This is a genomic window from Candidatus Accumulibacter phosphatis (assembly GCF_012939955.1).
In the GTDB taxonomy this organism is placed as follows: Bacteria; Pseudomonadota; Gammaproteobacteria; order Burkholderiales; family Rhodocyclaceae; genus Accumulibacter; species Accumulibacter delftensis.
In genome coordinates this window covers 1-57,142 of sequence record NZ_SPMY01000008.1, presented here as the reverse complement: position 1 = coordinate 57,142, position 57,142 = coordinate 1, and the positions used below count along the sequence as shown (strand labels likewise).

The following is a 57,142-nucleotide window of genomic DNA, read 5'->3' as shown; positions in this document are numbered from 1 at the left end:
CGTCCAATTCTTTACCTCCACAAGAAACAGAAACTGTAAGCCGTTGTTTTTTTTACGCTGACGGCACCGGAGCTCGAGGCCCTCGATCAACGCCGCTCGGTCCACACCAAGATCCACTTTCTGCTGCATCTAGGCTACTTCCGTGCTCGCCAGCACTCCTTCCGCTTCGAACTGCCGGCTGTGCGCGACGACGTCGACTATCTGCGCCGGCGCTACTTCGACAACAAGGCGGTCGCCGACCTCACGGTCTCGGACCATGCCCGCAAGCGCCACGTCGAGGCGCATGCTGCACATCGCCAGTCGGCCGGTCTATATCCTGCACGAGTTGGTGGATCTGCTGTGCAGGGAACGGATCGTCCTGCCCGGAGACACCATCCTTCAGAACATGGTACACAGAGCACTGGCCTTCGAGCGCAAGCGACTGGCCGGGGCACTCGAAGGATCAATGGCCACCGAGCTGGCTCGAGCTTACTTGCTTACCGTCACCTTGGCGACCATGCCGGCTTCCATATGACCTGGAATGAGGCAAGCGAAATCGACGCTGCCGGGTCGGTCAAATTTCCAGATCAGGCCGCCGCGCTGACCCGGCTTGAGGGTGATCATGTTGGGCTCTTCGTGTTCCATGCTGGGAAACTTGCGCATCATTTCAGCGTGCTCCTTGAGCTCGGCCATTGATCCGATGACCATTTCATGCGGCACCTTGCCGCGGTTCTTGAGGAAGAAGCGGACGGTCTCGCCGGCCTTGACCGTGACGTGATCCGGAACGAAGCGCATCGAGTCGTCCATGTTCACGTCGATGGTACGCGTAACGTCAGCCGCTTTCCCGGGGACGCCGACCGTGCTCGCGTGCTGGTCACCATGCATCGCATGGCCGCCCTGGTGGTCGCCAGCGGCCATCGCCGCGGCGGATGCAAGGCTCAGGAAAAGGAGGATGCTTGGTTTCTTCATGGTCATTGATCTCTCTGGTCGTTGTCTTCAATTGCGGTAAGTGGGCAAATCAATCGCGGGCTCCTGCGTCCTTGTCAAAACCAGAAGCGCAGGCCGGCAACCCACAGGGTATCGCTGGTTCGTGTGCCCTCGTCCTTGGCCAGGTCAGCGGTTCGGCCGTATTTGCCGGCCCATTCGACGCCGACGTAGGGTGCAAACTGGCGGGAAATCTCATAACGCAGGCGTAGGCCGGCAACGGCGTCGGAGACACCACTGCCGATGCCACGGGCGACATCATCCTTGCCGTAAGCATTGATCTCAATGCGCGGCTGCAGGACCAGGCGCTGCGTGAGCAACAGCTCGTACTCGGCGCTCAGGCGCAGTGCCGTACGTCCTTCATTGCCCACGTAGGCAGTCGCGTCAAGCTCGAACCAGTAGGGGGCGAGCCCTTGTACGCCGAAGGCGGCCCAGGTCCGATTGGGTCCTTCTCCCGAATCGAAGCGCACACCGAGCTGTGTGTCCCAGTAGCTGGCGATGGCGTGCCCCCATAGGACTTCGGTACGGGCGTCTTCGAGCTTGCTGTTGGCGTATTCACCCTCCGCCTTGACCACCAGACGATTGTAGTTGCGGCCGAACCAGGCCTGTGCGTCGTAGGAGGTGCCATTACCGTCGTTGCCATACACACGCTCCAGGCGATCGAAGAGCACGGCACCGAAACTATGCTCGTCCGCCAGGCGCAAGCGCTCCGGCCCGGGGAGTGCATATTTCCCCGTGTCGAGCGTATAGCCGTCCGAGTACGCGTTTGGGTCGCGGGTGTCGGCGGGCGCGCTGCCACCCTGCATCTTCATGTCGCCATGGTCCATACCTACCATGTCGCCGGCAGCGGCGGCTGGAGGAGTCTTCGTCATGCCGCCGTCGGCATCTGGCATGGCGCCAGTTTTCATCGCTTCGTGGTTCATTCCATCCATCGGCATCGCTGGCGTCGCAGCGGGACGGGTGCCACCCTGCATTTTCATGTCGCCGTGGTCCATGCCCGCCATGCCTGACATATCATCGGCAGCAGCGGCGCCCGGCATCGCCTTCTTCATGCCATCCCCGGCATCGGGCTTTGCACCAGTTGCCATGTGCTCGTGCGTCATTCCGGACATTGGCATCGCTGGTGCAGCGACGGGCGCCGGTGACGGCGCGCCATGATGTCCCGCGTGTTCGTCCGCCGCCTGCGCTGATTGCGCCCACGCGGTAGTGGCGCCCGACAAGGCGATGCCCAGAGCCAGCGCGCTGAATTTCCGCATCGTGTTCTCCCTTTTGATTGAAGCGCTCATGTCACCACCACCTCGCGGAACATGCCCGCGTCCATGTGGAACAGGAGGTGGCAGTGCCAAGCCCAGCGACCGAGCGCGTCGGCCGTGACCAGGAAACTCAAGCGCTGTGCAGGCTGTACCGGAATCGTGTGCCGGCGCGCCTGGAATTGGCCGTCTGGTGATTCGAGTTCGCTCCACATGCCGTGCAAGTGCATCGGGTGGGTCATCATCGTGTCGTTGTGCAGGATGACCCGCAGGCGTTCGCCGTAGTTGAAATGCACCGGGGTGGATTGGCCAAACTCGAGGCCGTCGACCGACCAGGCGTAACGCTCCATGTTGCCGGTCAGGTGGAGCTCGATCTCGCGCTCGGCCCCGCGTGGGTCCATCGGCCCGCCGATGGTCGACAGGTCGGCGAGCGTGAGTACCTTGCGGCCGTTGTTGCGCAGGCCGACGCCGGGGTCGTCGAGATTGGTTCGCGGCATGTCCACCCGCATGTCGGTGCTCGGGCCGTATTCAGTACGAGCATGGCGCACGATCTGGCTGGCAGTCGCCAGCCCGCCCATCGGCATGCCGTGCTTACTGTGATCCATGGCCATCGCGCCGTGGTTCATTCCGGCCATCTTCCCGTGATCCATGCCTGCCATGCCTGCCATTGCCCCATGGTCCATGCCGGCCATGCTGCCACTGGCCATTCCGCCGCCCATCGCACCCATCATGTCGGACATCGACAACTGCTCCACGGCATCCAGCTCGGGCACCGCCGGACTCAGTCCGTCACGCACGGCCAGCGTCCCGCGCGCATAGCCGCTGCGATCCATCGACTGGGCGAAGATGGTGTAGGCCTCGTCCTTCGGCTCGACGATCACATCGTAGGTTTCGCCTGGGCCGAAGCGAAATTCGTCGACGCTCACCGGCTCAATATCCACGCCATCCGCCTGCACCACGGTCATCTTGAGGCCGGGGATACGCACATCGTAGAAGCTGTTGCCGGCGCCGTTGACGAAGCGCAAGCGCAGGCGCTCGCCGGGGCGGAACAGGCCGGTCCAGTTACCGGCCGGCGTCGTTCCGTTCATCAGATAGGTGAGCGTTGCCGCCGACAAATCGGCCAGGTCGGTCGGGCTCATGCGCATTTCGTTCCACATCTGGCGCTTGCTGATTGCCGCTTGCAGGCCCTCGCGCGAGGCGTCACGGAAAAACTGGACCGCAGTCGGTTGGTGGTAGTTGTAGTAATCGCTCTGGGTCTTGAGCTTGGCGAACACCTGCATCGGATCCTGATCGGTCCAGTCGGACAACTGCACCACAAAGTCGCGGTCGGCGCGGATCGTTTCCCCGTCACGCGGCTCGATGATGATCGTGCCGTACATGCCGGTAATTTCCTGCATGCCGGAGTGCGAGTGGTACCAGTAGGTGCCGCTCTGCTCGATACGGAAGCGATAGGTGAAGGTTTCGCCCGGCGCGATGCCGGCAAAACTGATCCCGGGAACGCCGTCCATCTGGTAGGGCAGGATGATGCCATGCCAATGGATCGAGGTCGCTACCGGCAGCCGGTTGGTGACCCGGATGGTGACTGCATCACCTTCGCGCAAACGCAAGGTGGGCGCGGGGATCGAACCGTTGATGGTCGTCGCCATGCGCGGCGTGCCGGTGAAGTTCACCGCAGTCTCGGCGATTACAAGATCGATACTTTCTCCCGACAGCACCGGCGCTGCAGTTGCCGAGCCCTGGCCGACAGCCGCCAGAGCGGTGCCAACGAAGGACGGCAGGCTCGCCAGGACACCACCGGCCACAAGCCCCTGAACGAATCGCCGCCGCGGCGGGTGTGGAACGGCGAGCGAGAACGGTAAACGATTCCTCATTTTGCAATGGTCTCCAAGCAGAAATGGCGTAGCTGTCCACGGTGGCGAAGCAGCGCGGTCGTGACGATAAGCGCACCACTACGAGACCACGAAACCAGCGGTTTTAAAGCCCGGTCAGTCGGCGCTGCCGGCGTCGCTTTGAAGCCGACAATTGTGATTGCGTGTCTGATTGCCTGTACTTGTCGATTGATGAGGCCCTGGAGCGAGTGGTCAACACATCCGGCTTGGCCTGCAACGACGGCGGATGGCCTTATTGAATGCCTGCCTTGCGCTGCTCGAGCCGCACATAGGCGGTGATCTGTGCGACGTCGTCCGGGGTCAGGCCGGGAACCGGCGCCATGTCGCCGAACTTCCAGTGGTGCGCACGCGAGCCGCTTTTTACCGCCAGCTGGAATGCGGCGTCACCGTGATGCGAGGGTTCGTAAATTTTGCTTAGCATCGGTGGCCCCTTGTCGCTGCCTTGCAGACTGGCGCCGTGGCAGGACGCGCAGCTTTTCTCGAAGAGGGCCTTGCCTGCTGCCGGGTTGGGCATCAGCCCGGGGCTCGGTTGTGGCACCTGGATGCTTTGCGCCGCGACGGGCAGGCTGATTGCCGCCGCTACGATGAACAGCGCGAGCAGGCAAAGCTGTAGGTGGCTGTGGCGATGGTTTGCGGAAATCGCGCTCGCTCGACTGAAGGTCTTGCTCACTTATGCTTTTCCTTGATGGTCGTGGTGGCTGCCAGCCCCCGGTGGTGGTGCCGAGCAGCAGGAGTGTGGTGTCGACCTGGCATGCGCTTCTGCGTTGGCTTTCCGCCATTCACGAAAGCTGTCCAGGAGTCGTTTCAGCCAGGGCATCATGTGACTTCCTTGGATCTATTTCGCTTGACTGCCGTGCATGCCGGGCATCATCGGCATCCCTTTCTGCCCCGGCATACCCATGTTGCCCTGGCCGCCGCCCATCGGACAGCCTGCGCCGAAGTCTTTCATCATCGCTTGCATGTCGTCCATTTGTGCCGCCATCATCGGCATGCGTGCTGCGCCTTCCGTCTGTTGCATGGCTTGCATACGCGCCTGCATGGCCTGCATCCTGGTCTGCATCTGGTCGTGCATCGAGTCTGCCGGCGTTGCTTTTTCGGCAGCCAGCAAGGCAAGCGGTGCGCTCAGCGCAGCGGACAAGGCGATCATCAGAATCTTGCGGGGCAGAGTTTTCATGGCCATTCCTCGGTTTGGTTAGCGGTTCGTCGTTGGCAATGCATTACGTTTACGAGTATCGATGATCAATACCGACGGCAAGCTGTCACGGGAATGACATTTCTGTCATCTGCGTTCTTACTTGTTACTTGGGGTCGCCTCAGAGTCTGTGAAAATATTCCCCGCTCTCCACCGCCAAGCCACGCACCTGGGCTATAATGACGAAGTCATTTACACTCCAGGTGACGACCATGCCCGTGACGCAAGCCCTGTTCCCCGACGATGCTATGCCCCCGTTGGACGTGAATGCGCCAGAAGCTGAGAAGGCAGCGCTACCGAAGGCGTTGGCGCGAGTCTTGATGCCGAACCGCACGCAGCTTGAATGGCGTGCCAGCGATCTGGAGTCACTGCTGCCGCCTGGACATCGAGCACGGTTGGTATGGGGTTACGTCGAGCGACAAGATCTGGAAGGACTGTACGCCGGGATCAAAGTGACTGAGGGTGGCGTGGGACGGGCGGCGATTGCTCCTGAAATTCTGTATGCCCTCTGGCTTTACGCGACGCTGGAAGGTGTGGGCTGTGGGCGGGCCGTGGCCCGTCTGACCGAGTCCCATGATGCCTACCGGTGGATTTGTGGTGGCGTGCAAGTCAATTACCACACCTTGTGCGATTTTCGCAGCCGCCAGGGCGAGGCGCTCGACGATCTGCTGACCGACAACGTCGCCAGCCTGATGGCGGCGGGAGCGGTCAAACTCAAAGGGTGTGCGCAAGACGGCATGCGGGTACGCGCCAGTGCCGGTGCGGCGTCCTTCCGGCGGGAAGAGACGCTTAAAGCTTGTCGCGAAGAGGCGCGGCAACAGGTGGCCAAGCTCAAGGCCCAGTTGGATGACGACCCCGTGGGCGAAAGCGCACGCACCCAAGCGGCGCAGCAGCGTGCGGTGGCCGAACGGGAGGCGCGCATTGAAGCCGCCCTGGACCGGTTGCCCGAACTGGCGGCGATCAAGAAGGGTCAGGGCAAGGAGCCGGATAAGGCCCGGAGTTCGACGACCGATGCCGACGCGACGATCATGAAGATGGGCGATGGGGGGATTTCGGCCGGCCTACAACTTTCAGTACGCCGCCGACACCGAAAGTCAGGTGATCATCGGCGTTGAGGTCGTTACCGCCGGCACCGACCAAGGTCAGATGGTACCGATGGTCGAACAAGTCAGCGAACGCTGTGGCCAGGTCCCGGAGAACTGGCTGGTTGATGGGGGCTATCCGGGCCATGGACAGGTCGACGCAGTCGCGGACAACACGACCGTTTATGCCCCGGTGCCCAAGGCCAGGAACTCGGAAGTCGACATCCACCAACCGAAACCCAAAGACAGCCCGGCGGTCGCCCAATGGCGTCAGCGGATGGGCAGTGATGAAGCCAAGATCATTTACAAGCGTCGCGCATCGACGGCCGAATGCGTGAATGCCCTGGCACGCAACCGGGGTCTGAATCGACTACGGGTTCGCGGGCTGAAGAAAGTAAAGGCGGTCGCCCTACTCTTCGCCTTGGCACATAACCTGATGCGTACTGTCACGCTCGCACCCCACTTGGTTGGGATCGGGACAGGAACGTCCGTTGTTCCACAAATCGCCGGGTAACCGGGGAAAACAGGCAAAAAAAGGATAGATCAAGGGCCAACGGCAATCATTATCATGAATTAGGCATATTCTGGCCCGTGCTGGCGTTACCAGGGGAGCTTCGCCTCTACTGGCGCGAAGGCAATAAATTCACAACCTCTCAGGTGGTCATCGCTGCCAGCGATGCCGAGCCGGCATGCCAGGGTGCGTTGCAGGTCAGTCGCGTTCTGCGCGAAGCAGGCTGGGCGGAAGATGCGGTGCGTATCGTTCGCCACACGCCCGACCACGACCTCGGGCGCATCAGCAGCTACGCTCGCGAACTGGCGGCGTCGCTGGGCCGCGAATTCCCTGCTTGGCCGATCGACCTCAATGCCAGTGGCGGGACGAAGGTGATGTCCTTCGGCTTTCTCGGGGCCTTTGCCGGCCTGGGCGATGCCTGGTACTGCGATACTCACCACGATCTGCTCGAGCCTCTGGGTGGCGGCGAGCCGCTGTCCTTGCCGCCGGACATGCTGCGCCTGAGCGACCTCTTGCAGATGCAGGGTTACCGCGTCGTCGCCGATCCCACCTGGGGCGCCGATTTCGCCCTCGCCGCCGCCGCGCGTGCTTTTCTGACCGAGCATCTGGCGTGTTCCGCTGCGCAGCTCGGCGGCTTCTTCGGTTACGTCAACCGGTTGACCCGCGAAGTTCTGCCAAAGACGCGTCCGGATGGCATGGTCATCCGTCCGTTTCAGAGCGAAATCGTCGCCGAACGGCCGCTCTTCGCCAATCACCACCAGCTTGCCTGGGCCTTCGAACAGGCTGGTATCTGGCACTGGGACGGCGACTGTCACTTCGCTTTCGGCAGCGAGACCTTGACCCGCTACGCTGGTGGCGGCTGGCTTGAGGAATGGGTCTGGCTGACGCTCGCTGGCTTGCAGGCCGATGGCTTGATACCCGACGGCCACTGGGGCACCAATGTGCGCATCGACGCCGAGGGCGCACCGGAAGGCACCGGCAACGAACTCGACGCCGCGCTGGTGTGGCGCAACCAGCTCCTGGTACTCGAATGCAAGACCGGCGTGCAGATCACTACCGAGGGCGGTAGTCAGGCCATCCTCAACCGTCTCGACAGCCTGCGTCGGCATGTCGGCGGGGCGATGGGCGAAACCTGGCTGCTCACCGCCAGGCGACTGCATCCCGGCACCGGTTCGGCGGCGCGCGAACGCGCCCGCGCCTACCGTATCCGCCTCATCGAACCCGAGCAACTGGCGGACCTGCGTAGCGATATCGAGCACTGGATGCATCTCGACGAGGCTTCCCCTGCGCGGTCGTGACGCCCGTTGGCGCTCTCTTGTCTAGCGGGCGGCGCCACCCGTGCCTAGCGGCGAGGTGGGGCAGCTGCTGGCGCCGCGCTGGCTTTTCGCAGGCGCTGGGCGCTGTGCTAGAATCCTGCCCTCGCGGATCCGGCTGCTCGGGCCGCGCGATCCCTTCCGCGGCTGTTGCTGCCGCTGGTCGCAGATCCCGCTTTTCCATTTTTGTGCTGGGGTTGCCTTATGCCGGTTGTTACACTGCCTGACGGTTCGCAAAGAGAGTTCGCACAGCCGCTGACGGTTGCCGAAGTCGCGCAGAGTATCGGCGCCGGTCTGGCACGCGCCGCGCTTGCCGGCAAGGTCGACGGGCGTCTGGTTGACACCTCGTTCCTGATTGTCGGCGACGTGCAGCTGGGCATCATCACCGAGAAGGATCCCGAGGGCCTGGAGGTGATTCGCCACTCGGCCGCACATCTGATGGCCTACGCGGTCAAGGAGCTTTTTCCGGAGGCGCAGGTGACCATCGGGCCGGTCATCGAAAACGGTTTCTACTACGACTTTGCCTACCAGCGCCCGTTTACCAACGACGATCTGGCGGCCATCGAAAAGCGCATGGGCGAGCTCGCCAAGCGCGATATCCCGGTCGAGCGGGAGGTCTGGGAGCGCGCAGCGGCGGTGGCTTTCTTCCAGTCCATCGGCGAGCGCTACAAGGCCGAGCTGATCGAGGCCATCCCCGAGGGGCAGGAGGTATCGCTCTATCGCGAAGGCGATTTCGTCGACCTCTGTCGCGGGCCGCACGTGCCGTCCACCGGCAAGCTGAAAGTGTTCAAGCTGATGAAGCTGGCGGGTGCCTACTGGCGCGGTGATCATCGCAACGAACAGCTGCAGCGCATCTACGGTACGGCGTGGGCCAGGAAAGAGGACCAGGAAGCGTATCTGCATATGCTCGAAGAGGCCGAGAAGCGCGACCACCGCAAGCTCGGTCGGCAACTTGACCTGTTTCACCTCCAGGAAGAGTCACCAGGAATGGTTTTCTGGCATCCCAAGGGCTGGACGATCTGGCAGGAAGTTGAGCAGTACATGCGTCGTTTGCTCGGCCGGCACGGCTATTGCGAAGTGAAGACGCCGATGATCATGGATCGCTCCTTATGGGAGCGCTCGGGGCATTGGGACAACTACGCCGAGCACATGTTCACCACCGCTTCCGAAAATCGCGATTACGCGGTCAAGCCGATGAATTGCCCCGGGCATATCCAGATCTTCAATCAGGGCTTGCGCAGCTACCGGGACCTGCCTTTGCGTCTGGCCGAGTTCGGTTCCTGTCACCGCAACGAGCCCTCAGGGGCTTTGCACGGCATCATGCGCGTACGCGCTTTCGTGCAGGATGACGCGCACATTTTTTGTACGGAAGCGCAGGTGCTGCCCGAGACGGAAGCCTTCATCGACCTTTTGGAGAAGGTCTATGCCGATTTCGGGTTCACCGACATCATCGTCAAGCTATCGACGCGTCCAGAAAAGCGTATTGGTTCCGACGCCCAGTGGGACCGCGCCGAGGCCGCCCTTGGCGAAGGGCTGAAGGCCAAGGGTCGGAGCTTCGAGGTGCAGCCGGGCGAGGGCGCTTTCTATGGCCCGAAGATCGAGTTCTCGCTGAAGGATTGCCTTGGTCGTGTCTGGCAGTGCGGCACCCTGCAGCTCGATTTTGCCTTGCCCGAGCGCCTCAATGCGCATTATGTCGGCGAGGACAACGATCGGCATGTCCCGGTGATGCTGCATCGGGCAATCCTCGGTTCGCTGGAACGTTTCATCGGCATTCTCATCGAGAATTATGCTGGTGCAATGCCATTGTGGCTGTCGCCGACGCAGGCGGTGGTGCTCAATATTTCGGAGAAGCAGGGCGCGTACGCTGAACAGGTGGCGGCGACGCTGCGCAATGCCGGCCTGCGCGTCGAGGCGGATTTGCGCAACGAAAAAAATTACCTATAAAAATACGAGAACATAGCTTGAACAAGCTGCCCTACCAGATCGTCGTTGGCGACAAGGAAATGGCAGCGAACCTGGTGGCCGTGCGCACACGCGGAGGTCGGGATCTCGGACAAATGTCGATCGAGGCTCTGACTGGGCAACTTCTGGATGAAGTGGCCGCGCGAAGTGGTACGGCTTAACTTCTGTAGACACAAGGAGCGGAACCATCGCACTGCAAAAGGCGCAACGTATTAACCAAGAGATCAATGCATTAGAAATCCGGCTCATCGGCGAGGATGGCGAGGCATTGGGGGTCATGAGTTCCAGGGAGGCACTGTCGCTGGCTGAGGAAGCGGGGCTCGATCTGGTCGAGATCGCTCCGATGGCGCGACCGCCGGTTTGCCGGATTGTCGATTTTGGCAAGTTCAAGTACCAGGAGCAGAAGCGCCAGCACGAGCAGCGACAGAAACAGAAGCAGGTGCAGGTCAAAGAGGTCAAGTTTCGCCCCGGTACCGACGAGAACGACTACCAGATCAAGCTGCGTAACATGACGCGCTTCCTGGACGAAGAAGACAAGGTCAAGGTCACTTTGCGCTTCCGCGGTCGAGAAATGGCGCATCAGGATATCGGCATGCGCCAGATCGAGCGTATCAGAGGTGATTTGCAGGAAATGGCGGTGGTCGAGCAGATGCCGAAGATGGAAGGGCGGCAGATGGTCATGGTGCTGACGCCGAGCAAGAAGAAATCGTCGTAGAGGTAGATGTAGAAGCAGGTCCTGATACAAATCCTGGTAGCAAAAACAAGTGCGGTCGGGTCGAAAGTGCTCCCGTCGGGAGACACCTGGCAGCATGTTTATAAACGGAGCATGAAATGCCCAAAATGAAGACCAAGAGTGGAGCAAAAAAAACGCTTCACGGTCAGCGCCAGCGGCCGCATCAAGCGCGCGCAGGCGTTCAAGCGTCACATTCTGACCAAGAAAGACACCAAGACCAAGCGCCAGTTGCGCGGGACGACCGAAGTTCATGCAGCTGACAAGGCCATGGTTCGTTCCATGATGCCTTACGCTTGAGGAGATAAGAGATGCCCCGAGTCAAACGCGGTGTAACCGCGCACGCCCGCCACAAGAAAATCCTCGCCCTGGCCAAGGGTTATCGCGGTCGCCGCAAGAACGTCTATCGTGTCGCCAAACAGGCGGTGATGAAGGCCGGTCAGTATGCCTATCGTGACCGTCGCCAGCGCAAGCGTCAGTTTCGCAGCCTCTGGATTGCCCGTATCAACGCCGCGGCCAGAGAACTGGGCATGAAGTACAGTACCTTCATGAATGGCCTCAAAAAGGCGCAGATTGAAGTGGATCGCAAGGTGCTCGCCGATCTGGCTGTTTTCGACAAGCCGGCTTTTGCCGCTCTGGCCGTGCAGGCCAAGGCCCAGCTCGACGCCTGAGCTCGACCCGTGTCAAGAAAGGAGGCGCTAGCCTCCTTTTTTTTCGGTGAACCATGCATAACTTCGATCAAATAGTCCAAGCCGCGTCGGCCGCCTTTGCGGCGACCGACGACTCCGACGCCCTGGAGCAAGTCAAAGCCACCTATCTTGGCAAGAGCGGCGAGATTACCGCCTTGCTGAAAGGCTTGGGCAAGCTTCCCGCCGACGAGCGCAAGAGCGTCGGTGCGAGCATCAATCTTGCCAAGGACGCCGTCGAAGCAGCGCTCAACGGGCGCCGCGAAGCGCTGCGCCAGATGGCGCTGGCCGCGCGCCTGGCTGAAGAGGCGCTGGACGTGACCCTGCCGGGTCGAGGACAGTCGCGCGGTGGCCTGCATCCGGTCACGCGGACGCTGGAGCGCATCGAGTCGCTGTTCGCCTCGATCGGTTTCGAGGTTGCCGATGGGCCGGAAATCGAGGCCGACTTTCAGAACTTCACGGCGCTCAATACGCCGGCAGATCACCCCGCCCGTTCGATGCACGATACTTTTTATTTGCAGGACGAGTCCGGGGGCGTTGCCGAGAACGTCTTGTTGCGCACCCATACCAGCCCGATTCAGGTGCGCTACATGCAGGCCCATGTCGCCCGCTTTGCCGGCGCAGAAACGATGCCGGAAATCCGCGTGATCGCGCCAGGGCGTGTCTATCGCGTCGATTCCGATGCCACGCATTCGCCGATGTTCCATCAGGTCGAAGGGCTGTGGGTCGGCGAGCGGGTCAGCTTTGCCGACTTGAAGGGTATTATCGGTGACTTCCTGCGCCGCTTTTTCGAGAGCGACGACCTGCAGGTGCGCTTCCGCCCGTCATTCTTTCCCTTCACCGAGCCGTCGGCAGAAATCGACATGGCCTTCATGAGCGGTCCGCTGAAAGGCCGCTGGCTGGAGATTGCCGGTTGCGGCATGGTCCATCCGAACGTCTTGCGCCACGTCGGCATCGACCCCGAGAAGTACATCGGCTTTGCCTTTGGCATGGGACCGGACCGGCTGACGATGCTGCGTTACGGTGTCAATGACCTGCGCCTGTTCTACGACGGCGATCTGCGCTTTCTGCGCCAGTTCGTCTGACCGTGGCCTGTGATCCTGCCGCCGACCATGCCTTCTCCTGAGTTCTCGCGTTCATGAAATTTTCAGAATCCTGGCTTCGTAGTTTCGTCGACCCGGTTTGTTCGGGTAGCGAATTTTCGCATCTGTTGACCATGGCTGGTCTCGAAGTGGAGGAGGAGGAAGCGGTCGCTCCGGCCTTCGACAAGGTGCTCGTCGCGCAGGTGCTCGCAGTCGAAAAGCATCCTGATGCCGATCGCCTCAATGTCTGCCGTGTCGATATCGGTTCGGGCGAAACGCTGCAGATCGTTTGCGGGGCGCCGAACGCGGCTGCCGGGATCAAGGTGCCGTGCGCGCTTCCCGGTGCCGAACTGCCGGGCGGCTTCACGATCAAGGTCGCCAGGGTGCGTGGCGTGGCCTCGGCAGGCATGCTCTGCTCGGCCAAGGAACTCGGCATCGCCGAAGACGCCGCCGGCTTGCTCTTGCTGAGCAGCGATGCGCCGGTGGGCGAGGATATTCGTCACCATCTCGATCTCGATGACCGCTTGTTGACCCTCAAGCTGACGCCGAATAGGGCCGACTGCCTGTCGCTGGAAGGTGTCGCCCGCGAGGTCGCCGCACTGACCGGAACGCTGGCGCGATTTACGCCGGTCGATGCTGTCGAGGTGTCCATCGCCACTGCACGGGCCATTGTTCTCGATGCCCCGGAAGCTTGCCCACGCTACTGCGGGCGGGTGATCACCGGCGTCGACGCTGCGGCGCCGACCCCGACCTGGATGAGTCGCCGCCTCGAGCGCAGCGGTATTCGGCCGATTTCCGCCGTGGTCGATATCACCAACTACGTGATGCTCGAACTCGGCCAGCCACTGCACGCTTTTGACAACAGCCGCCTGCACGGCGCCATTCACGCGCGCATGGCGCTTGCGGGCGAAAAGATCACCCTGCTCAACGAGCAGACCCTGGAGCTGCAGGACGATGTGCTGCTGATCGCCGATGAGCAGCGGCCGCTGGCGATGGGCGGCGTGATGGGTGGCGAGGAAAGCGGCATCAGCCTGGCCACCAGCGAGTTATTCCTCGAGTCGGCTTTCTTTGCGCCGACGGCGATCGCCGGTCGCGCGCGTCGTTACAGCTTTGTTTCCGACGCCTCACATCGTTTCGAGCGCGGCGTCGATTTCGGCGGCACGCGGCGCGCGCTCGAACGCGCGACGCGTCTGGTCCTCGATATTTGCGGTGGTCAGGCCGGGCCGGTGAGTGAAGCGTTGGCGACCCTGCCCGAGCGCCACGAGGTTCGCCTGCGCCCGGCGCGCGTCGCCAAGGTGCTTGGCGTAGCACTCGACGGCGAACAAATCAGCGCCCTTTTTTTCGCGTCTCGCGCTGCCATTTCGCAGGCAAGCCGACGACTTCATCGTCACCCCGCCGAGCTACCGCTTCGACATCGAGATCGAGGAAGACCTGATCGAAGAGCTGGCGCGCCTGCACGGCTATGAGAACATCCCGGCGACATCGCCGACGGGCTTGCTGGCGATGTTGCCACAGACCGAGCAGGCACGACCCCTGGCGCGTGTGCGCCAGATCGTTGCCGATTGTGGCTATCAGGAGGTGGTCAACTTCGCTTTCGTCGAAGAGGCATGGGAGCGTGATTTTGCCGACAACAGCAAACTGATTCGCCTGGCCAACCCGATTGCCAGTCAGCTGAGCGTCATGCGCTCGACCTTGATCGGCGGTCTCGTCGCCAACGTTGCCAGCAACCTCAAGCGGCGACAGGCGCGGGCTCGTTTTTTCGAGACCGGGCGATGTTTTTTCCGCGACGCCCAGGGCGAACCGGTGGCCGGCTTTCGACAGCCGTGGAAACTCACGGCACTGGCTTACGGCAGTGCTTTTCCCGAGCAGTGGGGCTGTGCCGCACGCAAGGTCGATTTCTTCGACATCAAGGGCGATCTTGAGCGCTTGCTCGCACCGCGCATTGCCCACTTCGAGGCGGCGCAGCATCCGGCCCTGCATCCCGGGCGCAGTGCACGCGTCGTCGTCGATGGCCAGGCCATTGGCTTCGTCGGCGAGTTGCATCCGCAGTGGCAGCAGAAATACGAACTGCCGTTGGCGCCGGTCGTTTTCGAAGTCGATCTGGATGCTATAGTCATGGCCAGCCTGCCGCAATACACGGAGGTCTCGCGGCAACCACCGGTCATACGTGATATGGCTATCGTGGTCGATCAGAAACTGGATTTGCAGCCCTTGATCGACGGCATGATCGCCAGTCGTTCGGAAATTGTTCGTGAAATCAATCTGTTCGACGTCTATGTCGGGCCTGGGGTCGAGGCTGGCAAGAAAAGCCTTGCCTTCCGAATAATGATGCAAGATACTCGAAAAACATTACAGGAAGTCGAAGTCGAGGCCGCCATGCAGCATCTGGTGGGCTATCTGCAAACGACATTCGCGGCGCAGCTTCGGGTCTGAGAAAGGGAGGGTATGACGCTTACCAAAGCAGAGCTGGCCGAATTTCTGTTCGAGAAGGTCGGCCTGAACAAGCGCGAGGCCAAGGACATGGTGGAGGCTTTTTTTCGAAGAGATCCGCAATGCGCTGGAACGGGGGGGATGGCGTGAAGCTCTCCGGATTCGGCAATTTCCAATTGCGCGACAAACCGCAGCGGCCAGGCCGCAACCCAAAAACTGGCGAAGAAATCCCGATCACTGCGCGACGCGTGGTCACTTTTCATGCCAGCCAGAAACTGAAGGCCGAGGTGGAGCACGCTTATGATGGAAGCCAATCCTAGAGACATCGGCAATGAGCCGTTGCCGGCCATACCGGCCAAGCGTTACTTCACGATCGGCGAGGTGAGCGAGCTGTGTGGCGTCAAACCGCACGTGTTGCGCTATTGGGAGCAGGAGTTTTCGCAACTCAAGCCGGTCAAGCGCCGCGGCAACCGCCGCTACTATCAACACCACGAAGTGCTCTTGGTGCGCCGTATCCGGGAGCTTCTCTACAGTCAGGGTTTCACGATCAGCGGTGCTCGCAATCGGCTCGAAGATGACGAGCCGCAGGCCGCCAGCAGCGATTCGGTGATGAGCAACGAGGTGCTGCGTGCCGAGTTGCTGAGCATTGCAGAAATGCTGCGCCTTGAAGGGCACTGACGACGATTTCGGTTATAATTCGCAGCTTGTCGGGGCGTGGCGCAGCCTGGTAGCGCACTTGCATGGGGTGCAAGGGGTCCCGAGTTCGAATCCCGGCGCCCCGACCAAAAGAATCAAGAAGTTAGAGAAAAGCAAGAAACCGGCCTCGCGCCGGTTTTTTGCGTGCGCCGAGGAGCGTTCAGGTGCTCGCGCTCTTCGCGGCTTCCGGCGCTGCACCGCTTCGCTCGTCCCCTTGCCGGTGTCGCACCTTCTGCGCGCGCTTGGCGCGAGCGACCGCGTTATGGTTGTCGGCCGCATTCAATCGACCATCTTCGCCTGTTTCACCGGCACCCAGACCCTGAACCGCGTGCCTTCGCCCGGTAGCGAGTCAAGCTCGATGCGACCGTGATGCTTCTGGACAATATTGTAGGAAACCGACATTCCGAGCCCCGTTCCCTTGCCCACCGGCTTGGTCGTGAAGAAGGGTTCGAAAAGCCGCTTTTTCGTTTCCGCGCTCATCCCGAGACCGTTGTCCTGAACCTCCACCCACACCCACTCGTCCTGATGACCGGTCGCTAGCGTGATTGTGCCCATGCCCTTGCTTTCGTCCAGTGCCTGCACGGCATTGACGATGAGGTTCAAGAAAACCTGATTGAGCTGTGCAGCGAGGCACTCGACGGCCGGCAAGACGCCGTAGTTCTTGGCGACGGTGGCCTTGTACTTGACTTCGTTCCACACCACGTTGAGTGTCGAGTCCAGGCCGGCATTGAGGTCGGCATACTGCCAGTCGGATTTATTGACGTGCGAGAAATCTTTCAGATCTTCGACGATCTTCTTGATGCGCAGCAGTCCATCCTCGCTTTCCTTGATCAAATCGGGCAGATCCTCCTGCAGGAAATCAATATCCATGGTTTGCGTCAGGGCGCTGATTTTCTCGCGCAACTCGACATCGCCGATCTGTGTCGCGGCGCCCTGATAGGTCATGATCAGCTGCAGCATTTGTTGGCAGTATTTCTTGAGCGTCTGCAGATTTGAATTGACAAAGCCTACCGGGTTATTGATTTCATGTGCGATGCCGGCGGCAAGCTGGCCGATCGAGGCCATCTTCTCTGCTTGCAGGAGCTGGTTCTGCGCCGCTTCCAGCTTTACGATCAATTGCGCCTGGGCGTCCTTCTCCTGGTGCAGGGCGCCGATCGCGTCGTGCAGCTTGTGCTGAGCGATCGCCGTGTCGGTGTAGTCGAAGACCGTGCCGCAAACCAGCGCTACCTCGCCGCCAGCAAAGCGTATCGGCAGGAAAGTGACATTCTGGCGCATCTCGGCAAGGCCGCCGGTGATTGGCCGACTGTTTGCGAAGCGGAACAGATACGGCCGCAGGTTCCACAAGGTGAACGCGTTGTTGCCAAGGATAAAGACACTTTCCAGCTTCTTTTCTAGCCACGCTCGGGGCAGTTCCGGAAACATGGCGAACAGGTTCTGACCCAGCATGGCAGCGCTCGACTTGCCGCTATGGATGGCCATGAAGGTGTTCCAGAGCACGACCGTGGCACTGCGATCGACGGCGAAAATACCCACGTCGATGCGCTCGACCAGCGATTCGAGCAGCGCACGGGTCTCGCCAACCTGAGCGGCCGCTGTCACTCAGAGCTCCTCGATGAAGCGGTCAAGCGCCCGGCGCAGGGCGGCGACTGCGTCGTCCGGCATGAGCATCACCAGATGACTGCAGAAGGTCCGCTGCTCGATCCCGAAGCGCACCTCGACCAGGACTGCGCTGCGCGCGCTGATTTCATCCACCTGCAGGAGCTTGCCGGTGGCCACCTGGTCAGCGAGCAGGGAGGGCGCCGAAAAGCCGATCGCGGTGCGTAGTAGCTGCGCTATGCCGCCGAGGCAGGCGCCGACGAGAACGTTGCTGATGTCGAGCAGCAGCTCGAGGCTGGCCGGGCCGTCCAGGGCGTCATCGTAGCAAAGCAGCTCAGCCAGGTCGCCTGCCGAATGCCCGGAAAAAATGACGATCGCCTCGCCACGGAGTTCGCCAAGGAAGGCCTGGCGGACGGCCGAAGCGACGTCGCCGCCGACGAGCGCGGCCAATGCGGCGGGTATCCCGGCCGCCTCCACGGCGCTGATCCGTGGTACCGACAGCTCGACAAACTCGCCCAGGACCTTGGCAATCGAGGCGCCGGCCTGACCCATGCCGATATTCGCCACTTCCTGCAAAGCCTCGCGCTGCTCTTCGCTGATGCATTCTATGGTCATACCAGGAGCCCATATTCCTTGAGCACCGCCCTGACGCGCTCGGTATCAACCGGCTTTTTGATGAAGGCGATGGCGCCCATCGCGCGGACGCGCGCCTGCGCCGCCTCCTGGATGTCCGCCGAAACGACGATGACCAGACAGTTCAGGTCTTCGCTGCGCAGCGTTGCGAGGACCTGATAGCCGTCCATCTCCGGCATGGTCAGATCCAGGAACATCACATCGACCCCTCCCTGCCGGTAATGCGCCAAGGCGTCGCTGCCATTCGATACCTGCGTGACGGTGATGTCCCAATCGGGCGGCAAGGCTCGAATCAGCATTTTGCGCGCCATCGCCGAATCATCGACGACCAGAACCGAAACCGGCATTTTCGCTCCTCAACTTATTGGGCTGCTTCGTTCTTCGGCTGTTTTATGGGTACCCAGACCCTGATCCGTGTGCCTTGCCCGGGGGGCGAGTCCTTTGCTCATGCTGCGCCTGCTGTCCTTTCCGCGGATCGTGGCACGCAACAAGGACCGGTGCGGCAGCGACGACCGTTCGTCGGAAAATGCAGCGTTGCGCGCGGACGCCGCTCGCTGGTCGGTGGCGAATGATCATACGCGGCTTTGACCGACCCTGCGCGCCGCTTCGACGGCCAAAAGCGCCTGTTTACGGTCGCCGCCCCAGCGATAATTGCCGACATCACCATTCTCGCGAATGACGCGATGGCAGGGAATGAGAACCGCGATACGGTTGCGGGCCAGCGCCGAAGCGACCGCGCGTTGGGCGCGAGGATGCTCGATGCGCGCGGCCAGTTCTCCGTACGAGACCACCTCGCCCGGGGCAATGTCGATCAGCGCTTGCCAGACCTTGAGCTGAAAATTCGTACCACGGAGGAGAAGGTGCAGCGGTCGTTCGTCGCCGACCAGCGAGAAAACGCGTCCGATGCTGCTTGCCAGCGCTGCATCGTCGCGGAGCAGTCGCGCGTGCTGCCAATCGGCCTGCAGTTGCCGTATGGCGCCCGCATCGCCATCGCCATCGCCATCGGCGTCGTCGGTGCTGTCATTGGCGTTCACGAACTGCAGATGGCAAAGGCCACGCGCGGTGCTGCCGGCAATGACCCGCCCGAAAGGCGTCGGCGCGAAGCCATAGGTGATCTGTAGCCCCTCGCCGAGGGAGCGCACTTCGCCTGGTGTTGCTGCGTCGCAGGCGACCATCAAGTCGTGCAGACGGCCGGGTCCGGAGAGTCCTGCCGCGTGCGCTGCGGCGAGCACGTCGTACTTGCCACGGAGCAGCGATCGGGCGTGTTCGGTGGTCAGGTATTGCAGAAAGCGCTTCGGCGAAATGCCGACCCAGACGCTGAACAGGCGCTGCAAATGGAAATGGCTCATGCCGACGTGTGCGGCGATCTCCTGCAGGCTGGGCTGGCAGGGGCGGCGCTGTTTGACGAAGCGAATTGCCCGGGCGACCGTTTCATAGGCGCGGCAGCGGGCGGCGAGCTCGTTCATGCCGTTTGCCCGCAGCGCCCGAGCAGGCCGGCGGTCAGTGCGATGCCGGTCAGGATCAGTGCGCCGCCGAGCAGGGTGTGCCAGCCGACAGCTTCGTCGAGGAATAGGGCCCCCCAGAGAACGCCGAAGACCGGGATCAGAAAAGTCACCGAAAGTGCGCGCGTCGGGCCGACATCGTCGATCAGGCGAAAATAGAGCAGATAGGCGGCGCCGGTGCAGACGATCGCCAGCAGCGAGACGGCTGTCCAGTCGCCGACATCGGGCGTCTGCCGCACAGGGGCCAGAAGGAACAGCGGCAGCAACACCAGGGTAGCCATCCACATGCTGCCGTGCGCATTGCCGAAGGGCGTCGCCAGGCCGGGTCGGGCCTTGGTGTAGAGGCTCGCCAGGCTATACGAGAGCGGCGCGAGCAGCCCGGCGGCGACCGCCGGCCACTCAGCGCTGCCGGCCAGCGCGAGGTTCTGGCCAACGAGCACGCTGACCCCAGCCAGGCCGCAGCCGAGGCCGAGGGCGACGCTGCCGGTCAGCGGTACGCCCAGCCAGAGCGCGCCGATCGCTGCTCCGAAGAGCGGCGAAGTGGCGTTTAGAATCGCCAGCAGCGAGGCCGGCAGCGATTGCGCGGCGTAGGCAAAGAGGAGGAAGGGGAGCGCCGAGTTGAGGACGCCAATGCTCAGAAAGTGCTTCCACAGGCGGCCCATTCCCAGCGACTGTTTCAGGACGCGGGCGACCAGTCCGAGGAATACGGCGGCGATGCCGACGCGAAACATGATCAGCGCCACCGGACCGAAGGCCGGGACGCTGACGCGCATGAACAGAAACGAAGCGCCCCAGATCGCAGCGAGCAAGAACAGTCGGGTGATACTGGCAGCATTCATGCAGGGCTTTCGTAAGGAGGGGGTGGGCTTCGATTGTCGTCTCGGCAGCGGCCCCTGGCCACCCGATTCTTGCGCATCGTGACGGCTGCGCTTGGCCGTGGCTGGCTACCTCCCGCCCTTGCTGCCTCCCTTGTCCCAGCCATAGCGAACGCTTCGCTGCCAGCGAGTGTCTGCCTGGCGCAGGGGATTCCTGGGTGGCGGGGAGGGCTGCCGCGCGGCTGCTTTCGCGCTGGGCGTCGGCAGTGGTTTGGCGGAACGGGCAGGCTTGTCGGTCATCGGGCTGGCTGCGGAGCGGCGGCTGAACGCTATGGTAGACTTTGCGCCTATTCTAACGCTCAAGAGAAAACCATGTCCGGCAACACCATTGGCACGCTGTTCACAGTGACTTCGTTTGGCGAGTCACACGGTCCGGCGATCGGCTGCGTGGTCGATGGCTGTCCGCCCGGGCTGGCCATTGCGGAAGCCGACATTCAGTGCCAACTCGACCGCCGTCGGCCGGGGACCTCCCGGCATGTGACGCAGCGCCGCGAGCCCGATCAGGTCGAGATTCTTTCGGGAGTCTTCGCGGGCCGCACGACGGGAACGCCGATCGGCCTGTTGATCCGCAATCAGGATCAGCGCAGCAAGGACTACGGCAATATTGCCGAGACCTTCCGGCCGGGACATGCGGACTACGTCTACACGCAGAAGTACGGTTTTCGCGATCATCGCGGCGGCGGTCGCTCGTCGGCGCGCGAAACGGCGGTGCGTGTCGCCGCCGGGGCAATCGCCCGCAAGTGGTTGGCCGAGCGTTACGGGGTCACGATCAGCGCCTGGATGAGCCAGCTTGGGCCCATCGAAATCCCCTTTCTCGACGCCGCGGCAATTGCCGGCAATCCCTTCTTCGCGCCGAATGCGGCGATTGTTCCGGAACTGGAGGATTACATGGATGGATTGCGCAAGGCGGGCGATTCGGTGGGCGCGAAGATCACCGTCGTCGCCAGCGCCGTGCCGCCCGGTTGGGGCGAACCGGTCTACGACCGCCTCGACGCCGAGATTGCCTACGCGATGATGAGCATCAATGCCGTCAAAGGGGTCGAGATCGGCGCCGGTTTTGCCAGCGTTGCCCAGCGCGGCAGCGAGCATGGCGACGAAATGACGCCGCAGGGTTTCCTCAGCAATCATGCCGGCGGAGTGCTCGGCGGCATCTCTACAGGTCAGGACCTGGTCGTCAGTGTGGCGATCAAACCGACCTCGAGCATTCGTTTGCCGCGCCGTTCCGTAGACTCTGCCGGCAACGCGGCCATGGTCGAAACGCATGGCCGGCACGATCCCTGCGTTGGTATCCGCGCAGCACCAATTGTCGAGGCGATGCTGGCGCTGGTCTTGATCGATCATGCCTTGCGTCATCGCGCCCAGTGTGCTGACGTGCGCTGCGCCACCCCGCGTATTCCCGGCACTGCAATCGATGCCGGGGCGAAGTGACGGCAGCCTGTGGCTCTGGTTATAATCACATGGTCTGGTCGCGCATCGGGCCGGCCGGGATAAGCGAGAGGCTAGGATCATGCAAATTGAGCACCACGACCTGCACCACGAGTTCCCCGAGTACCTGGATTCGATTCACGCCCTGAAAGCTTCGAGCGCGCCGTTTGGCGAGATGTATGACGAATACCATCAACTGACGCGCGAGGTCGAGCGTCTCGAGGAAGAAGACCTGCCGGTCGGCGATTTCATCATCGAAACGATGAAGAAGCAGCGCGTACTGCTCAAGGATCAGATGTACCGGATGTTGGTCGCATTCAAGAACAGCGATTGAGCGGCTGAGCAACCAAGCAATGGAGCCTGCGAGCCGCTAGCCGCCGGTTGCTGCGGCAGCATCCGGTAGAATTGCCGGATGCATGCTCTGCCCTACTGGCGTCTTTCCGGCTACTACTTCTTTTATTTCGCCTTCATCGGCGCGTTCTCACCGTATTTCGGGCTCTATCTTAAGTCGCTGTCGTTTTCGGCCTGGGACATCGGGCTGCTGATGTCCCAGATGCAGTTGATGCGCCTGTTCGCTCCCTATCTGTGGGGTGCGCTGGCCGACCGCCTCGGGCAGCGGGTGGCCATCGTCCGCCTCGCCGGCGTCCTTAGCCTGATCGGTTTTTCGCTCTTCTTTGCCGTGCGCAGCTTCGAGGCAATGCTGCTGGCGATGGCTTTGCTGGCCTTTTTCTGGAGCGCCGCGTTGCCGCTGGTCGAGACGCTGACCTTCGATCATCTGCGCGAGCAGCCGGCACGTTACAGTCGCATTCGGCTGTGGGGTTCGGTCGGTTTCATCGTCGCGGTGATGGGCACCGGAGCGCTACTCGACCGGCTGCCGCTGTCCGCGTTGCTGTGGGTAATCGCGGCAACACTGGCCGGAATTCTGATTTATGCACTGGCGGTTCCCGAGGCGCCGGCGCACGCGGCCAGCGATGTGCAGCTGCCGGTGGGTGAAATCCTTCGCCAGCGGCGCGTCAGGGCGCTTTTTGCCGCCTGCGTCGCGATGTCGGCGGCGCACGGCGCACTTTACGTGTTCTACTCGATTCACCTCGCCGAGCATCACTACAGCAAGTTCCTGGTCGGTTGCCTGTGGTCGCTCGGCGTTCTTGCCGAGATCGTGGTCTTTTTCTTCATGGTCGGCTTGCTGCGTCGCTTTGGCTTACGGACCATTTTGCTGCTCAGCTTTGCGGCCGCCATCGTACGCTTCCTGATGATTGGCTGGGCTGTCGACAGCGTGGCGCTGATCGTCATCGCGCAGTTGCTGCATGGCTTCACTTTCGGCGCCTACCATGCGGCGGCGATTGCCGCTGTCAATCGCTGGTTTCCGGGTCGCTCTCAGGCGCGTGGCCAGGCCTTGTATTCGAGCCTGTCGTTTGGCGCTGGAGGCTTGCTTGGCACTCTGCTCAGCGGTTGGGGCTGGGACGTTTGGGGGGCGGCTTCCACTTTCACCATGAGCGCGGCATTTGCGCTGCTCGGTCTGATCTTCGTCGCCGTCGGAGTCAAGAGAAACGATCTCGACGATCCTGGCGGCGGCCAAGCGGCGTCATTTGCCGCGTTGGCACAAACTTCTGGAGGTAAATGATGAGTATCCGTTCTGGCTGTCGTTACTGGCTTCTCGTGCTCGCAGTGTTCGTCGTCGCCGCTTGCGCAACGACCCGCACGACCAGCGCTGGCCGGGTTGGCGTCGATCGTGAGCAGGTGATGCTGGTTTCGTCGGACGAAGTCGATCGCTCCGCCGCCAAGGCTTACCAGGAGGCGATGCAGGCGGCGCAGAGCAAGAAGCTGCTCAATAGCGATGCGCAGCAGAGCGAGCGGGTGCGGGCGATCGCCAAGCGCTTGATCCCGGTGACCGCGGTTTTTCGCGCCGATGCGCCGGGCTGGCAATGGGAAGTCAATGTCGTCAGCTCCAAAGAACTCAACGCCTGGTGCATGCCGGGCGGCAAGATTGCGGTGTACACCGGCTTGATCGAGCAGTTGCAGCTTGGCGACGACGAACTGGCCGCGGTGATGGGGCATGAGATTGCGCACGCGCTGCGTGAGCATGGGCGTGAGAAAGCTGGCCAGTCGGCCGGCCTGGATGTCGCGGCAGCACTTGGCGGGGCCTTGATCGGTGCCTACTTCGGCGTCGATGCCGGCCTTGGCAAAAGCGTCATCGGCGGTGTCGGCGATCTGGCTTTCATGCGCCCCAACTCGCGCGCATTTGAGCAGGAAGCTGACCGCATCGGCGTCGAGCTCGCGGCGCGCGCCGCTTACGATCCGAGTGCAGCGATCTCGCTGTGGGAGAAAATGGGGCGCGTCTCGGAAGGGCAGCCACCACAGTGGCTGTCGACCCACCCCTCGCACGACACACGCATCGCCGATTTGCGTGTTTATGTGCAGCGCGTGCAACCGTTGTACCTGGCGGCGCGCAAGTCGCGCTGAGCGTAGCGAGCAGCGGCGTTAGCCTAGCACTTGCCGGGCGTGCAAGCCAGCACTGACAGCGACCCGCGCGGTGTGACATAATTCTGCCCTCCATGGACCCACCGAGGCCGAACTTCGTCGGATCGTCGACCTATGCCGCAGACCTTGTACGAAAAACTTTGGCAGGACCACGTCGTCAACCAGCAGACGGACGGAACGGCGCTGATCTATATCGACCGCCACCTGGTGCACGAGGTGACCAGTCCGCAGGCCTTCGAGGGCCTCAAGCTGGCCGGCCGCAAGCCGTGGCGCGTATCTTCGATTGTCGCTACGGCGGACCATAATACGCCCACCGAGCATTGGGATCGCGGCATCGAGGATCCCGTCGCACGCCTGCAGGTCGAGACCCTGGATGCCAATATCCGCGAAGTCGGGGCTCTGGCTTTCTTCCCGTTCAAGGATCCGCGGCAGGGGATCGTGCACGTGGTCGGTCCAGAAAGCGGCGCGACCCTGCCCGGCATGACCGTCGTCTGCGGTGATTCGCATACCAGTACGCACGGCGCTTTCGCGTGCATGGCGCACGGCATCGGTACTTCCGAGGTCGAGCACGTCCTGGCGACGCAGTGCCTGCTGCAGAAGAAGTCAAAAACCCTGCTGCTGCGTGTCGACGGGGTTCTCGGCAAGGGCGTCACGGCCAAGGATGTCGCGCTGGCGATCATTGCCCGTATCGGTACCGCTGGCGGGACCGGCTATGCTCTCGAGTTTGCCGGCAGCGCAATTCGCGGCCTGTCGATGGAAGGGCGGATGACGCTTTGCAATATGGCCATCGAAGCCGGTGCGCGGCTGGGCATGGTGGCCGTCGACGAGGTGACCATCGACTATCTGCGCGGTCGCCCCTTTGCTCCAAAAGCGGAGTTGTGGGAGCGTGCTGTCACCCACTGGCGATCGCTGCGCAGCGACGACGGCGCCGAGTTCGACAGCGTGATCGAGTTCTCTGCCGAGGACATCCAGCCACAGGTGAGCTGGGGCACGTCGCCCGAGATGGTGGTGGCGATCGATGGCAGCGTGCCCGATCCGGCGCAGGAGCCCGATCCCGTCAAGCGCGAAGGGATGCAGCGTGCGCTGGTATACATGGGGCTGGCCGCGAATGTGCCGATCCGGGAGATCCCGCTGGACAAGATCTTCATTGGCTCGTGTACCAATTCACGGATCGAGGATTTGCGTGCCGCTGCGGGCGTTGTCCGCGGCAAGAAAGTGGCCGGCAACATCCGTCTGGCGCTGGTCGTCCCCGGTTCGGGGCTGGTCAAGCGGCAGGCCGAGGAAGAAGGGCTCGACGAGATTTTCCGCGCCGCCGGCTTCGAGTGGCGTGAGCCCGGTTGCTCGATGTGCCTGGCGATGAACGCCGATCGCCTCGAGCCCGGCGAACGCTGTGCGTCGACCTCGAATCGTAACTTCGAGGGGCGCCAGGGGGCCGGTGGTCGTACGCATCTGGTCAGCCCGGAGATGGCCGCGGCGGCGGCGATTGCCGGGCATTTCTGTGATGTACGTGAGTGGCTCTGACGGTCATGACAGGTGGAGACACCCCAAATCATGAAAGTCATGACCGTTTCCCTCTTCCCCTGCCCCTTCTCCCGCAAGGAGAAGGGAGTTTCGTGAGTCGCATACGCGACTTTCACATTAACGGAAAGGAGAAAGCATGAAACGCTTGATGCTGCTACTGGGGGCACTGGTCGCGACTGTTTTTCTGACCGCCTGCAACACCATGCAGGGCGTTGGCAAGGATATCTCCAAGGGTGGGCAGGCGATTGAAAAGGCCGCCAAATAGGGCCGCCATACAAGGAAGAGCATGGACAAGTTCGTTCGTCTTGAAGGCCTGGTCGCGCCGCTTGACCGGGCCAACGTCGATACCGACGCAATCATTCCCAAGCAGTTCCTGAAGTCGATCAAGCGTTCGGGCTTCGGTCCGAACCTGTTCGACGAATGGCGCTACCTGGACGTTGGTGAGCCTGGCAGGGACAACTCGCAGCGTCCGCTGAAGCCCGATTTCGTTCTCAATCAGCCGCGCTACCAGGGTGCACGGATACTGCTGACGCGCAAGAACTTCGGTTGTGGAAGTTCGCGCGAGCACGCGCCATGGGCGCTGCTCGACTTCGGCTTCCGGGCGCTGATTGCGGAGAGTTTTGCCGATATTTTTTACAATAACTGCTTCAAGAACGGCATTCTGCCGATCGTCTTGCCGGCGGCCGAGGTCGACGCCCTGTTTGCGCTCGTCGAGTCGACGCCCGGCTGCCGGCTGCTGATCGATCTCGAGCAACAGCAGGTGCTCTGCCCGGACGGCCGCACTTTCTCGTTTGCCGTCGATGGCTTCCGCAAGGAGTGCCTGCTCAACGGCTGGGACGACATCGGCTTGACCTTGCGGCACGCCGAGCTGATCCGGGCCTTTGAAGAGCGGCGCCGAATCGAGCAGCCCTGGCTGTTCGCCTAAGGAAATGAACATGAAGATTTGTATTCTCCCCGGCGACGGGATTGGCCCGGAAATCATGGCCGAAGCGGTGCGCGTCCTGCAGGCCCTCGAACTCGATTGCGAGATGGAAGAAGCGCTGCTCGGTGGTGGCGCGGTCGATGCCACCGGTGATCCCTATCCGGAAGCCACGCAGCGCCTGGCGCAGGCCGCCGACGCGGTGCTGCTCGGTGCCGTCGGTGGCCCGCAATGGGACACTCTGCCGCGTGCGCAGCGTCCGGAACGCGGTCTGCTGGCCATCCGCAAGCAGCTTGGCCTGTTCGCCAACCTGCGCCCGGCGATCCTCTATCCGGAACTGGCCAATGCCTCGACGCTGAAGAACGAAGTCGTCGCCGGCCTCGACATCCTGATCGTCCGCGAGTTGACCGGCGACATCTATTTCGGGCAGCCGCGCGGCATCGAAATGCGCGACGTCGATGGTCGTCAGGAGCGTTTCGGTTTCAACACCATGCACTACAGCGAGAGCGAGATTCGCCGCATTCTGAGGGTGGCTTTCGCGGCGGCGCGCAAGCGCAGCGGCCGACTGTGCTCGGTGGACAAGATGAATGTCCTGGAAACGACGCAGCTATGGCGCGATGTGGCCATCGAGACGGCGGCCGACTATCCCGATGTCGAGCTCAGTCACATGCTGGTGGACAATGCGGCGATGCAGCTGGTACGCAATCCGAAACAGTTCGACGTCATCGTTACCGGCAACATGTTCGGCGACATTCTTTCCGACGAGGCGGCGATGCTCACCGGCTCCATCGGCATGCTGCCTTCGGCGTCTCTGGACGCCAATGACAAGGGGCTGTATGAGCCCTGTCACGGATCGGCGCCTGACATCGCCGGCAAAGGCGTGGCCAATCCGCTGGCCACGATCCTCTCGGCGGCAATGATGTTGCGCTACACTTTTACGCGCCATGACGCCGCCCAGCGCATCGAGAACGCGGTCAAGAAAGTACTTGCCCAAGGCTACAGGACGGCTGACATTCATGAGCCGGGAATGCGGCAGGTCGGTACCCGGGCAATGGGCGATGCGGTCCTGGCCGCGCTGCAGGTCGGGTGAGGGAAGTGATGGCGTGGAAATTTTCTTAGAGGTAGGCAAATGAACAAGGTAGGTTTGGTAGGTTGGCGCGGCATGGTCGGCTCGGTGCTGATGCAACGAATGCTGGAAGAAGGCGATTTCGAACACATCGAGCCGCTCTATTTCTCGACCTCTGCGGTGGGTGGCAAGGCGCCGCTGCTGGCGGGCAAGGACGCGGGCAGCCTGCAGGACGCGATGTCGATCGAAGCCCTCAAGCAGATGGACATTGTCATCACCTGTCAGGGCGGCGATTACACCAGGGAAGTCTTTCCCCGGCTGCGCGCGGCGGGCTGGAACGGTCACTGGATCGACGCCGCGTCGACCCTGCGTATGCAGGATGATGCGGTGATCATCCTCGATCCGGTGAATCGCGAGGTCATCGATGGCGCTTTGGCCAAGGGCGGCAGGAACTGGATCGGCGGCAACTGCACCGTCTCGCTGATGCTGATGGGCCTTGGCGGACTGTTCCGGCATGATCTCGTCGAGTGGGTCAGCGCGATGACTTACCAGGCGGCATCGGGTGCCGGCGCGCAGAATATGCGCGAGCTCCTGTTGCAGATGGGTGCCCTGTACGATGCGGTGAAGGGCGAGTTGGCTGATCCGGCGTCGGCGATTCTCGACATTGACCGCAAGGTGGCTGAAACGATGCGCTCGCCGGACTTTCCGACCCGCAACTTCCGTAATACGGCGCTCGCCGGCAGCGTCATCCCGTGGATCGATGCGGCGGTCGAAGGCGGGCAGTCGAAGGAAGAGTGGAAAGGTGGCGCCGAGGCCAACAAGATCCTTGGCCGCCCGCCGTTCCGTTCGCCAGGCAGTATTCCGGTCGACGGGCTCTGCGTACGTGTCGGCGCAATGCGTTGCCATGCGCAGGCCCTGACCATCAAGCTCAAGCGCGATGTGCCGCTCGACGAGGTCAATGCGATCATTGCGCAGGCGAATCCGTGGGTGCAGGTCGTTCCGAACGAACGCGAAATCAGCGAGTGCAAGCTGACTCCGGCGGCGGTTACCGGCAGCTTGACGGTCCCGGTCGGTCGCTTGCACAAGCTGGCAATGGGGGCGGACTACCTTGGCGCTTTTACGGTCGGCGACCAACTGCTCTGGGGGGCAGCCGAGCCACTTCGGCGCATGCTTCGCATTCTGCTTGACAACTGATTGAAGCGGCACGGAAAAACCGGCTCCCGAAAACCGGTTTTCGCCTTTCGCAGGGCCTCGATTCAGAAGCAAGTTTAGCTTGCATGGCTAACTCCATGATGTTATTTTAATAATCCCGATTTCGACGCTCAGGTGGCGCCGTGGCCAGAAAAATAAGTCAAACAGCAAGGAATCTCAGATTGCGGACATCGGTATGGGCGGTCGCGTCATCGCTGGCGCTGGCCACTCTCCCATTGGCCAGCGAAGCCGCCGGCCTGGGCCAGATGACCGTCTTTTCAGCGCTCGGTCAGCCTTTACGCGCCGAGGTGGAAATCTTTGCGACGCCCGACGAACTTGCGGAAATGCAGGCCAAGCTCGCGGCTCCGGATGAGTTCAAGCGGGCCGGCGTCGACTACTCGTCGACCCTGCTCGGCATCAGTTTTGCGATCACCAAAAACCCCCGCGGCCGCTCGGTCATCAAGCTGCGCTCCGCTCGCCCGATCAACGACCCCTTCGTCGACTTGCTCCTGGAACTCAACTGGGCCACGGGGCGCTTGGTTCGCGACTACACGTTTCTGCTCGATCCTCCCGAGTTTGCCGCCAAAGGAAAGGCCTCTGCAGTCCCCGCCCTGGTTTCCAGGCCGCTGGCGCCAGAGAGATCGACAAGCGAAGCACGTTTGCCCGAGGGCAGAGTGGCGCGACCGGTGTCGCCACCGCCCGTGCTGCAGGCCCAGCCCCTGGCACCGCCTGCGCAAGGGCCAAGCGGCGGCGGCACGCATCGCGTCGAACGCGGTGAAACGCTGAGCAAAATTGCCCGTGAAACCCGTCCTGAGGGAGTGTCACTCGATCAGATGCTGGTCGGTCTGTTCCGTGCCAACGAGGATGCCTTCGATCGCGGCAACATGAATCGCCTGCGGGCCGGCAAGATTCTCTCGATACCAGAGAAGAGCACTCTAGAATCGATCCCGCAGGGAGAAGCCAAGCGCTTGGTGATTGCACAGTCGTCGGACTGGAGTTCCTATCGCCGTAAACTTGCCTCGGCGGCAGCCGTTGCTCCCGCCGCTGAAGAAGAGGCACGGCAGCAAGCGTCCGGTAAGATCACGACCAAAGTCGACGACACTGCGGCGCCACCTGCTGAGCCCATGGATCAGCTGAAAGTCTCGAAGAGCGAACTCGCTGGCGGCAAGCCGGCGACGACCGCCAAGCGCAGCGACGAGGATCTGATCGCCAAGGAACAGGCGCTCAAGGAAGCCAACGAGCGTTTGGCAGCTCTTGAGCGGAACGTGGCCGAGTTGCAGCGGCTGGTCGAGTTGAAAAACCAGAGCCTGGCTGAGCTGGAGAAGCAGTCAGCTGGCCAGTCCGCGCTGGCAGCACCAGTTGCCGCCGCAGTTCCTGCTGCTGCCCCTGCGGTGGCGATGGAAAAGCCCGCAGAGCCACCCGCTCCGCCTGCCGTGAGCCGGCCGAGCGAAGTGCCCGCGCCGGCCGAGCAGAAGGCCGAAGAAGCTCGAGCTGAGAGCAAAGCGGCAGCGCCCAGCCCGGTCGAGCCGCCAAAACAGACAAGCGCGCCGAAAGCCAAGATTGTCTTGCCGCCGCCCGAAGAGCCAAGCTTCGTCGAAGGCTTGCTGACCAGTACGCCAGTCATGGCAGGCGGTGGTGGCATCCTCGCGCTGCTCGCCGCTTACTGGCTTGCCAGACGTCGCCGCCAGAGCGCGGCTGAGAGACCTCTCGATTCACAGACCAGCACGCTTGGAGCGAAGGGCGACAGCCTGATCGCCAACTCGGTATTCCGCAGTACCGGCGGGCAGAGTGTGGATACCTCGCACTCCATGGCGCAGACTGATTTCAGCCAGGTGGGTCCCGGCAGTATCGACACTGACGAAGTTGATCCGGTTGCCGAGGCTGATGTCTATATGGCGTATGGACGCGACGCGCAGGCCGAAGAGATTCTCCTGGAGGCTCGTCAGAAGGATCCAGGGCGGCTTACGATTCACCTGAAACTGCTCGAGATTTACTTTGGCCGCAGGGATGTCAAGCCGTTCGACGCCCTGGCGACGGAGCTGTTCAACGCTACCGGCGGCATCGGCAGCGAGTGGGGGAAAGCGGCCGAGATGGGCCTCCAGCTCGATTCTAGAAACGCCTTGTTTGGTTCGGCTGCGCAGGCGGAGCCCGCGCTGGCGACAATCGACTCCCGGCCGGCGGACGACGATGGCCTTGATCCCGGCGACAAAACTATCGCCATAGAGCGGCCCCTTGAAGAAGCTATGGCCTTCGAGTCGCCGTACGAAAAGACGATGGTCGTCGGGCGCGATGCGCCTGCTGCACACGCTGCAGCGTTCCCCTCGGACGATACGCTTGTCAAGCCGGCCGAGCCCAAGCCGGAGCCGTTGCTGGCGCAATCGCCAAAAGCAGCCGCAGTTGACGTCGAGGCGACGGCAGCAAGCTTGACAGCGATGGCCGATCTGGCGGACCTCGATTTTGATCTTGGCAAAGGCGACGGGAAGCCACAGACGCCAGCACTTGCCGACGACGATTTTCTCGAGACGACGCTCTCCTTCCCGAACCCAGCAGCAGGGGATGCGCTTGATTTTGACCTGGCCACCTCCTTGCCGAAAGCGCCGAGCTTGCCGGATGCCGAGTTTGACGACGCCGAACCTGATGCTCCGCCAACGCCGGTGGATGAAGTTGGCATGCCCGAGGAGACCATGCTGGTCGGAACCGGTTTTCGGGAGACGTCTTCGCAGCCCAGCGGGGGCTTCGACTTCGAGTTCGATCTGGGTCCCGAGGAGGCGGTCGACCAGCGCGCCGAGAGAAAAGAGTTGCCGCTGGATGAGCGTGAGGAGTTGCTCGATATCGGGACAGCGGGTGCCGACTCGCTGGAGTTCGATGTCATGCTGACCGAGTCGACCGTCCTTGGCGAGGGGATGCAACATCCCTCGTTCGACATGGCGTCAATCAGCCTGGACCTGGATTTGGACGACAATGACGGGAATGGTCGCGCTGGCGCGGCCGCGGCCGAAGCCGGTGATCTGCCAGATTCGACCGACACCGCGGACTCGCTTTTCGAAGCCGACCAGGAGGACACCCTGGTCAACCCGGATTTCTCGACGACGCGGGCCGATAGCACGCTCGATTCCGCCTTTGCCTCGGACATGGACCTGAGCAGCGAAGTCGAAATCAGCTCCAGTGAAGAGGTGGCCACCAAAATCGACCTCGCCAAGGCGTATCAGGAAATGGGCGATCTCGAAGGCGCGCGTGAACTCCTGCAGGAAGTCATCAAGGATGGCGACGCTGCGCAGCGCGAAGCGGCGCTGGCAATCCTCGGCGAGCTGCGCGAGTAAATATCGACCGCTCAAGCGTCTGACCATGCCGGCCGCGGCAACGCCATGACTTGCACGGTCAAGGGCGTTTCGACAGCTCATTACCGTCGCCGACGCGACTTTCACATTAACGGTCATGACAGTCGAGATACCCCGGATGATGAAAGTCATGACCGTCCCCCTCTCACTTGCAGTGCGCATTCCGGCTTGCACGCCGGAATCGTTCGACGGGCTGGGAGCATGCGCCCAGAATTCCCCGTCTCACCCCCCGGCCCTTCTCCCGCGAGGGGAGAAGGGAGTTTCGTGAGTCGCATGCGCGACTTTCACATTAAGTGGGGGGCTGCTGTGCATCCAACCACCCGCCTTGTCGTCTGGCTGCTGCTGCTGCCGGCGAGCCAGTGCCTGCGTGGCGAACAACTGCTCGTGGCATTTCTCGTCCTGCCGTTTTTTGGCCTGGCCGCACTGCGACGGGCGGCGCGCCTCGCCTGGCGGACGCGCTGGCTTTTCCTGTCGCTATTCGTCATTGTGGCTTGGGGAGAGGCTGGCGAACCTGCGTGGGCCGGCGCTTCCGCTCCTGCTGGCGAGGGTTTGCTTGCCGCTTGCACGCAAAGCGGGCGTTTGCTGCTGGCCTTGTGGGCGGTGGCGATCCTTCTCGAATGGATGCCTGTGCCTGAACTGCTGCTGGCCACCCATCGCTTGCTGCAGCCGCTGCGACACTGCGGCATCGATCCCGACCGCGGCGTCGTGCGACTACTGCTGGTCATGCGCCACATCGAGACCTTGCCACGTCCGCGCGACTGGCGGATTCTCCTCCAGGCGCCGGCGAATGACGGCGATGAAGTGCTTGAACTTGCCGAGCGGCGTTTTTCGTGGTTCGACCCCTTGCTCATGCTGCTCGTTGCTGGCCTGGTCGCTGCCTTTTGTTTGCGGCAGGTGTAGGGCGTGCGCATCGCCTTGGCCGTCGAGTACGATGGCAGCGGTTTTCGCGGCTGGCAGAAACAGCCCGCTGGCGGCACCGTTCAGGATGCCTTGCAGGAAGCCTTGCAGCAATTTGCCGGGATGGCCGTGCGGGTGATCTGCGCCGGGCGTACCGATGCCGGCGTGCATGCGCTGGGGCAGGTGGTGCACTTCGATACCCCGCTCGATCGGCCGATGCATTCCTGGGTGCGCGGGATCAACACCTTTCTGCCGTCGGCGGTCGCCGTGCGCTGGGCGCAGCCGGTGGTCAACGATTTCCATGCGCGGGCTTCGGCTTATGCCCGGCACTATCGCTATCTGCTGCTCAACCGGGCGCATCGCACGGGGCTCTGGCCAGGCCGGGTGGGCTGGTATCACTATCCGCTCGAGCTGAAGGCGATGCAGGCGGGCGCCCAACTGCTGCTCGGCGAACGCGATTTCTCGGCTTTTCGGGCCGCCGAGTGTCAGGCTAACTCACCGATAAAATTCATGCGCAAAGCGGACATCACACGTGTCGGCGAACTCCTCGTCTTCGATTTCGAGGCCTCTGCCTTCCTGCACCACATGGTGCGCAATCTGGTCGGAAGTTTGATTTATGTCGGTCAGGGCAAGCACCCGCCGGCGTGGATTGGCGAGCTGTTGACGGCCGGCGATCGCCGCCTGGCGGCGCCGACATTCGCCGCCGCCGGGCTCTATCTGGCCGCCGTCAGCTACCCTTCACAGTTTGGCTTGCCAGTTGCTGAAGAGAGCTGGCTGCTACCCGTCGGGCCCGGATCGTGAGTGGCGTGCCGGCCATGGCCACGATTCCGCGCCTCAAGATTTGTGGACTGACTCGCCGCGAGGACCTGCTGTGCGCCGTCGACGCCGGCGCCGATGCGCTGGGCCTGGTTTTCTACCCGCCGAGTCCGCGCTTCGTCGATCTGCCGACGGCGGCCGCGCTGGCTGGCGCCGTGCCGCCCTTCATCAGCATCGTCGGACTCTTCGTCAATGCCGAACCGCTGCAGGTGCGCGCGACGTTGGCCGCGTTGCCGATTCATCTTCTGCAATTTCATGGCGACGAGGACGAAGCCTATTGCCGGCAGTTCGAGCGGCCGTACATCAAGGCGGCGCGCGTCAGGCCGGGGATGGATTTGATACAATACGCGGCTGGCTTCCCGTCGGCGCAGGCCATCCTCCTCGATGCTTTCGTCGACGGTTACGGCGGCGGCGGCAAGGTTTTTGACTGGGCGCTGGTGCCGGACTCCCTGGGCAAGCCACTGATTCTCTCGGGCGGGCTGGATGCGGACAATGTCGCTGCGGCGGTACGCCGGCTACGCCCGGCAGCGGTGGATGTCTCGTCGGGCGTCGAGGCGAGCAAGGGAATCAAGGATGGCGCCAAGATTCGTGCCTTCGCAGCCGCGCTGCGGGCGACGGGAAGGGCCGTTTGATGCTGTGCAGGTGGTGCAAGCCGCCGCAAGGAGATTGTTGATGGCCGTTGATATTTATGATTTGCCGGACACTGCGGGCCATTTCGGCCAGTACGGGGGTGTCTTCGTCGCTGAAACCCTGATCGGCGCACTCGACGAACTGAAGGAAGCCTACGCCAGCGCGCAGCGCGATCCGCAATTCCTCGCCGAGTTCGACTACGAGCTGCGGCACTATGTCGGCCGGCCGAGTCCCGTCTACCACGCCAGGCGTTGGTCAGAACTGCTTGGTGGCGCGCAGATCTATCTCAAGCGTGAAGACCTGAACCACACCGGGGCGCACAAGATCAACAACTGCATTGGCCAGGCGCTGCTCGCCCGGCGCATGCAAAAGCCGCGCGTCATCGCCGAAACCGGCGCCGGTCAGCACGGCGTGGCGACAGCTACCGTGGCTGCGCGCTATGGCATGGAGTGCGTGGTCTATATGGGTGCCGACGACATCCAGCGGCAGATGGCCAATGTCTACCGCATGAAGTTGCTCGGGGCGACGGTGGTGCCGGTCACTAGCGGCTCGCGAACGCTCAAGGACGCGCTCAACGAAGCAATGCGCGACTGGGTGGCACAGGTTTCCGACACTTTCTACATTATCGGCACAGTGGCCGGTCCGCACCCATATCCGATGATGGTGCGCGACTTTCAGTCGATTATCGGTCGTGAATCGATTGCGCAGATGCTGGAGCACTGCGGTCGCCAGCCGGATGCGGTGATTGCCTGTGTCGGTGGCGGCTCCAACGCGATGGGCATTTTCCATCCCTATATCCCGGTGGCCGGGGTGCGTCTGATTGGTGTCGAAGCGGCGGGCGACGGGATCGCGACCGGGAAGCATGCCGCTTCGCTCACCGCTGGTCGCCCCGGCGTGCTGCACGGCAACCGGACCTATCTCCTGCAGGATGAGAACGGCCAGATCATCGAGACGCATTCGATTTCGGCGGGTCTCGATTATCCTGGGGTTGGCCCGGAGCATGCCTGGCTCAAGGATTGCGGCCGCGCCGAGTACGTCAGCATCGACGACGCCGAGGCGCTGCAGGCTTTTCACGACCTCTGCCGTCTCGAAGGCATTATCCCGGCGCTCGAATCGAGCCATGCCCTGGCCTACGCCAGCAAGCTGGCGCCGACTCTGCCCAAAGACAAGATCCTGCTGGTCAACCTTTCCGGTCGTGGTGACAAGGATATGCACACCGTTGCCGATAAATCGGGCATCAAATTCTGACCATGTCGAAAATAGAGGCGGTATTCGAGCGCTTGCGAGCGCAGGGGCGCAAGGCGCTGATCCCGTTCATCACCGCCGGCGACCCGGATCCGGCGCTGACCGTTCCCTTGCTGCATTCGCTGGTGTTGGCCGGCGCCGACATCATCGAACTTGGCGTGCCCTTCTCCGATCCGATGGCTGACGGGCCAACCATCCAGAGGGCCTCCGAACGGGCGTTGGCCAAGGGCGTAAGCTTACGGAAAGTGCTCGGGATGGTGGCCAATTTCCGTGCCGACAACAACGACACGCCGATTGTTCTGATGGGCTATGCCAATCCGATCGAGGCGATGGGAATCGAGGCTTTTGCCGCTGCGTCCTTCGACGCCGGGGTGGACGGCGTCCTGGTGGTCGACTACCCACCAGAGGAGGCGAGCGCCTTTGCGCAGACTTTGCACCGCCACGCGCTCGACCCGATTTTTCTGTTGGCGCCGACTTCCAGCGAGGCGCGCATGGCGCAGGTTGGTGCGCTGGCCAGTGGCTACATCTACTACGTATCGCTGAAAGGTGTCACTGGCTCGGCAGCGCTCGATGTCGCCGCGGTCGCTGCCCGCATCCCGGAGATTCGGGCACGCACCGGAGTGCCGGTAGGCGTCGGTTTCGGGATTCGCGATGCGGCGACCGCCGCGGCGGTGGCCGAACATGCCGATGCCGTGGTGGTCGGTAGCCGAATCATCGAAGAACTCGAGCGCTCGTCACCCGCAGAGGCCTGTGAGAAAGTGCGTGCCCTGGTCGCAGAACTTCGCCAGGGGATCGATACCGCAACGAATGCGTCGCGAGGAATGCCATGAACTGGTTGAGCAAGCTGCTACCACCGAAGATCAAGAGGAACGGCGCAGGTTCGGCGCGCAAGTCGGCGCTACCGGAGGGACTGTGGAGCAAATGCCCGAGCTGTGAGGCCGTGCTCTACGCCACGGACCTGGCCAGCAACTGTCACGTCTGCCCAAAGTGCGCTCACCACATGCGCGTAAACGCGCGCGCGCGAATCGAAATGCTGCTCGATGGCGAGGGGCGTGTCGAGATCGGCGGCGATGTCTTGCCGGTCGATTCGCTGAACTTCAAGGATAGCCGGCGTTATCCGGAGCGCTTGCAGGCGGCGACTACCGACACCGGCGAGACCGAGGCGCTGCTGGTCATGCATGGGACGTTGAAGACTCTGCCGGTAGTCATTGCCGTCTTCGAGTTCAACTTCATGGGCGGTTCGATGGGCTCGGTACTGGGCGAGCGCTTCGTGCGTGGCGTGCAAACCGCTGTCGAGCAGCGCCTGCCCTTCATCTGTGTCGCCTCGTCGGGCGGCGCACGCATGCAGGAAGGTCTTTTCTCGCTGATGCAGATGGCCAAGGTGACGGCCGTCTTGACGCTGCTTTCGCAAGCCAAGCTGCCGTTCATCTCGATTCTCAGCGACCCGACAATGGGCGGGGTGTCGGCATCCTTCGCCTTTATCGGCGATGTGGTGATTGCCGAGCCCGGAGCTCTGATCGGCTTTGCCGGCCCGCGGGTGATCGAGCAGACGGTTCGCGAAACTTTGCCGGAGGGTTTTCAGCGCTCCGAATTCCTGCTCGAGAAGGGGGCCATCGACATGATCGTCGACCGCCGCGAGATGAAGGATCGAGTCGCGGCTGTGCTGGCCCTGTTGCTGAGACTGCCAAGGCTCTGCAGTGAGGATAGCGGCATGAGCGGGCGGCAGGACAGCACCGCGTCGACAGTTTCTGCTGCCGTCGCGCCCGCCTCTCTGGCGGCATGGCTGGCCCATCTCGAAAGCCTTCACCCCAAGGGAGTGGCGGGAATCGAGCTCGGGCTGGAACGTGTCTTGCTGGTCAAGGAGGCTCTCGGCCAGCAGTTGCACTGCCCGCTGATCACGGTTGCCGGGACCAACGGCAAGGGCTCGACCTGCGCCTACCTGGAAGCCATCTATACTTTTGCCGGCTATCGCGTTGGCTGCTATTCGTCACCGCATCTGCTCAGCTACAACGAGCGGGTGCGCATCGATGGGCGACCCGTAAGCGACGCGCTGTTGTGCGCGGCCTTCAGCAAAGTCGAGGCGGCGAGAAAGGCTTGCGCTGAGGTCGCGCTCACCTACTTCGAGTTCGGCACCCTGGCGGCACTGGAAGTGTTTGCTGCGCAGGAGGTCGAGGTGCTGATTCTTGAAGTCGGCCTCGGCGGGCGGCTGGATGCGGTCAATGTCTATCCTCCCGATTGCGCGGTGGTGACCAGTATTGCCCTTGATCACACCGAATGGCTGGGCTCGACGCGCGAAGCGATCGGCTTCGAAAAGGCCGGCATCTTTCGTGCCGGCAAGCCGGCGCTCTGCGCCGATCCCGATCCCCCCGCCTCGCTGATCGCACAAGCGCTCGCCGTCGGCGCCGATCTGCAGCTGCTGGGCCGCGACTTCGGTTATTTCGGGGACCAAACCCAGTGGACCTTCTGGGGGCGTGGCGGTTTGCGGCGAGGCGGCCTGGCCAATCCCGGTTTGCGTGGCCGTTGCCAGTTGCGCAACGCCTGCGCCGCGCTCGCCGCCGTCGAAAGCCTAAAGCTGCGGCTGCCGCTGTCAATGAGCGCAGTACGGCGCGGGCTCATCGAGCTGGATTTGCCCGGGCGCTTTCAGGTTCTTCCTGGCCGTCCGGCCATCGTCCTCGACGTTGCCCACAATCCGCAGGCCGTGGGCGAACTGGCCGACAACCTTGCCGGCATGGGCTTCTTCGCCAGGACTCTCGCCGTGGTCGGCATGCTTGCCGACAAGGACCTCGCCGGCTCGCTGGCCCCGCTGGCTGGCAAGGTCGATCATTGGCTGCTGGCCAATCTCGACGTGCCACGCGGTGCCTCGGCGGCCGCTCTGGCGGCGGTGGTGACGGCGTCTGGCCTCGGTGGTGAGATCGAATGTCTGCCCTCACCGGCGCAAGCCTTCGCGCGTTCTGCCAAGCTGGCCGGTGAAAATGATAGAATCGCCGTCTTTGGATCGTTCTACACAGTCGCGGCCGTCATGCGTAGCCTGCAGAACGGTCACTGATTGAAGCGACGGCAGTGGATTCCACGATGCAGATGACTGAATCAACCGACCCACAGTTACACCTCAAGAAGAAGGCACGTCGCCGCCTGGTTGGCGCGGTGGCGATTGCCGGACTGGCCGCGGTGGTCCTGCCGATGGTCATGGACGAAGAGCCGAAGCAAGTGGTGCAGGACATCCAGATCCGCATCCCGGGTCAGGACCAAAAGCTGTTCGATCCAGCCGAACTGGCCGCCCGCGCGTCGCCGTCGGCTGCCGTGGCCGCAGCTGGCGCAGAGCACGACGCCGCGCTGCCAGATGAGGCGGCAGCGGCAGAAGAGCCGATCGCGAAGGCGGTAGAAGAGAGCGCCAAAGCGAAAGCGGCCAAGCCTGTCGAGAAGTCGCCGCCGAAAAAAACCGAGATCCCGGTAGCGCCGCCTGCTCCTCCCATCGTCAAGAAGCCGCAACCCTTGCCGCCGCCGCCACCACCCGCACCGGTGGCGTCAGATGGGCAGTTCGTCATTATGGTCGGCGCATTCGCCGATCCTGAGAACGTCAAGAAGCTGGTTGCCAGCATCAATCGCATTGGCGTCGCCAACTATACTGAAATCCTCAATTCGCCGGCCGGGAAAAGAACGCGTGTGCGTGCCGGCCCCTTTCCGAACCGCGAGGCCGCTGAGAAAGCCCTCGAGAAGTTGAAAACGATCGGTGTTGGCGGAGTCGTCGCCGGCCGCTCATGACCGTTTTCGACTATGTCGTGCTGTTTGTCGTTGCTGTTTCCCTGGTAATCGGTATGTGGCGTGGCGTCGTTGGCGAGATCATCGCCCTGGTGGCGTGGGTGCTCGCCTTTTTTGCCGCGCGCTGGTGGGGCTCTCTGGTCGCCGCGGGCTTTACGTCGATTGCCGATCCGGCGCTGCGACTGGTCGCCGGCTGGGTGACCATCTTCGTCGCCGTGCTGGTGGTAATGGCACTGCTGCGCCTGGCCGTGCGTAGCCTGCTCAAGGCGCTGGGGATGACCTTGACCGATCGCCTGCTGGGAATCATTTTCGGTGCTGCCCGGGGTCTGGTGATCGTCCTGGTCCTGGTGGCCGTTGGCGGCATGACGTCGCTACCCAGCGAGAAGTGGTGGAGTGAGGCGTATTTTTCGGCGCCGCTCGAAACGGCAGTCCTGGCCAGCAAGCCATGGTTGCCATCAGAAGTGACTAAACGAATCAGGTTCGGCTAGGAAAAACACTATGTGCGGGATTCTCGGAGTTGTCGCCACCACACCGGTAAACCAGTTGCTTTATGATGGTTTGATGGTCCTGCAGCATCGCGGCCAGGACGCGGCCGGCATGGCGACAGTCGAGGATGATGCCTTCCACATGCACAAGGGCTCCGGGCTGGTGCGCGACGTCTTTCGCACGCGCAACATGCGCGCGCTACCGGGCAACATGGGAATCGCTCACTGCCGCTACCCGACCGCAGGTTCGGCGTTCGATTCCTCGCTGTCACAGCCTTTTTACGTTAACTCGCCATTCGGGATTGTTCTCGGGCACAACGGCAACCTGACCAACACCGAAGAACTCAAGAAGGAGATGTTCCGCCAGGACCTGCGGCACATCAATACCCATTCCGATTCGGAAGTGCTGCTCAACGCACTGGCGCACGAACTCCAGGCCACTGCCAAGGGCTATCGTCTGGATCTCGATACCATTTTTGGAGCGGTGTCGGCGGTTCATCGTCGCTGCCGAGGAGCCTATGCCGTGGTGGCGATGATCGCCGGTTATGGCATGCTCGCTTTCCGTGACCCCTTTGGCATTCGTCCACTGATCTTCGGCAGCAACGAGACGCCCGCGGGCACCGAGTATCTGTTTGCTTCCGAGTCGGTGGCGCTCGACACCCTGGGATTCAAAGTGCTACGCGACGTCGAGCCGGGCGAGGCCATTTTCATCGACCTCGAACACCGCATCCACCAGCGTCAATGCGCGCCCAATTCAGTGCTTGCGCCGTGTATTTTCGAGTTCGTCTATCTGGCACGCCCGGACTCGGTGATTGACGGCGTCTCGGTCTATGAAGCGCGGCTGCATATGGGCGAGCATCTGGCCGACAAGCTGGTGAAGCATATTCCGGTCGAAGAAATCGACGTGGTCATCCCGATTCCCGACTCCAGTCGCCCGTCGGCGATGCAGCTTGCGCAGCGCATCGACGTCCCCTATCGCGAGGGTTTCGTCAAGAACCGCTACATTGGTCGCACCTTTATCATGCCGGGTCAGGCAACACGCAAACGCTCGGTTCGCCAGAAACTCAATACCGTTGCCCAGGAGTTCAAGGGCAAGCGCGTGCTCCTGGTCGACGATTCGATCGTGCGCGGCACAACCAGCCGCGAGATCGTCGAAATGGCGCGCGCCGCGGGTGCACTGAAGGTCTACTTTGCCTCTGCTTCGCCGCCGGTGCGCTATCCGAACGTTTATGGAATCGACATGCCGACGCGCAGCGAGTTGATCGCCACCGGTCGCAGCGGCGAGGAAATCGCCCGTGAAATTGGTGCCGACGCGCTGGTGTACCAGGATCTCGACGCGCTGAAGGCGTCGATTCGAGAATTGAAGCCTTCGCTGTGCAACTTTGACACCTCGTGCTTTGATGGCGTCTATATTACCGGCGACGTCAGCCCGGCGTATCTGAATGCCATCGAACTGGCGCGCGAAGGTGACGGCGCGCCAGCGCGGGACGAGCGCTGGTCGTCGAATCAATTGCAGTTGAACCTGATGTCAGTAGATTGAAGATAAAGGCAATGCAAGCAATGGAAACAATCGACGCCCCTCGCAGCTATTCCCTGGAGACGCTGGCGGTGCGCGCCGGTCAGGAACGCAGCCAGTTCAACGAGCATAGCGAGGCGCTGTATCTGACCTCGAGTTTTGTCTTCGACAGCGCCGCTCAGGCAGCCGCTCGCTTTTCGGGTGAGGAAGAAGGGAACGTCTACTCGCGTTTTACGAATCCGACGGTGACGGCATTTCAGGACCGTCTCGCGGCGCTCGAAGGCGCCGAGGCTTGTGTGGCCACGGCATCGGGAATGTCGGCAATTCTCTCGCTGGTGATGGCGCTGTGCAGCAGCGGCGACCATATCGTCGCTTCGACGGGCTTGTTTGGCGCGACGCAACAGATGCTCGGCACTCTCATGCCACGCTTCGGGATTCAGACCAGCTTTGTCTCGCAGACCGATATCGCGGCCTGGGAAGCAGCGCTGCGGCCAGAAACCAGGCTCCTGTTTCTCGAAACGCCGTCGAATCCGCTGACCGCCATCGCCGATATCGCCGCGCTGGTCGCCATCGCGCACGCGCGCGGCATTCTGGTGGTCGTCGATAATTGCTTTTGCACACCGATTCTGCAGCGGCCGCTCGATCTCGGTGCCGATCTGGTGCTGCATTCGGCGACCAAATACCTCGACGGCCAGGGCCGGGTACTCGGTGGCGCCGTCGCCGGGCCGAAAAGACTGACCGACGAGGTGTTCAGGTTTCTGCGCACCGCTGGCCCGACGCTCTCCGCGTTCAACGCCTGGGTACTTCTGAAAGGCATGGAGACGCTACAGATTCGCATGCACGCACAGTCGGCGAAGGCGCTGCAACTCGCGCAGTGGCTAGAGCAGCACCCCCCGGGTGGCGCGTGTCTACTATCCTGGCCTGCCTTCGCATCCGCAGTTCGACCTGGCTTGTCGGCAGCAGAAAAGCGGTGGGGCGATCGTTTCCTTCACCGTCAAGGGGGCGCGTCAGGAAGCCTGGAAGGTGGTCGATAGCTGTCGTTTGCTGTCGATTACCGCCAATCTCGGCGATACCAAAACGACGCTCACTCATCCCGCCTCAACGACACACGGTCGTCTCACACCGGAGCAGCGTGCTGCGGCGGGCGTCAGCGAGGATCTGCTGCGCATTGCCGTCGGTCTCGAAGCCGTCGTCGACCTGCAGAACGACCTCGAAAGCGGTTTGGCGTCGATCTAGCGGCCGACGCTGCCAGGTTCCCGGCGCTTCGGTCGGGCGAGATCCTCACGCTCACCGGCGGCCTTCATCAGCGCCTCCTTGGCGTCTCTGGGCATCATCAGATAGGTCATCAGACTCGAGCCAATGCACACCAGCCAGAAGAGCAGAAAACCCGTCGAGTAGGTCGCGGTTAACGACCATTCGACACGCTGTCCGAAAAGGTATAACTGCTCTGGATCGATCATCGTAAAGAAGATCGTTTCGGCGATTCCGGCGGCGATAAACGCCGGCCAGAACACCCAAATCACGTATTTCATGGTCTCTCCCTGTTCCTGCTGTGCTTGATCGTGCTTGTTTCGACGCGGTTCAGACGGTATGTCAGCGGATCGAATAGACGTGCACTAGACCGCGAATGTCGCACAGACGGCGCTCCGGTTCAAGGAGTAAACCGCGCCGAGAAATGCCTGGCTACGGTAGAAGCAGGCGGTTGCGCTGGCGCTGGTCGTGCGCCAGCGTAGCGGTGAAGGGCCGGCTCAGTCTGCTGCGCTCGTCGCCGGGCTCTACGCCGGAGGACTGTCCTGTTTGCTGGCCAGCATCGCTTTCGTCCTTTGCGCCAAGTAGTCGCTAAACGCCAGGTCATGCTTGAGGATATGTTCGACCAACGACGCGCGGAGGAAGCGATGCGTGTCCATGTCGATCCGCAACGAGCCGGCGGCCAGTTCTTCGGAGAGACGAAAAAGCGCCATATAGAGTGCCTCGTGCAGCGCGCAATGTTCGGCATGAAGCGGATACTCGCTTTCCAGCATGGTCTCCTCCTCGTGGCGAAAATGTTCTTCCGAGTATTGAACCAGACGGTTGAAGACCTGTTCCATCGCCCTGCGATCGGCGCCGCCACGGTACTCGTTATGGAACTCGTTGATGAGATCGAAAAGAAAGCGATGCTCCTGGTCGATGTGCTCAACCCCGACGCGATACTGGTCTCGCCAGCTCAGAAAAGCCATTGTTTCTCCCGCTCAAGTGATCCCGGGCTCGGCCGGGGGCAGTGCGTGAAGGTGCTGCACGACTGCTTAGAGTACGTGATCCTGCGTCAGGAATCGAGGGTCTCCTGCTGGGACACACTGGCGACTAGTTCCCGGTCGCCAGCTGATTGTCCCCTATCCACCCCCCAAAAAAAAAAAAAGCGGGCGCCACGTGGGCGCCCGAAGGGGAGAGTTCATTAAGGCCGAAGGGTTCAGTAGTGGTAGGCCGACTCGCCGTGTGCGGTGATGTCAAGGCCTTCGCGTTCCTCGTCTTCCGGTACGCGCAAACCGATCACCAGGTCGACCACTTTGAAGGCCACGACCGACACGATGCCCGACCAGACGATTACCGTGCCCACGCCCCACAACTGGCTGATCACCTGCGCGGTCATGTCGTACTCGCCGACGGCGTTGGCGACATAGTCATAGACGCCGGTGCCGCCAAGCGAGGGCGAGGCGAAGACGCCGGTCAGGATGGCACCGAGGATGCCGCCGACACCATGGACGCCGAAAACGTCGAGGGAATCATCGGCGCCGAGAATATGCTTCAAACCATTGACGCCCCACAGGCAGACCACGCCGGCCAGCAGGCCAATGGCGATGGCGCCCATTACTCCGACGAAACCTGCTGCCGGGGTGATGGCCACCAGCCCGGCAACTGCTCCGGAAGCGGCGCCAAGCATCGAAGGTTTTCCTTTGATCATCCATTCGGCGAGCATCCAGGAGAGTGTTGCACAAGCCGTTGCCAACCAGGTATTGACCATCGCCAGAGCCGAGCCACCGCTGGCCTCCAGTGCCGAGCCGGCGTTGAATCCGAACCAGCCAAACCACAGCAGCGAGGCACCGATCATGGTGAAGGTCAGGCTGTGCGGCGCCATCGATTCGCGGCCGTAACCAATCCGCTTGCCGATCATGAAGGCGCCGACCAGTCCGGCGATAGCGGCGTTGATGTGCACCACGGTGCCGCCGGCAAAGTCGAGAGCGCCTTTCTGGAACAGGAAGCCGGCGGTCTTGCCGGCGGCTTCGCCGGCAGCGGCGTCGATATAGGCATCCGGACCCGCCCAGTACCACACCATGTGCGCCATGGGGGGCGTAGGAGAGCGTGAACCAGATGATCATGAACACCAGGATTGCGGCAAACTTTGCGCGTTCGGCGAAAGCGCCGACGATCAGGCAGCAGGTGATCGCTGCGAAAGCGCCCTGGAAGATGACAAAGGTCAGCTCGGAGATGAACACGCCCTTGGAGAAGGTGGCGCCAAGCGAGTCGGCGGTAATTCCTTTCAGGAAGGCCTTATCGAGCACCCCGAAGAAACTGCCGCCTTCAGTGAACGCCAGCGAGTAGCCATAGACCACCCACAGCACGCTGATCAGCGAGAAGGTCACAAAGACCTGCATCAGTACCGAGAGCATGTTCTTGGTGCGCACCAGCCCCCCATAGAAGAGGGCCAGCCCGGGCAGCGACATCAGGATGACCAGCGCGGCGCAGACCATGATCCAGCCGTTGTCTGCCTTGCTGAGCTGCGGCGCTGCTTCGACTGCAGCGACGGCGCTGGCGGTGGCTGCGACTTCTGCAGCCGCTGCCGGAGCCTGCGCCAAGGTCATCGCGTGGCTCACCGCGCTGACCCCGGCCGGCGTCTCGTCAGCCCATGCCGGGGCGCCGATAGCGACGGCTCCGACCAGGGCGAGAATGGTAAAAAGGTGCTTCATGGCAGGCTCCTCAGAGGGCTTCCTCACCGGTTTCACCGGTGCGGATGCGAATGACTTCTTCAACGGTGGTGACGAAGATCTTGCCGTCGCCGATCTTGCCGGTGCTCGCCGACTTTTCGATGGCCTCGATCACCTGCTCGAGGATGTCGTCGCGGATCGCCGCTTCGATTTTTACTTTCGGGAGAAAATCGACGACGTACTCGGCACCGCGGTACAACTCGGTGTGCCCTTTCTGACGTCCGAAGCCTTTGACTTCGGTGACCGTGATCCCTTGCACGCCGATCGCCGACAGCGCTTCTCGTACTTCGTCAAGCTTGAACGGCTTGATGATGGCAGTAACCAGTTTCATGTTGCACTCCATGTCAGGTGAGGGCGAAGCCTCTCCGATTGAACCAAAAAATTGTCCAGACGCTACGCTTCAAAGGCTGTGCGGCGTCTTCCGTTGAGGAAGGGCCTGTGGTCTGCGTGGCGGCCACAGTGCGGCGGTGAACGGCGCGGCAAGAGCACTATTTTTCATGCGTGAGCCCTCCAACAAAGCGAACGACGAAAGAAAAGAATTGCTACCCAGCTATTAGCAGGTTTCGTGCCAGGTTTGTTTTGCTTGAGTAATCAGTGCTCTGCGCAATCTGTGCGGCGCAGACGGCTGCTTGTTGCACTGCCATAGAGCAGCGCCTATAGGCGCATGCACTAGTCTGGTGCGCGCCTGCTTGCGCGCCGTGCCTGTGCTAAACTCGACGCACTCAGAAACCAGAACCCGTCGGTGATTCACATGCTCGACCCCAGAATTCTCGAAGAACTTGGCGCTCGACTGGGTGGCCTCATCGCTGCCAGCCCTGCTGCGGATATCGACAAGAACGCACGTGCGCTGCTCGCCAGTTTCTTCAGCAAACTCGATCTGGTCAGCCGCGAGGAGTTCGATATCCAGACCCAGGTTCTACAACGCACCCGGGAAAAATTGAAGGCCCTCGAACTGCGCCTGGAGCAGCTGGAAAGCCCACCCGACCCGTCGGCCTGAGCAGGGGGCTTCGGCGCCGAGGCCAGAACGCTTTTCCCGCTTGCTGGCCGCCCCCTTCCAGCCCCTGGCCTGTGCATTGACCATCAACCCCGATGTCGCTTGCCATTGTTCATAGCCGCGGACTGGACGGACTTTCTGCCCCGGAGGTCGCCGTCGAGGTGCATCTCGCGGGTGGTCTGCCGAGCGTCACGCTGGTTGGCTTGCCGGATACCGAGGTCAAGGAAGCGCGCGATCGGGTCAGGGCTGCGCTGCAGAACTCGGGCTTTGCTTTTCCCAGCAAACGGATCACGGTCAACCTCGCGCCGGCCGATCTGCCCAAGGAGTCGGGCCGTTTCGACTTGCCGATTGCGCTCGGTATCCTGGCGGCTTCAGGCCAGATTCCCGACGCCGCGCTGGCCGACCATGAATTCGCGGGCGAACTGTCGCTCTCGGGCGAACTGCGGCCGATCCGTGGCGCTTTGGCGATGGTCCTCGCCGCCGGTGGTCAGGGGCGAAGCTTTGTCCTGCCAACGAGCAGTGCGCGTGAGGCTGCGCTGGCCGGCCAGGTGCGGGTGCTCGCCGCCAATACCTTGCTTGAGGTTTGTGCCCACCTGACGGGGCAGGGGGTCCTGGCCGAATGTCTGCCGGCAGACGAAAGCATCGCTGTCGGCAGCGACTATCCCGATCTGGCTGACGTGCGCGGGCAGGCACAGGCTAAACGCGCGCTCGAAATTGCTGCCGCTGGTGCGCATTCGATTTTGCTTGCCGGCCCGCCGGGTACTGGCAAATCGATGCTCGCCAGCCGTTTGCCGGGCTTGCTGCCACCAATGACCCTGGCCGCCGCGCTCGAGTCAGCGGCAGTGCTGTCCTTGGCCGGGCAGTTTCGCCCCGAGTTTTTCCGCCGCTACCCCTACCGGGCGCCGCACCACACGGCGTCGTCGGCAGCGCTGGTCGGTGGCGGCAGCGTGCCTCGTCCCGGTGAAATCTCGCTGGCGCATCACGGGGTCCTGTTCCTCGACGAGATTCCCGAGTTCGATCGGCGAGTGCTCGAGGCGCTGCGCGAGCCCCTCGACAGCGGTCGCATCCATATTTCGCGCGCCGCCCGCCAGGCCGAGTTTCCGGCCCAGTTTCAGTTGGTCGCGGCGATGAATCCCTGCCCCTGCGGCTATCATGGCGACTCAACTGGCCGCTGCCGCTGCACCGCCGAGCAAGTGCGGCGTTATCGGAGTCGGCTCTCTGGTCCGCTGCTCGACCGCATCGATCTGCAGATCGAAGTTCCCGCCTTGCCGGCCGAAGCGCTGCAAAAACCGGCGGATGGCGAAGCGTCGGCGGTCGTTCGTGGCCGCGTCGCGCTGGCGCGGGAGGTGCAGATAAAGCGCCAGGGGAAAGCCAACGCACATTTGACGACCCGGGAAATCGACCAGTTTTGCCCGCTCGAAGCGGCCGCTGCCGGCCTGCTGGAACACGCCATCAGGCACTTTGACCTTTCTGCTCGCGCTTACCATCGTGTACTAAAGCTGGCCCGCACAATTGCCGATATAACAGCTGTTGGTACGATCGAGGCGCAGCATGTTGCTGAGGCCGTGCAGTACCGCCGGATAGCGAAAGATTGACGTGCTTGATTCTGAAACTTTGCCCGCTCAACGCGGCATCGGATCGGTCCTGGCCGCTCTGGCCACGCTTGGTCCCTTCTCGATCGACACCTACCTGCCGTCGTTCGGGGACATTTCCCGGTCGCTGCTGGCGACGCCGCAGGAAGTCCAGCAGACCCTGGTGGCTTTCTTGCTGCCCTTTGCACTAATGACCCTGTGGCATGGCCCGATCTCTGATGCGCACGGCCGTCGCCGGGTAATTCTTGTGGCTGTGGCACTTTTTGCGCTGGCCTCGCTGGGCTGCATTTTCGCCACACGCATTGAACAGCTGTGGCTGCTGCGCGTCGTGCAGGGGATGACCGCTGGTGTCGGCATGGTCGTCAGTCGGGCGATCGTGGGGGATCTCTACCACGGCGCGCGCGCGCAGCGACTGATTGCGCAGATCATGATCATGTTTGCGGCGGCGTCGGTGATCGCACCGGTGCTCGGCGGTTGGCTACAAACCTGGTTTGGCTGGCGTGCGGTGTTTGCGCTGCTGGTCTTGCTTAGCGTTGCCCTATGGCTGGCCTGCTGGAAGTTCCTCCCGGAAACGCTGCCCGTGCACCGGCGCCAGTCGCTGCACGTCGACTATCTGGCAAAGGCCTACTGTGGCGTGCTCGGCTCACCATCCTTTCTGCTGATCTGCGGCGCGCTGGCCTTCAACTTCGCCGCTTTCTTCATCTACGTGTTGTCGGCACCGGTTTTCCTGGTCCGCCACCTGGGGGTTTCGGAGACCGGTTTCCTGTGGCTTTTCGGGCCGGCGATGGGCGGTCTGGTGCTTGGCGCGTGCTTGTCCCGCGCGCTCGCCAAGCGCTGTTCTCGCGCCCGGACGATTATCGCCGGCTACCTGATAATGGGGGTTGCGGCGACCCTTAACCTGGGCTTGAATCTGGGCAGCGTAGTGGCGCTGCCGTGGAGTGTCTTGCCGCTGTTCGTTTTCACCCTTGGCATGTCATTGCAAATCCCCAGCCTGACCCTGCTCGCCTTGGACATGTTTCCGGACCAGCGCGGCCTTGCCGCCTCCTGCCAGGCATTCGTGCAGGCCGCGGTCAATGTGCTCGCTGCCGCGCTGATTGTGCCTGTGCTGTGCGAATCGACGCTGAGCCTGGCGCTCGGCATGGCGGGCCTGAGCTTGCTCGGCGCTGCGGCCACTGCCACCCATTATTGGCCAAGCATCGGCGAGGTCTTAGGCGATTTCTATAAAACAACCTACCATCTTGCTTGTCTTTTCGCCCGTCTTCGGTGTTGCGACAACAGTTACATAGTTCGACTATGCGCCGGTTGTCGCGCCTTGAAGACGACCGAAAATCCGGCGCAATTTGGTACGTTCTTTTCCGGCAATCGCCTTATTTGCTCTGTTGGCAAGCGGTTTCCTTGGCAAACGGGATCAGGCAGAGTGAAATGACCAGGCAGCCGGCCATCAGGCTGAATCCGGCCTGATAAGCGGTGGCGTCGTAAAGGCGGACGCCAGCTGCCGTGGCACCCAGCCAGTTGTCGTCGAGTACCCAGCCGACGGCCGGTTGCAGCAACATGCCGCCGAGTAGCGGTCCCATGTTGCAGATTCCCGAAGCGGTGCCCATCAGGCGGGCCGGCACCGATTCCTTGGCGAAAGCGAAGCCGATGATCAGGTTGCCAGAGACCAGGCCGGTGAACAGCAAGGTGACGATCAGCAACCAGATTGGTAGCGGCGCGAAAATGACCACCAGCCAGCCGGCGAGCGCCGCGGCGGTGGTCCAGACATAGAGCGGTCGCCGGCGGCCCATGCGTTGGGAGAGGGTACCGAGGACGGGTCCGCCGACCGCCCAGGCGATCAACAGGAGCGAGGTGATCGCTGCGGCGCTGTGGGTGTCGAGGCCGTGTACCTGGCGCAGATAGGGCACACCCCACAGGCCGGCAAAGGTAAGTACCGATCCGGCAATGCCGATCGGGGTGATCAGCAGAATCCAGGTGTTGCGGTAGGAGAGGACTTCGGCCATGCCGCGCAGGATCGAGCCGCGGTGCCCGCTGCCGTGCGCGGAATGCGCATGGCTGTCAAAAGCGCAGTCGACGGGGTCGTCGCGCACGCGCAGCCAGATGGCGACTGCCAGCAGCGCGGTCAGCGCTGCCGTGACACCCATCACCGAGCGCCAGCCCCAGGCTTCGATCAGCATGCGCAGAGGGACGCCGGCGATCACCCCGCCGACGACGCCAAAAACCAGAGCCAGTCCGGAGGCAAGGGCAAATTGCTGCGGTGCAAACCAATGGCTGGCGAGCTTGAGCATCGAGACGAAGGCGACGGCGACCGAGGCGCCGATCAGCAGACGTCCACTATTCGCCCACCACAGATCAGGGGCGCTGGCGAACAGCGCGCTGCCGATGGCCGCGACCAGCGCGCCCGCGGCCAGCAGACGGCGCGGTCCCCAACGATCAGCGATGATCCCGGTCGGGATCTGCATCACCACATAGGAGTAGAAATAGAAGGCCGAGAGATTGCCGAGTTCGGTGGCCCCGATCGAGAAGTCGATCATCAGCTGGTCGGTCATTACCGCCGGCGCGACGCGCTGGTAGAAACCGATCAGATAGAGCAGAGCGCCCAGCCCCCAGACACTCCAGGCGAGGGAGGCGGGTGGGTAGCCACGCGGGGCGGTGTTCAAGGTCGCTCCTGGCGACGGCTCACGGCGCGGGCGCCGGCGCAGGCCGAGCGAGGCTGCCGCCGCCCGCTTCCGAGCCGGGCCCAGGGCCAGCCAGGCGGGGGCGGCTGCGGTGCAGTGGCTTGCTTACTCGCGGCTTCGCTCGGGCTCAACAGTCTTCCATGCACGGGTGTCGTCTATACTCGTGGCTTCGTGGCACCGATTCTAGCCGCAGTGAGTGGAGCGCGGTAAAACATGTCGATCAGACGCTTGCTAGGTGTTTTTCTTTCCGGACTGGTCGCTCTTGCGTTTTCGGCATGCGACGCCGACAAGCTGAGCAAGCTCAAGCCCGGCATCACCAGCGCCGATGAAGTGCGCCAACTGATGGGCGAGCCAAGCCTGGAGTGGGTGGAAACCGACGGTGCGCGGGTCTGGGAGTATCCGCGTACGCCCCAGGGCATCGTCAACTACATGCTGGTCATCGGTCCGGACAAGGTCTTGCGCGAAGTGCGGCAGGTGCTGACCGAGGAGAACTTCGCCAAGGTCCGGCCGGGCATGAGCAGCGACGAGGTGCGTTACCTGCTCGGCCGACCGGCGCACGAGCTCTATTTTTCACTCAAACAAGAAAAAGTATGGGACTGGAAAACCAAGGTCGAAGGGGGAATGACCTGGTATTTCAACGTCCATTTCAACAATGATGGAGTGGTTACCAGGACCAGTACCAACTTCACGCCCGGCCCTTGACGCCGCGCTTGTGTCCACGCCCGTCGCTGAAGCGGATGGCCAGGGTATCCCGGGGTATACTTCGCGGATTCGCTGAACAAGAAAAATAAGGGGAAGTTTCGTGGACGCGCTGCACATTACTCTCGATCAGTCCGAAATTCCGACGCACTGGTATAACGTGGTCGCCGACCTGCCGACACCGCCGCTGCCGCCGCTTGCCGCGGACGGCCAGCCGGTTTCACCGGAGCAGATGGGGGCGATCTTTCCGGCGGCGATCATCGAGCAGGAAATGTCGAGCGAGCGCTGGATTCCGATTCCCGAGCCGGTCCGCGAAATTTACCGCCTGTGGCGTCCGTCGCCCTTGATTCGCGCTCGTCGACTCGAAGAAGTACTCGGCACACCGGCCCGGATTTACTACAAGTACGAGGGGGTTTCCCCGGCCGGTTCGCACAAGCCCAATACCGCCGTACCGCAGGCCTTCTACAACCAGCAGGCAGGCATCAAACGGATCACCACCGAGACCGGTGCCGGCCAATGGGGTTGCTCGATGGCCTTCGCCGGCCAGATGTTTGGCCTTGACGTGCGGGTCTACATGGTCAAGATCAGCTACCAGCAAAAACCCTTCCGGCGTTCGATGATGCAGACCTGGGGCGCCGAGGTGTTTGCCAGCCCTTCGCCGATGACGCAGAGCGGGCGCGATCTGCTGGCCAGAGATCCCGACAGCCAGGGTTCGCTCGGAATTGCCATTTCCGAGGCCGTCGAAGAGGCGGCTGGGCGCGCGGATACCAGTTATGCGCTCGGCTCGGTCCTCAATCACGTGGCGCTTCATCAGACGATCATCGGTCAGGAAGCCAAGAAGCAGTTCGCTAAGGTCGGTGATTGGCCGGACGTCATTTTTGCGCCTTGTGGGGGCGGATCATCGTTTGCCGGCGTCGCCTTTCCGTTCATCGCCGACAACGCCGCCGGTGGCCGAAACGGTCGCCCGACACGGCTGGTGGCCGTCGAGCCGACTTCCTGCCCGAGCTTGACGCGCGGTGCCTACGCCTACGACTTTGGCGATGCCTCCGGCTTCACGCCGTTGATGAAAATGTACACCCTCGGGCATGACTTCATGCCCCCAGGAATCCATGCCGGCGGATTGCGTTACCATGGTGATTCGCCGCTGGTTTCGCAGCTCTATCACGAAGGCTTGATCGAGGCAGTTGCGGTCTCGCAGCTCGCCACCTTTGAAGCCGGCGTGATGTTTGCTCGCGCCGAGGGGATCATTCCCGCCCCGGAGTCGAATCACGCGCTGCGAGCGGCGATCGACGAGGCTTTGCGCTGTAAACTGACCGGCGAAGCGACAACGATCTTTGTCAATCTCACCGGCCACGGGCACTTCGACATGGCTGCTTACGACCGCTATTTCGCCGCTGAGCTCGATGATTTCGATTACCCCGCTGAAGCCATCCGGGCTTCACTCGAACACTTGCCCAAGGTCGGATAAGCGCCTCGATGCGAATCACCGTTTTCCTGCTGCTGCTCGTCAACCTGCTGTTGTTCGTATGGACGCAGGGTTACCTGGGTGCGTCGGTCAACCCTGATGCGAGGCGCCTTGCACAGCAACTGCTGCCAGAGCGTGTGCGTATCGTTTCGCGTGGCGAGCCACCGCCGACCGCGAAGAAGAAAACGGAAGCTGAGAAAGTGGTCGAAAGAGTAGTCGAAAAAAGTGGTCGACAGCGAGAGCGACAAGAAGCCGCCCGTCGAGAGCTGCCAGCTATGGAGCAAGCTGGCCGCTAGCGATGCCGATCAGGTCGAGCACCTGCTGTCGGAACGATTTTCAGCGTTCAAGGGGAAACGTCGTAGCGTTGGCGAGATCACTGGCTATTGGGTCTTCATCCCACCGCTTGTCAACAGGGAGGAAGCGGTTAGGAAAGTGGCCGAGTTGCAAGAGCTCGGCGTAAAGGATTATTTCATTGTGCCGAGCAGTGGCTCCCGCCCGCTGGCTATTTCCCTGGGAACCTATCGCGGCGAGGAGGCCGCCAGGGTGCGGCTCGAAGCGCTACGCGCCAAGGGGGTACGCTCGGCTAAAATTGGCGAGCGCAGGAGCGAGCCGACATTCAGTACGCTCGAAATCCTTGGCCCGGAGGCGGATATGGGCGCGCTGCGTGAGGCGATTGTGGCGCTGCTGCCGAAGGCCGTGGCGGCCCCTTGTTCGGCGTCGGTTGAGGTGATGCCATGAGCTTTGTGGTAGGTCTGACCGGCGGCATCGGCAGTGGCAAGAGTACGGTCGCTGAGCTTTTCGCCGCGCGTGGCGCGGTACTCGTCGATACTGACGCCATTGCCCATGAACTGAGCGGCCCGCAGGGTGCGGCCATGGCCGCCATTCGCGCCGCTTTCGGCGACACCGTTTTGCGTCCCGACGGCGGTCTCGATCGGGCCGCGATGCGTCGCCTGGCCTTCGCTGATCCACTGGCCAGGACGAAGCTCGAAGAGATCCTGCATCCGCTGATTCGGCTACGCAGCGACGCCTGTTGCACCGCTGCCGAGCACGCACCGTACGTCCTGTTGGTCGTGCCCTTGCTGGTGGAAACCGCGAGCTATCGTCAGCGCGCCGATCGAGTGCTGGTCATCGATTGCGACGAGGCTCTGCAGATTGCCCGGGTGACGGCGCGAAGCGGCCTTAGCGCCGCGGCAGTGCAGGCGATCATGGCGACGCAGGCGACCCGTGCGCAGCGGCGAGAGGTGGCCGACGATGTGCTGCTCAACGAGGGGGGACTGGACGCCTTGCTGCCAGAGATTGACGGCCTGCACCGGCGCTATCTGGCGCTGGCTAGTGCCAAACTTCATGCTGGACGTTGAGGTTTTGTTGCAAATGCTTCAGAATTATTGAAAATTCCCGTTTCTGACGCTGGCGGAAGTGTGATTACCTACGAATATCCTTTCAATGAACGCATACGCACCCTGTTGCGTCTGGAGGACTTATTCCAGAAGGTCGGCCGCTTCATGCAGCGTGACGGGGCGCACGAGCACCACGTCGCGCTGCTGACCCTGTTCGAGATTCTCGATGTCTCCGGGCGGGCCGATCTGAAAATGGACTTGATTCAGGAACTGGAACGACAGCGCCAGAGCCTGCTCGCTTATCGCAACAACCCCGAGATCTCTGAAGAAGCGCTTAACCTTGCCCTTCAGGAGATCGAGCAGGCGTCGGCAGCCCTGCTCGCCATGACCGGCAAGATCGGCCAGCATTTGCGCGACAACGACTGGCTGATGAGCATCAAGAGTCGCGCCAGTATTCCCGGGGGCGTCTGCCAGTTCGACCTGCCGTCATACCACTACTGGCGGCATCAGGCGCCAGGCGCACGGCGTGAAGCACTGCTGGGCTGGCTGCAACCGATGTTGCCCTTGCGTGATGCCCTGGCCATCGTCCTGCGCTTATTGCGTGCGAGCGGTCATGCCGAACATCACGTGGCGGCCAATGGTGCGTTCCAGATGATGCTTGGCGGCAGCAGTTCGCAGATGGTACGCATTTCTCTGAAACTCGATGATCCTTATATCCCCGAGATCAGCGCCAACAAGTATGCCCTGAATATCCGCTTCACTCATCCAGACAGCGATCATCGACCGCGTCAGTCGGATAGTGAAGTCGAATTCGACATGCTCTTCTGTAATCTCTAGGCGGCGACTAGCGAGTATGTTCTGCCGGGCCGCCCCCGGATCGCTTGCTTTCCCCTTGCTTCCGGACGCTTGTCCGCCCGCCCGAAAGCCGACCGATGTTCCGCACTCTCAATCAACCCGCCTTGTGGGCAATCACGCTGTCGGCTGCCGGTATCCTGATGGTGAGCATGGGCGCCCGGCAATCGCTCGGGCTTTTTCTCTCGCCGCTGAATTCCACGACCGGACTTGGCGTCGTATCGATCAGCCTGGCGATGGCCGTCGGGCAATTCACCTGGGGCGCCATTCAGCCAATCGCCGGCGCGGTTGCTGACCGCTACGGGCCGGGGCGGGTGCTGCTTGGCGGGCTGCTGCTGCTTGCGTCCGGCAGTGCGATGACGCCGTTCATGAGCAGCACCACCGGTTTGATCGTTTCGCTCGGCCTGTTCTCGGCGATTGGCTCCGGTGCCGGCAGCTTCTCGGTGCTCATCGCTGCCTCGAGTCAGCGCCTGCCGCCCGCAGCGCGTGCGGCTGCTTCCGGGGTGATCAATGCTGGCGGATCGTTCGGGCAGTTTGTCTTCGCGCCCATCCTGCAGGCCCTGATCCAGACGCTTGGCTGGATGGGGGCGATGTGGTCGCTGGCGCTGATGACTCTGGCGGCAACGCCGCTGGTGCGCGTGCTGTCGCGGCCAATTGAAGAGCGGCCAGCGCCCGCTGCCGGTGAAGCGGGCCTGTGGCAGAGCGTGCGTGCTGCCGTCGGCGATGGCAGCTACCAGCTGCTCAATCTCGGGTTTTTCAGCTGCGGCTTCCACATTGCTTTTCTGGTGACCCATTTGCCAGGCGAGGTCGCCCTATGCGGCTTGCCGTCGGCAGTCGCCAGTTGGTCGCTGGCGATCATCGGACTGACGAATATCTTCGGCAGCCTCTACGCGGGTGCCTGGGTTGGTCGCTATCGGAGCAAATACGTTCTGTTCTGGATGTACGCCTCGCGCGCGGCGCTGATCGCCGTCTACCTGGCGGCACCGAAGACTGATCTGACTTTCTACCTCTTCGCCGCGGGGCTGGGTTTCACCTGGCTGGCGACGGTGCCACCAACGGCGGCGATCGTCGGCAAGCTCTTTGGCGTGCGCTATCTGGGGACGCTGTTCGGCATGACTCTGCTCTCGCACCAGATCGGCGGCTTCTTTGGCGCCTATCTTGGCGGCCTGGCACTGACGCAGTTCGGCGACTACGAATGGATGTGGTACGCCGACATTGCGTTGGCGGCTGTGGCGGCGCTGCTGAACCTGCCGATCCGGGAAGCGGCGCTACCCAGACCGGCCGTTTGATCAGGAAAACCGGCTTGCCGCTCGGCGACGGGCATTCAGTACTTCAGCGCTGCAGCGCGTCGCAGCGTTGTCGGTAGGCCGCTTGGCGCGAGCGCGCCGGCCAGTGCTGCAAGCGCGTATGCTCGGTCCCCGGAAGCGGCTCGACAGCTTGGCCGATGCCGCATCAGTGCTGCCGGTGGCTGAGTCTTTCTAGCAGCCTGTCGGACTTGACTCCGGTCAAGTCCGCGAATTTCACTATGCGGAATAAAAAAAGTCGGATTTCCTTGATTTGCCGGCTTTTCCGAGGGTTTCCCCCTCATTTTTCCTACTGTGGACGCAATACGGCCAAGCGCTTCAAATTCCATGCCATGCAAACCAGCGTCCACTCACCGGTGACCTTCTTCAAACCGCGCAGTGAGAAGCGGCGAAATCCCATCACCGACTTGATGATCCCGAACACCGGTTCGATGGTCTGCTTGCGTAGCGCGTAACGCGCTCGCCCTTCCTTGGTCTTCAGCCGATGGGACATGGTCTGCACGGGTGTGGCACCCTCAGGCAACGACGCCGGCTCACTGTGGCGCTCCCGCCAGCCCGGGTGGTGCTCGTCGCGAGCGACAGCGATCAGG

General features: G+C 62.3%; 49 protein-coding genes, 1 tRNA gene and 9 pseudogenes. 43 read left to right on the top strand and 16 right to left on the bottom strand.

Annotated features, from left to right (window positions below; all coding sequences use genetic code 11):
• Positions 1 to 57 precede the first annotated feature (57 nt).
• Positions 58 to 219, top strand: a pseudogene (locus tag E4Q23_RS25085) (hypothetical protein); the annotation flags it as partial.
• A gap of 249 nt (positions 220 to 468) precedes the next feature.
• On the opposite strand, the gene E4Q23_RS03215 reads toward E4Q23_RS25085, so the two are convergent.
• The 5 genes from E4Q23_RS03215 to E4Q23_RS03195 form a co-directional block, all read right to left on the bottom strand.
• Positions 469 to 954, bottom strand: a complete 486-nt coding sequence (locus E4Q23_RS03215) for a cupredoxin domain-containing protein (RefSeq protein WP_423753301.1) — start codon at positions 952 to 954, stop codon at positions 469 to 471.
• 68 nt (positions 955 to 1,022) lie between these two features.
• Positions 1,023 to 2,219 (bottom strand): copper resistance protein B, encoded by a 1,197-nt coding sequence (locus E4Q23_RS03210; protein ID WP_169065290.1) that lies wholly within the window; start codon positions 2,217 to 2,219, stop codon positions 1,023 to 1,025.
• A 26-nt stretch (positions 2,220 to 2,245) separates the two neighbouring features.
• Complete coding sequence (locus tag E4Q23_RS03205) at positions 2,246 to 4,084, bottom strand: copper resistance system multicopper oxidase (protein ID WP_169065289.1); 1,839 nt, start codon at positions 4,082 to 4,084, stop codon at positions 2,246 to 2,248.
• 250 nt (positions 4,085 to 4,334) lie between these two features.
• Positions 4,335 to 4,772 (bottom strand): c-type cytochrome, encoded by a 438-nt coding sequence (locus tag E4Q23_RS03200; RefSeq protein ID WP_291997172.1) that lies wholly within the window; start codon positions 4,770 to 4,772, stop codon positions 4,335 to 4,337.
• 165 nt (positions 4,773 to 4,937) lie between these two features.
• Complete coding sequence (locus E4Q23_RS03195) at positions 4,938 to 5,276, bottom strand: hypothetical protein (RefSeq protein ID WP_169065288.1); 339 nt, start codon at positions 5,274 to 5,276, stop codon at positions 4,938 to 4,940.
• Positions 5,277 to 5,506: 230 nt separating this feature from the next.
• Between E4Q23_RS03195 and E4Q23_RS03190 the strand changes: the two are divergent.
• From E4Q23_RS03190 to E4Q23_RS03140, 11 genes and pseudogenes are all read left to right on the top strand, one after another.
• A pseudogene (locus E4Q23_RS03190) lies at positions 5,507 to 6,890 on the top strand (IS1182 family transposase).
• Between the two features lie 77 nt (positions 6,891 to 6,967).
• Positions 6,968 to 8,185: a Card1-like endonuclease domain-containing protein gene (locus tag E4Q23_RS03185; protein ID WP_169065287.1), complete on the top strand. Its 1,218-nt coding sequence runs from the start codon at positions 6,968 to 6,970 to the stop codon at positions 8,183 to 8,185.
• Positions 8,186 to 8,404: 219 nt separating this feature from the next.
• A pseudogene (gene thrS / locus E4Q23_RS03180) lies at positions 8,405 to 10,323 on the top strand (threonine--tRNA ligase).
• Between the two features lie 26 nt (positions 10,324 to 10,349).
• A complete protein-coding gene (infC, locus tag E4Q23_RS03175) occupies positions 10,350 to 10,877 on the top strand; it encodes a translation initiation factor IF-3 (RefSeq protein WP_169065296.1) in 528 nt (175 codons plus the stop codon).
• 116 nt (positions 10,878 to 10,993) lie between these two features.
• Positions 10,994 to 11,192: pseudogene (gene rpmI, locus E4Q23_RS03170) on the top strand (50S ribosomal protein L35).
• 11 nt (positions 11,193 to 11,203) lie between these two features.
• Entirely contained in the window at positions 11,204 to 11,563 is a 360-nt protein-coding gene (gene rplT / locus E4Q23_RS03165) for a 50S ribosomal protein L20 (protein ID WP_042335591.1), read from the top strand.
• Between the two features lie 53 nt (positions 11,564 to 11,616).
• Positions 11,617 to 12,663, top strand: a complete 1,047-nt coding sequence (gene pheS / locus E4Q23_RS03160) for a phenylalanine--tRNA ligase subunit alpha (protein WP_169065286.1) — start codon at positions 11,617 to 11,619, stop codon at positions 12,661 to 12,663.
• 53 nt (positions 12,664 to 12,716) lie between these two features.
• Positions 12,717 to 15,093, top strand: a pseudogene (gene pheT, locus E4Q23_RS03155) (phenylalanine--tRNA ligase subunit beta).
• A gap of 12 nt (positions 15,094 to 15,105) precedes the next feature.
• Positions 15,106 to 15,410: pseudogene (locus E4Q23_RS03150) on the top strand (integration host factor subunit alpha).
• Positions 15,394 to 15,768 (top strand): MerR family transcriptional regulator, encoded by a 375-nt coding sequence (locus E4Q23_RS03145; RefSeq protein WP_169065285.1) that lies wholly within the window; start codon positions 15,394 to 15,396, stop codon positions 15,766 to 15,768. Before E4Q23_RS03150 ends, E4Q23_RS03145 begins: the two are co-directional and overlap by 17 nt.
• A gap of 30 nt (positions 15,769 to 15,798) precedes the next feature.
• Positions 15,799 to 15,875, top strand: a tRNA-Pro gene (locus E4Q23_RS03140).
• Positions 15,876 to 16,065: 190 nt separating this feature from the next.
• Here E4Q23_RS03140 and E4Q23_RS03135 read toward each other — a convergent pair.
• From E4Q23_RS03135 to E4Q23_RS03125, 3 genes are read right to left on the bottom strand one after another with little or no spacing between them, the layout of a single operon-like run.
• Positions 16,066 to 17,385, bottom strand: a complete 1,320-nt coding sequence (locus E4Q23_RS03135; RefSeq protein ID WP_169065284.1) for an ATP-binding protein — start codon at positions 17,383 to 17,385, stop codon at positions 16,066 to 16,068.
• Complete coding sequence (locus tag E4Q23_RS03130; RefSeq protein ID WP_169065283.1) at positions 17,386 to 17,997, bottom strand: chemotaxis protein CheC; 612 nt, start codon at positions 17,995 to 17,997, stop codon at positions 17,386 to 17,388.
• Positions 17,994 to 18,362 (bottom strand): response regulator, encoded by a 369-nt coding sequence (locus E4Q23_RS03125; protein ID WP_169065282.1) that lies wholly within the window; start codon positions 18,360 to 18,362, stop codon positions 17,994 to 17,996. The genes E4Q23_RS03130 and E4Q23_RS03125 overlap by 4 nt, the downstream gene beginning before the upstream one ends.
• Positions 18,363 to 18,462: 100 nt before the next feature.
• On the opposite strand from E4Q23_RS03125, the gene E4Q23_RS03120 reads away from it, so the two are divergent.
• A complete protein-coding gene (locus E4Q23_RS03120) occupies positions 18,463 to 18,603 on the top strand; it encodes a hypothetical protein (RefSeq protein WP_169065281.1) in 141 nt (46 codons plus the stop codon).
• Here E4Q23_RS03120 and E4Q23_RS03115 read toward each other — a convergent pair.
• Together E4Q23_RS03115 and E4Q23_RS03110 are read right to left on the bottom strand one after the other, a co-directional pair.
• Entirely contained in the window at positions 18,588 to 19,481 is an 894-nt protein-coding gene (locus tag E4Q23_RS03115) for a methylated-DNA--[protein]-cysteine S-methyltransferase (RefSeq protein ID WP_169065280.1), read from the bottom strand. The genes E4Q23_RS03120 and E4Q23_RS03115 overlap by 16 nt on opposite strands.
• Positions 19,478 to 20,356 carry a DMT family transporter gene (locus tag E4Q23_RS03110; RefSeq protein WP_211203618.1) on the bottom strand — a complete coding sequence of 293 codons (879 nt, stop codon included), beginning with the start codon at positions 20,354 to 20,356 and terminating at the stop codon, positions 19,478 to 19,480. The genes E4Q23_RS03115 and E4Q23_RS03110 overlap by 4 nt, the downstream gene beginning before the upstream one ends.
• Positions 20,357 to 20,704: 348 nt before the next feature.
• Between E4Q23_RS03110 and aroC the strand changes: the two genes are divergently transcribed.
• From aroC to E4Q23_RS03010, 21 genes and pseudogenes are all read left to right on the top strand, one after another.
• Complete coding sequence (gene aroC, locus E4Q23_RS03105) at positions 20,705 to 21,820, top strand: chorismate synthase (protein ID WP_169065279.1); 1,116 nt, start codon at positions 20,705 to 20,707, stop codon at positions 21,818 to 21,820.
• 79 nt (positions 21,821 to 21,899) lie between these two features.
• Entirely contained in the window at positions 21,900 to 22,151 is a 252-nt protein-coding gene (locus tag E4Q23_RS03100; RefSeq protein WP_169065278.1) for a YdcH family protein, read from the top strand.
• 78 nt (positions 22,152 to 22,229) lie between these two features.
• Complete coding sequence (locus E4Q23_RS03095) at positions 22,230 to 23,438, top strand: MFS transporter (protein WP_169065277.1); 1,209 nt, start codon at positions 22,230 to 22,232, stop codon at positions 23,436 to 23,438.
• Positions 23,438 to 24,277 carry a M48 family metallopeptidase gene (locus tag E4Q23_RS03090; protein ID WP_169065276.1) on the top strand — a complete coding sequence of 280 codons (840 nt, stop codon included), beginning with the start codon at positions 23,438 to 23,440 and terminating at the stop codon, positions 24,275 to 24,277. The genes E4Q23_RS03095 and E4Q23_RS03090 overlap by 1 nt, the downstream gene beginning before the upstream one ends.
• Before the next feature lie 132 nt (positions 24,278 to 24,409).
• Positions 24,410 to 25,816 (top strand): 3-isopropylmalate dehydratase large subunit, encoded by a 1,407-nt coding sequence (gene leuC, locus E4Q23_RS03085; RefSeq protein ID WP_169065275.1) that lies wholly within the window; start codon positions 24,410 to 24,412, stop codon positions 25,814 to 25,816.
• A gap of 136 nt (positions 25,817 to 25,952) precedes the next feature.
• Complete coding sequence (locus E4Q23_RS03080; RefSeq protein ID WP_169065274.1) at positions 25,953 to 26,081, top strand: entericidin A/B family lipoprotein; 129 nt, start codon at positions 25,953 to 25,955, stop codon at positions 26,079 to 26,081.
• A 21-nt stretch (positions 26,082 to 26,102) separates the two neighbouring features.
• Positions 26,103 to 26,741, top strand: coding sequence for a 3-isopropylmalate dehydratase small subunit (gene leuD / locus E4Q23_RS03075; RefSeq protein WP_169065273.1), 639 nt, complete (start codon positions 26,103 to 26,105; stop codon positions 26,739 to 26,741).
• Positions 26,742 to 26,751: 10 nt separating this feature from the next.
• A complete protein-coding gene (gene leuB, locus E4Q23_RS03070; RefSeq protein WP_169065272.1) occupies positions 26,752 to 27,825 on the top strand; it encodes a 3-isopropylmalate dehydrogenase in 1,074 nt (357 codons plus the stop codon).
• Between the two features lie 39 nt (positions 27,826 to 27,864).
• Positions 27,865 to 28,995 carry an aspartate-semialdehyde dehydrogenase gene (gene asd, locus E4Q23_RS03065; protein WP_169065271.1) on the top strand — a complete coding sequence of 377 codons (1,131 nt, stop codon included), beginning with the start codon at positions 27,865 to 27,867 and terminating at the stop codon, positions 28,993 to 28,995.
• 179 nt (positions 28,996 to 29,174) lie between these two features.
• Positions 29,175 to 32,312 carry a FimV/HubP family polar landmark protein gene (locus E4Q23_RS03060; RefSeq protein ID WP_169065270.1) on the top strand — a complete coding sequence of 1,046 codons (3,138 nt, stop codon included), beginning with the start codon at positions 29,175 to 29,177 and terminating at the stop codon, positions 32,310 to 32,312.
• Positions 32,313 to 32,594: 282 nt separating this feature from the next.
• The gene (locus tag E4Q23_RS03055) at positions 32,595 to 33,230 is read left to right on the top strand and encodes a hypothetical protein (protein WP_169065269.1); all 636 of its coding nucleotides are present in this window, start codon (positions 32,595 to 32,597) and stop codon (positions 33,228 to 33,230) included.
• Between the two features lie 3 nt (positions 33,231 to 33,233).
• A complete protein-coding gene (gene truA / locus E4Q23_RS03050; protein ID WP_169065268.1) occupies positions 33,234 to 34,028 on the top strand; it encodes a tRNA pseudouridine(38-40) synthase TruA in 795 nt (264 codons plus the stop codon).
• Between the two features lie 14 nt (positions 34,029 to 34,042).
• The gene (locus tag E4Q23_RS03045) at positions 34,043 to 34,675 is read left to right on the top strand and encodes a phosphoribosylanthranilate isomerase (RefSeq protein WP_211203617.1); all 633 of its coding nucleotides are present in this window, start codon (positions 34,043 to 34,045) and stop codon (positions 34,673 to 34,675) included.
• 40 nt (positions 34,676 to 34,715) lie between these two features.
• Entirely contained in the window at positions 34,716 to 35,921 is a 1,206-nt protein-coding gene (gene trpB / locus E4Q23_RS03040; RefSeq protein WP_169065267.1) for a tryptophan synthase subunit beta, read from the top strand.
• Positions 35,922 to 35,923: 2 nt separating this feature from the next.
• Entirely contained in the window at positions 35,924 to 36,748 is an 825-nt protein-coding gene (gene trpA, locus E4Q23_RS03035) for a tryptophan synthase subunit alpha (RefSeq protein ID WP_169065266.1), read from the top strand.
• Positions 36,745 to 37,584: pseudogene (accD, locus tag E4Q23_RS23245) on the top strand (acetyl-CoA carboxylase, carboxyltransferase subunit beta); the annotation flags it as partial. The gene trpA and the pseudogene accD, both read left to right, overlap by 4 nt.
• 45 nt (positions 37,585 to 37,629) lie before the next feature.
• Entirely contained in the window at positions 37,630 to 38,964 is a 1,335-nt protein-coding gene (gene folC / locus E4Q23_RS23240; RefSeq protein WP_211203621.1) for a bifunctional tetrahydrofolate synthase/dihydrofolate synthase, read from the top strand.
• A gap of 26 nt (positions 38,965 to 38,990) precedes the next feature.
• Positions 38,991 to 39,680 (top strand): SPOR domain-containing protein, encoded by a 690-nt coding sequence (locus E4Q23_RS03025; protein ID WP_169065264.1) that lies wholly within the window; start codon positions 38,991 to 38,993, stop codon positions 39,678 to 39,680.
• On the top strand, positions 39,677 to 40,165 hold the full coding sequence (locus E4Q23_RS03020) for a CvpA family protein (protein WP_169065263.1): 489 nt from the start codon (positions 39,677 to 39,679) through the stop codon (positions 40,163 to 40,165). Before E4Q23_RS03025 ends, E4Q23_RS03020 begins: the two co-directional genes overlap by 4 nt.
• A gap of 10 nt (positions 40,166 to 40,175) precedes the next feature.
• Positions 40,176 to 41,702 carry an amidophosphoribosyltransferase gene (purF, locus tag E4Q23_RS03015; protein ID WP_169065262.1) on the top strand — a complete coding sequence of 509 codons (1,527 nt, stop codon included), beginning with the start codon at positions 40,176 to 40,178 and terminating at the stop codon, positions 41,700 to 41,702.
• Positions 41,703 to 41,722: 20 nt separating this feature from the next.
• Positions 41,723 to 42,914, top strand: a pseudogene (locus tag E4Q23_RS03010) (O-succinylhomoserine sulfhydrylase).
• On the opposite strand, the gene E4Q23_RS23510 reads toward E4Q23_RS03010, so the two are convergent.
• The 4 genes and pseudogenes from E4Q23_RS23510 to glnK form a co-directional block, all read right to left on the bottom strand.
• Positions 42,911 to 43,210, bottom strand: a complete 300-nt coding sequence (locus tag E4Q23_RS23510; RefSeq protein ID WP_248595206.1) for a hypothetical protein — start codon at positions 43,208 to 43,210, stop codon at positions 42,911 to 42,913. The pseudogene E4Q23_RS03010 and the gene E4Q23_RS23510 sit on opposite strands and share 4 nt — an antisense overlap.
• Before the next feature lie 243 nt (positions 43,211 to 43,453).
• Positions 43,454 to 43,894: a bacteriohemerythrin gene (locus E4Q23_RS03000; protein WP_169065261.1), complete on the bottom strand. Its 441-nt coding sequence runs from the start codon at positions 43,892 to 43,894 to the stop codon at positions 43,454 to 43,456.
• A 230-nt stretch (positions 43,895 to 44,124) separates the two neighbouring features.
• Positions 44,125 to 45,619: pseudogene (locus E4Q23_RS02995) on the bottom strand (ammonium transporter).
• 10 nt (positions 45,620 to 45,629) lie between these two features.
• Positions 45,630 to 45,968, bottom strand: coding sequence for a P-II family nitrogen regulator (gene glnK, locus E4Q23_RS02990; RefSeq protein WP_169065260.1), 339 nt, complete (start codon positions 45,966 to 45,968; stop codon positions 45,630 to 45,632).
• A gap of 420 nt (positions 45,969 to 46,388) precedes the next feature.
• Here glnK and E4Q23_RS02985 point away from each other — a divergent pair, with 420 nt between their 5' ends.
• The 3 genes from E4Q23_RS02985 to E4Q23_RS02975 all read left to right on the top strand — a co-directional run bounded on the left by E4Q23_RS02985 (position 46,389) and on the right by E4Q23_RS02975 (position 49,649).
• Entirely contained in the window at positions 46,389 to 46,634 is a 246-nt protein-coding gene (locus tag E4Q23_RS02985) for an accessory factor UbiK family protein (protein WP_169065259.1), read from the top strand.
• Between the two features lie 92 nt (positions 46,635 to 46,726).
• Positions 46,727 to 48,226: a YifB family Mg chelatase-like AAA ATPase gene (locus E4Q23_RS02980; RefSeq protein ID WP_169065258.1), complete on the top strand. Its 1,500-nt coding sequence runs from the start codon at positions 46,727 to 46,729 to the stop codon at positions 48,224 to 48,226.
• Position 48,227: 1 nt separating this feature from the next.
• The gene (locus tag E4Q23_RS02975) at positions 48,228 to 49,649 is read left to right on the top strand and encodes a Bcr/CflA family efflux MFS transporter (RefSeq protein ID WP_169065257.1); all 1,422 of its coding nucleotides are present in this window, start codon (positions 48,228 to 48,230) and stop codon (positions 49,647 to 49,649) included.
• On the opposite strand, the gene E4Q23_RS02970 is transcribed toward E4Q23_RS02975, so the two are convergent.
• Positions 49,591 to 50,877: an MFS transporter gene (locus tag E4Q23_RS02970; RefSeq protein ID WP_169065256.1), complete on the bottom strand. Its 1,287-nt coding sequence runs from the start codon at positions 50,875 to 50,877 to the stop codon at positions 49,591 to 49,593. The two genes, E4Q23_RS02975 and E4Q23_RS02970, sit on opposite strands and share 59 nt — an antisense overlap.
• A gap of 231 nt (positions 50,878 to 51,108) precedes the next feature.
• Between E4Q23_RS02970 and bamE the strand changes: the two genes are divergently transcribed.
• The 6 genes from bamE to E4Q23_RS02940 all read left to right on the top strand — a co-directional run bounded on the left by bamE (position 51,109) and on the right by E4Q23_RS02940 (position 56,537).
• Positions 51,109 to 51,597, top strand: a complete 489-nt coding sequence (gene bamE / locus E4Q23_RS02965) for an outer membrane protein assembly factor BamE domain-containing protein (RefSeq protein ID WP_169065255.1) — start codon at positions 51,109 to 51,111, stop codon at positions 51,595 to 51,597.
• Positions 51,598 to 51,697: 100 nt separating this feature from the next.
• Complete coding sequence (locus E4Q23_RS02960; protein ID WP_169065254.1) at positions 51,698 to 53,062, top strand: TrpB-like pyridoxal phosphate-dependent enzyme; 1,365 nt, start codon at positions 51,698 to 51,700, stop codon at positions 53,060 to 53,062.
• A 222-nt stretch (positions 53,063 to 53,284) separates the two neighbouring features.
• Complete coding sequence (locus E4Q23_RS02955; protein WP_169065253.1) at positions 53,285 to 53,797, top strand: SPOR domain-containing protein; 513 nt, start codon at positions 53,285 to 53,287, stop codon at positions 53,795 to 53,797.
• Positions 53,794 to 54,417 (top strand): dephospho-CoA kinase, encoded by a 624-nt coding sequence (coaE, locus tag E4Q23_RS02950; protein ID WP_169065252.1) that lies wholly within the window; start codon positions 53,794 to 53,796, stop codon positions 54,415 to 54,417. Before E4Q23_RS02955 ends, coaE begins: the two co-directional genes overlap by 4 nt.
• Before the next feature lie 60 nt (positions 54,418 to 54,477).
• Entirely contained in the window at positions 54,478 to 55,233 is a 756-nt protein-coding gene (gene zapD / locus E4Q23_RS02945; RefSeq protein ID WP_169065251.1) for a cell division protein ZapD, read from the top strand.
• A gap of 95 nt (positions 55,234 to 55,328) precedes the next feature.
• Complete coding sequence (locus tag E4Q23_RS02940) at positions 55,329 to 56,537, top strand: MFS transporter (protein ID WP_169065250.1); 1,209 nt, start codon at positions 55,329 to 55,331, stop codon at positions 56,535 to 56,537.
• Between the two features lie 304 nt (positions 56,538 to 56,841).
• Here the strand turns inward: E4Q23_RS02940 and E4Q23_RS02935 are convergent.
• Positions 56,842 to 57,142 (bottom strand): transposase (locus tag E4Q23_RS02935; RefSeq protein WP_169065249.1); only part of this gene is annotated, 301 nt, incomplete at its 5' end.

Excerpts from the sequence above, each read along its gene's own strand:
- E4Q23_RS03215 (WP_423753301.1), bottom strand. The coding sequence starts at position 954 with ATGACCATGAAGAAACCAAGCATCCTCCTTTTCCTGAGCCTTGCATCC.
- E4Q23_RS03210 (WP_169065290.1), bottom strand. The coding sequence starts at position 2,219 with ATGCGGAAATTCAGCGCGCTGGCTCTGGGCATCGCCTTGTCGGGCGCC.
- E4Q23_RS03205 (WP_169065289.1), bottom strand. The coding sequence starts at position 4,084 with ATGAGGAATCGTTTACCGTTCTCGCTCGCCGTTCCACACCCGCCGCGG.
- E4Q23_RS03195 (WP_169065288.1), bottom strand. The coding sequence starts at position 5,276 with ATGAAAACTCTGCCCCGCAAGATTCTGATGATCGCCTTGTCCGCTGCG.
- rplT (WP_042335591.1), top strand. The coding sequence starts at position 11,204 with ATGCCCCGAGTCAAACGCGGTGTAACCGCGCACGCCCGCCACAAGAAA.
- pheS (WP_169065286.1), top strand. The coding sequence starts at position 11,617 with ATGCATAACTTCGATCAAATAGTCCAAGCCGCGTCGGCCGCCTTTGCG.
- E4Q23_RS03145 (WP_169065285.1), top strand. The coding sequence starts at position 15,394 with ATGGAAGCCAATCCTAGAGACATCGGCAATGAGCCGTTGCCGGCCATA.
- E4Q23_RS03130 (WP_169065283.1), bottom strand. The coding sequence starts at position 17,997 with ATGACCATAGAATGCATCAGCGAAGAGCAGCGCGAGGCTTTGCAGGAA.
- E4Q23_RS03125 (WP_169065282.1), bottom strand. The coding sequence starts at position 18,362 with ATGCCGGTTTCGGTTCTGGTCGTCGATGATTCGGCGATGGCGCGCAAA.
- E4Q23_RS03120 (WP_169065281.1), top strand. The coding sequence starts at position 18,463 with ATGCTGCGCCTGCTGTCCTTTCCGCGGATCGTGGCACGCAACAAGGAC.
- E4Q23_RS03115 (WP_169065280.1), bottom strand. The coding sequence starts at position 19,481 with ATGAACGAGCTCGCCGCCCGCTGCCGCGCCTATGAAACGGTCGCCCGG.
- E4Q23_RS03110 (WP_211203618.1), bottom strand. The coding sequence starts at position 20,356 with ATGAATGCTGCCAGTATCACCCGACTGTTCTTGCTCGCTGCGATCTGG.
- aroC (WP_169065279.1), top strand. The coding sequence starts at position 20,705 with ATGTCCGGCAACACCATTGGCACGCTGTTCACAGTGACTTCGTTTGGC.
- E4Q23_RS03100 (WP_169065278.1), top strand. The coding sequence starts at position 21,900 with ATGCAAATTGAGCACCACGACCTGCACCACGAGTTCCCCGAGTACCTG.
- E4Q23_RS03095 (WP_169065277.1), top strand. The coding sequence starts at position 22,230 with ATGCATGCTCTGCCCTACTGGCGTCTTTCCGGCTACTACTTCTTTTAT.
- E4Q23_RS03090 (WP_169065276.1), top strand. The coding sequence starts at position 23,438 with ATGAGTATCCGTTCTGGCTGTCGTTACTGGCTTCTCGTGCTCGCAGTG.
- leuC (WP_169065275.1), top strand. The coding sequence starts at position 24,410 with ATGCCGCAGACCTTGTACGAAAAACTTTGGCAGGACCACGTCGTCAAC.
- E4Q23_RS03080 (WP_169065274.1), top strand. The coding sequence starts at position 25,953 with ATGAAACGCTTGATGCTGCTACTGGGGGCACTGGTCGCGACTGTTTTT.
- leuD (WP_169065273.1), top strand. The coding sequence starts at position 26,103 with ATGGACAAGTTCGTTCGTCTTGAAGGCCTGGTCGCGCCGCTTGACCGG.
- leuB (WP_169065272.1), top strand. The coding sequence starts at position 26,752 with ATGAAGATTTGTATTCTCCCCGGCGACGGGATTGGCCCGGAAATCATG.
- asd (WP_169065271.1), top strand. The coding sequence starts at position 27,865 with ATGAACAAGGTAGGTTTGGTAGGTTGGCGCGGCATGGTCGGCTCGGTG.
- E4Q23_RS03045 (WP_211203617.1), top strand. The coding sequence starts at position 34,043 with ATGGCCACGATTCCGCGCCTCAAGATTTGTGGACTGACTCGCCGCGAG.
- trpB (WP_169065267.1), top strand. The coding sequence starts at position 34,716 with ATGGCCGTTGATATTTATGATTTGCCGGACACTGCGGGCCATTTCGGC.
- trpA (WP_169065266.1), top strand. The coding sequence starts at position 35,924 with ATGTCGAAAATAGAGGCGGTATTCGAGCGCTTGCGAGCGCAGGGGCGC.
- folC (WP_211203621.1), top strand. The coding sequence starts at position 37,630 with ATGAGCGGGCGGCAGGACAGCACCGCGTCGACAGTTTCTGCTGCCGTC.
- E4Q23_RS03025 (WP_169065264.1), top strand. The coding sequence starts at position 38,991 with ATGCAGATGACTGAATCAACCGACCCACAGTTACACCTCAAGAAGAAG.
- E4Q23_RS03020 (WP_169065263.1), top strand. The coding sequence starts at position 39,677 with ATGACCGTTTTCGACTATGTCGTGCTGTTTGTCGTTGCTGTTTCCCTG.
- purF (WP_169065262.1), top strand. The coding sequence starts at position 40,176 with ATGTGCGGGATTCTCGGAGTTGTCGCCACCACACCGGTAAACCAGTTG.
- E4Q23_RS23510 (WP_248595206.1), bottom strand. The coding sequence starts at position 43,210 with ATGAAATACGTGATTTGGGTGTTCTGGCCGGCGTTTATCGCCGCCGGA.
- E4Q23_RS03000 (WP_169065261.1), bottom strand. The coding sequence starts at position 43,894 with ATGGCTTTTCTGAGCTGGCGAGACCAGTATCGCGTCGGGGTTGAGCAC.
- glnK (WP_169065260.1), bottom strand. The coding sequence starts at position 45,968 with ATGAAACTGGTTACTGCCATCATCAAGCCGTTCAAGCTTGACGAAGTA.
- E4Q23_RS02985 (WP_169065259.1), top strand. The coding sequence starts at position 46,389 with ATGCTCGACCCCAGAATTCTCGAAGAACTTGGCGCTCGACTGGGTGGC.
- E4Q23_RS02980 (WP_169065258.1), top strand. The coding sequence starts at position 46,727 with ATGTCGCTTGCCATTGTTCATAGCCGCGGACTGGACGGACTTTCTGCC.
- bamE (WP_169065255.1), top strand. The coding sequence starts at position 51,109 with ATGTCGATCAGACGCTTGCTAGGTGTTTTTCTTTCCGGACTGGTCGCT.
- coaE (WP_169065252.1), top strand. The coding sequence starts at position 53,794 with ATGAGCTTTGTGGTAGGTCTGACCGGCGGCATCGGCAGTGGCAAGAGT.
- E4Q23_RS02940 (WP_169065250.1), top strand. The coding sequence starts at position 55,329 with ATGTTCCGCACTCTCAATCAACCCGCCTTGTGGGCAATCACGCTGTCG.